This window comes from Klebsiella sp. CN_Kp066 (assembly GCF_040065135.1).
GTDB classification, from domain to species: domain Bacteria; phylum Pseudomonadota; class Gammaproteobacteria; order Enterobacterales; family Enterobacteriaceae; genus Klebsiella; species Klebsiella oxytoca.
Genome location: NZ_JBEAIU010000059.1, coordinates 1 through 57,671, shown reverse-complemented (window position 1 = coordinate 57,671; position 57,671 = coordinate 1). Strand labels below are relative to the sequence as shown.

Sequence of the window (57,671 nt, the reverse complement as noted above, 5' to 3'; positions counted from 1 at the left end):
CGAGGTTGCCGCGGTCTACATACAGCTCCAGCGCAACCTCACGTCCCGAACGAGTTTTGAAAGTATCGCGCAGGACGTCGAAATCACCGGCCACCAGCGCAAACAGGTAGCACGGTTTGGGGAACGGATCCTGCCACTGAACCCAGTGGCGACCATTCTCCAGCTCCCCCTGGGCTACGCGGTTACCGTTGGAGAGCAGGAACGGGTATTTGGCCTTGTCGGCGATAATTTTGGTAGTGAAGCGCGCCAGCACGTCCGGACGGTCAAGGTACCAGGTAATATGGCGAAAACCTTCCGCTTCGCATTGGGTACACAGCGCTTCGCCGGACTGATACAGCCCTTCCAGCGCGGTATTAGCCGCCGGGCTGATTTCGTTGACGATAGTGAGGGTGAAATGTTCCGGCAATCCGCCGATCGCCAGCTGGTTATTTTCTTCCTTATAGTCGCTCCACGGCTGACCATTAACCAGCAGAGAAACCAACGTCAGGTCTTCGCCATCCAGACGCAATGGCACATCAGACGCAGCCGCGTGGCGGGAGACCTTGCTCTCAGCCGTAACAACGGTTTTCGCGGCATCCAGGTCAAAGGTCAAATCGATATCGCTAATCAGATACTCCGGCGCACGATAGTCGTGGCGGTATTTGGCTTGGGGCTGTTGTGTCATAAAAAACCTTTAGCATGTCCTGTAAAGTGTCGACTCAGTCTATTCCTGTTGCACAAATCTCGCTATGCAGAATCTTCATCTTTTCAATGCTAAACATGAAAATTGCTACATTCTGATAACACAAGAGGCACGAAATGCGCTCGACCAGGCGCAAAGCTTGTGGTGTGATGCGTGTTCAATATATTAAACTAGGCCTCGCAAATGACCGTTAGCGTCGCCATCAGCCGTCGCCGCGGGACAGAGTCGGGTATTACAGGTATACTCCGCCTCCTTTTACCGCTTTGGTTTTGATGGAAACGCTCCAGTGAGAGGATGCTACTGCGCACCATGACCCAATTCACTTCTCCTGTACTGCATTCGCTGCTTGATACGGATGCCTACAAGCTGCATATGCAGCAGGCTGTCTTCCACCGCTACAATGATGTGCAGGTTGCGGCGGAGTTCCGCTGCCGCGGGGACGATCTGCTCGGCATCTACGCCGATGCGATTCGCGAGCAGGTTGAGACGATGCGCGACCTGAGGCTGCAGGACGATGAATATCACTGGTTGTCGAGCCTGCCCTTCTTTGCGCCAGATTATCTCGACTGGCTACGCGGCTTCCGCTACGATCCGCGCCAGGTTACCGTCACTAATGACAACGGTAAGCTGAATATTCGCCTGTCCGGGCCATGGCTTGAAGTCATCATGTGGGAGGTTCCGCTGCTGGCGGTGATAAGCGAGCTGGTGCACCACTACCGCTCGCCGGAAATCACCGTGACGACAGCGCTGAATACCCTTGAACATAAGCTGTCCGACTTTAACCGTCTCACCGCTGATGTCGATATGTCCGGCTTCCGCCTGATGGATTTCGGTACTCGCCGCCGCTTCTCACGCGAGGTGCAGCAGGCCATTGTTCAGCGTCTGCAGCAGGAGCCGTGGTTCACCGGCACCAGCAACTACGATCTGGCGCGTCGGCTTAACCTGACGCCAATGGGAACCCAGGCGCACGAATGGTTCCAGGCGCACCAGCAGATCAGCCCGAACCTGGCCAGCAGCCAGCGCGCGGCCCTCGCGGCCTGGCTGGAAGAGTATCCCGATCGGTTAGGTATCGCACTGACTGACTGCATCACGATGGACGCTTTCCTGCGCGATTTCGGGCCGGAATTTGCAACCCGCTATCAGGGGCTGCGCCACGACTCCGGCGACCCGGTAGAATGGGGCGAGAAGGCTATTGCCCATTACAAGAAGCTGGGCATCGATCCGCTGAGCAAAGTGCTGGTATTTTCTGATAATCTCGACCTGGCGAAAGCGGTCGATCTTTATCGCCACTTCTCCTCACGGGTCAATCTGAGCTTCGGTATCGGCACACGTTTAACCTGCGATATTCCCCAGGTTAAGCCGCTGAATATTGTTATTAAGCTGGTGGAGTGCAACGGCAAGCCGGTAGCGAAACTTTCCGATAGCCCGGGTAAAACGATTTGCCACGATAAAGCCTTCGTGCGTGCCCTGCGTAAAGCCTTCGATCTGCCGCCGGTCAAAAAAGCCAGCTAACACTGTGCGAAAAAATGCGTCCGTAAAACCGGACGCATTTTTATTATCGTCCCCTTTCCGCTCAGAAAAGTGTTTCATATTCACCGCCCTGTTTTCATTGCGAAATGCCCTGCGCGGGATAAAGGCAATGCTCAAAACTCTCTTAATATCAGGCTCTCCCGTCGTAAAGGAGACAATCTCCTTATTTATTTCCTAAAACACCCCTTTCTTGCGCGAAATCTACTTGTCTGATGGAAGATGACAGGTAACATAGATATCCCCCTGTCGAAGGGGTATACAGATTTTTCTATTGGACTAACAAGAGAGACTATTATGAGCGTTGTGCCTGTAGCCGACGTACTCCAGGGCCGCGTTGCCGTTGACAGCGAAGTCACCGTGCGCGGATGGGTGCGTACCCGCCGAGATTCTAAAGCTGGCTTTTCTTTCCTCGCCGTCTATGACGGTTCCTGCTTTGATCCTGTACAGGCCGTTATTAGTAATTCTCTTCCCAATTACAATCAGGAAGTGCTGCGCCTGACCACCGGCTGTTCAGTCATCGTGACCGGTAAAGTCGTGGAATCCCAGGGTCAGGGCCAGAGCTTTGAGATTCAGGCCAGTCATGTTGAAGTAAGCGGCTGGGTAGACGATCCGGAAACTTATCCGATGGCGGCTAAACGCCATAGCATTGAATACCTGCGTGAAGTTGCCCACCTGCGCCCGCGCACCAACCTGATTGGCGCCGTGGCGCGCGTTCGCCATACCCTGGCGCAGGCGCTGCACCGCTTCTTTGACGAACAGGGTTTCTTCTGGGTTTCTACCCCGCTGATTACCGCTTCTGATACCGAAGGCGCGGGCGAGATGTTCCGCGTTTCCACGTTGGATCTGGAAAACCTGCCGCGCAACGATCAGGGCAAAGTCGATTTCGATAAGGACTTCTTTGGTAAAGAGTCATTCCTGACGGTTTCTGGCCAGCTGAACGGCGAAACCTACGCCTGCGCGCTATCCAAAATCTACACCTTCGGTCCAACCTTCCGTGCGGAAAACTCCAACACCACCCGCCACCTGGCAGAGTTCTGGATGCTGGAGCCGGAAGTCGCCTTTGCTAATCTGAACGATGTGGCAGGTCTGGCGGAAGCGATGCTGAAGTACGTTTTCAAAGCCGTTCTGGAAGAGCGGGCAGATGACATGCAGTTCTTTGCCGAACGCGTTGATAAAGATGCGATCGATCGTCTGCAACGTTTCGTTTCCGCGGATTTCGCCCAGGTGGATTATACTGACGCGGTCACCATTCTGGAAAATTGCGGTAAGCAGTTCGAAAACCCGGTGTACTGGGGCGTGGATCTCTCCTCCGAGCACGAACGCTATCTGGCGGAAGAGCATTTTAAAGCGCCGGTAGTCGTAAAAAACTACCCGAAAGAGATCAAGGCGTTCTATATGCGCCTTAACGAAGACGGGAAGACCGTCGCCGCAATGGACGTTCTGGCGCCGGGTATCGGTGAAATTATCGGCGGCTCCCAGCGTGAAGAACGCCTGGACGTACTTGACGCGCGCATGGCGGAAATGGGTCTTAATAAAGAAGACTACTGGTGGTACCGCGACCTGCGCCGTTACGGCACCGTGCCGCACTCCGGTTTTGGTCTGGGCTTCGAGCGTCTGATTGCCTACGTGACCGGCGTACAGAACGTTCGTGACGTCATTCCGTTCCCGCGCACTCCACGTAACGCCACATTCTGATTTTTTTGTTATCTCACGCAAAGGTCGGCGCAAGCCGGCCTTTTTTTATGTCAATTTACGTTAACGAATTTCAGGAAATTTAAACATCAACCCGCGAAATTCATAAATATGTTACGCACTATTTCGCTCATACCTAAAGTTACAAATCGCACTTAATGCCCAAAAATCGTCAAACCTGCTGATTATATTGCTCACTATTTAACCAACCACCGCACATCTTGCAACGACAAGATCTGAATAAAAAAAAAGCAAAAAGCAGCTGTAAAATGCGCAACCCCTCTGTTATCTAAATTAATCATAATTAATTCATATAGATATATAAAGAGAGCTGATTTTGTCAGCGAACAGGGACGGAATGTTGATAGAGTTCACAAAGTTCCCAAAAATACACATTTAGTTACATAGAATTTCCTTTTGTTACTCATATGAGATATTGGTAGCATTTTCAGGCTAGCGAAACGTTGTTCTGAATGGAAAGATGCCTCCAGACACCAAACTATCATCAATAGTTCCGTAAATTTTTATTGACGAAACGTATTGGCGGCAGTGGCAAGTGTTCATAAAAAAATATAAATGAGGGTAATAAATAATGATGAAGCGCAAAATTCTGGCAGCGGTAATTCCTGCCCTGCTGGTAGCCGGTGCAGCTAACGCTGCAGAAATCTATAACAAAAACGGCAATAAACTCGACTTTTACGGAAAAATGGTTGGCGAGCACGTCTGGACCACTAACGGTGACACCAGCAGCGACGACACCACCTACGCCCGTATCGGCCTGAAAGGCGAAACCCAGATCAACGATCAGCTGACCGGTTACGGCCAGTGGGAATACAACATGGATGCGTCCAACGTTGAAGGCTCCCAGACCACGAAAACCCGTCTGGCTTTCGCTGGCTTAAAAGCCGGTGAATACGGTTCATTCGACTACGGTCGTAACTACGGCGCCATCTACGACGTTGAAGCGGCGACCGATATGCTGGTTGAATGGGGCGGCGACGGCTGGACCAACACCGACAACTTCATGACCGCGCGTACCAACGGCGTTGCGACCTACCGTAACTCTGATTTCTTCGGTCTGGTTGATGGCCTGAGCTTTGCGCTGCAGTACCAGGGTAAAAACAAAGAACGCGCTGTGAAGAAACAAAACGGCGACGGCTTCAGCACAGCGGCTACCTACGCGTTTGATAACGGTGTAGCGCTGTCCGCTGGTTATGCTAACTCCAGCCGCAGCGGCGACCAGAAAGCAGACCGTCAGGGCGAAAAAGCTGAAGCATGGGCAACCTCCGCTAAGTATGATGCGAACAACATCTACGCTGCAGTCATGTACTCTCAGACCTACAACATGACTCCGGAAAACGAAGGCAACTATTTCGCTAACAAAACTCAGAACTTTGAAGCCGTTGTTCAGTATCAGTTCGACTTCGGCCTGCGTCCGTCCATCGGCTACGTACAGACTAAAGGTAAAGACCTGCGCTCCCGCGCTGGCTTCTCCGGCGGCGATGCTGACCTGGTTAAATACGTCGAAGTGGGTACCTGGTACTACTTCAACAAAAACATGAACGTCTACGCTGCGTATAAATTCAACCAGCTGGACGACAACGACTACACCCGTGCTGCGAAAGTCGCGACCGACGATCAGGCAGCGGTTGGTATCGTTTACCAGTTCTAATTTGCAGTACACCCCTTCGTGATATGCCTAAAAAGCAGGACTTCGGTCCTGCTTTTCTGCGTTCCTGAGAGGAAGATCGTAACTTTTAAAAACCTTCTCGCTTTTTGTCGCAAACGGTTGGCAATTAACATAACTCCCGTTAACCTGATAGCGGATTTCCCTTCAGTAATCACAATGGAACCTCGTCATGTTTGAGAACATTACCGCCGCCCCTGCCGACCCAATTCTGGGCCTGGCCGATCTGTTTCGTGCCGATGACCGCCCAACAAAAATTAATCTTGGAATTGGTGTTTATAAAGATGAAACGGGTAAAACACCGGTCCTGACTAGCGTGAAGAAAGCAGAACAGTATCTGCTGGAAAATGAAACCACCAAAAATTACCTGGGTATTGATGGTATTCCAGAGTTTGGTCGCTGTACTCAGGAGCTGCTGTTTGGGAAAGGCAGCGCGATTATCAATGATAAACGCGCTCGTACCGCCCAGACTCCCGGTGGTACAGGCGGCCTGCGCGTCGCCGCTGATTTTCTGGCGAAGAATACCGACGTTAAACGTATTTGGGTGAGCAACCCAAGCTGGCCGAACCATAAAAGCGTATTCAATTCAGCCGGACTCGACGTTCGCGAATATACCTACTACGATGCCGCAAACCACAAACTCGACTTCGATGGACTGCTGGCCAGCCTGAACGAAGCGCAGGCCGGTGACGTGGTTCTGTTCCACGGCTGCTGCCACAACCCAACCGGTATCGATCCAACGCTGGAACAGTGGCAACAGCTGGCGCAGCTCTCCGTAGAGAAAGGCTGGCTGCCGCTGTTTGACTTTGCCTACCAGGGCTTTGCCCGGGGCCTGGAAGAGGACGCTGAAGGCCTGCGCGCTTTCGCCGCGCTGCATAAAGAGCTGCTGGTAGCCAGTTCCTACTCGAAAAACTTCGGCCTGTATAACGAACGCGTAGGCGCCTGCACGCTGGTTGCCGCTGACCAGGAAACGGTAGACCGCGCCTTCAGCCAGATGAAGTCCGTTATCCGCGCAAACTACTCTAACCCGCCGGCTCACGGCGCCTCGGTAGTGGCGACCATTCTCAGCAATGACGCGCTGCGCGCCATCTGGGAACAAGAGTTAACCGACATGCGCCAACGCATCCAGCGCATGCGTCTGCTGTTCGTTAATACCCTGCAGGAAAAAGGCGCCAGCCGCGATTTCTCTTTCATCATTCAGCAAAACGGGATGTTCTCGTTTAGCGGCCTGACCAAAGAGCAGGTCCTGCGGTTACGCGAAGAGTTTGCGATTTACGCCGTGGCATCCGGGCGTATTAACGTCGCGGGCATGACGCCAGACAATATGGCGCCGCTGTGCGAAGCGATTGTTGCCGTACTGTAAGCCCGCTCTGTAGCAAAAGCAAAAGGCCGCATTCGCGGCCTTTTCATCTATTTTCTTCCGGCAAATTTACCAGACAGGCATCTCATCCTGCAGGAATGGGTTATGCAGACGCTCATACCCAAGCGTCGACATAGGGCCATGGCCAGGAATAAACGATACGTCATCGCCCAACGGCAAGAGTTTGCGTTTAATCGCATCGATCAGCTGGCTATGGTCGCCACGAGGGAAATCGCTACGCCCCACCCCACCTTTGAATATGACATCGCCAGAAATCAGCAGTCGGGAAGCGGCATCGAAGAAGACCACGTGCCCTGGAGTATGACCGGGACAGTGCAACACCTGCAGAGAGACGTTCCCCACGCTGACTACATCGCCTTCGTTCAACCAGCGATCCGGCTGAAGCGGCTGGCAATCTTCCAGACCAAACATCCGGCTCTGTGCCGGTAATCCTTCCAGCCAGAACTCATCTTCTTTTTCCGGCCCGATAATCGGCACGCCATAATGTTGCGCCAGCTCCGCCGCCGCACCAACGTGATCGAGATGGCCATGCGTCAGCAGAATTTGCATCAGGCTGACGCCTGCCGCGGTGACTTCCTGTTTGATTCGCTCAGCATCACCGCCGGGATCCACCAGCGCCGCCAGCCTGGTTTGTTCGCACCAGATTAAAGAACAGTTCTGCGCGAACGCGGTAACCGGAATAATACGATAGTTCATGAGGCTCCTTTCGTTACCAGTGCCGTACCGGCCCGGTATCAATATGCACAAAGTTGCTACGTGGGTAGTATCCTACACCACCTGAACGCATAGATAACGCGGCTTTGCGAACATTGCTTAACGAAATGCCTTCAATATGGAAATCCATGGCCTGGCCTTTGGTGTGGTAGCTGTGTTTCGCTACTCCCCGGCTGCGCGCGCGAAGCTCATTATTGGTATCAACAGAGCGATAACCGGAAATAAGCTGGACAGGCTTGTTCGTACCAAGTAATCCCTGCAGACGATAGAGTTGATCGAACAAACCGGGATCGATGGACTTAATCTTATTCGCGCGATAGTCGCGGAAAAAATGATTAAGTCTTGCTAATTCATCCTGAATATAGCCTCTGCCATCGAAAAACTCCGCCTTGAGTGATTCACCAGTATGCAGGTTGTTCAGCGTCAAAATACGCGGTCGTGGGGTCGAGAGGGTGGCAAATGCCGGCGCAGGCAGAATGGCAGCAGCACCGAGCGCGGCTCCACCTAACGCCAGCAGTTTGCGGCGATTAGCGTCAAATTTGTCCATGATAATCAGGTCTACAGGTAAATGAATCGTAATATACTTTTCCCGCAATCCGCCCGTTAGCCGCCAGCATACGCTTGTTCTCCGGCGGCTAATCGATATCAGCGACGAAGGCCTGGCTTGCTCACCACCATTACGCTTTTGCAGGATTATATGTATATGCACTTCTGGCGCACGAAAGGCACCTTACCGGGCATTATTGCCAACGTCAAGGCAGCCTCCCCCCAGTAAACTCGGGCCTTGCAGACTGCAAGACCCGTTTTCACACACAGATAGGACAACCGAATCCGTTGAACTACTTCATTTATCTGATTAATTGTTCAGCTTTAGGCAGGATTTGTGCGCTGGATCGCGCGGTGAGATCGTAATTGTAAATATCTGTTCGATATTGTGTACGTCCATCAGCCCCGACAAAGGCGGTCAAATAATAGAGATTAACCGGGATATTCTGACGAATATTCACATAGCGGGTATTTCCCTGCTTGAGGGCATCCGAAATACGCGCGTCGTTCCAGCCCGCGTCCTGCAACAGCATATTCGCCAGCTCTGAAGCTTTATTCACCCGCACACATCCAGAGCTCAGCGCTCGCCCATCCCGTTGGAACAGAGTGTGATTTGGCGTGTCGTGCAAATATATGGCATCTGAGCTTGGCATATTAAATTTATAGCGCCCCAGCGAATTACGCGCGCCGGGAGCCTGCTGGAAGCGGAACGGCAGATTCGATGCGGTTATCGTCTCCCAGTCCACCTGATAAGGATCGATGGCCTCTTTGCTGTTCCAGCCGCGCATCATCGTATAGCCGTGTTGTTCAAGATAGCCGGGGTTATTGCGCACCTTCGGCAGGATATCTTTGCGCGCCAGCGTCGGCGGTACGTTCCACGGCGGGTTGACCACCACATTGTTTAGGGCACTGCTCATCATCGGCGTTTTGCGGTCCGGGCGGCCAACGATAACTCGTGATGCCAGCACCTCGCTGCCATCCTGGTAATAAACCAGCGAAAAGGCTGGAATATTCACCATAATACCGGTCGCAAGATTACCCGGCAGCAGACGCAAACGCTGGATATTTAAGGCCAGCACGCCGGCGCGCTGCGCGGGAGAGACGTTGAGCCAGTCGCGGGTCGCCTGACCGATCACGCCATCAGCGCCCAGCCCCTGCCACGCCTGAAAGCGCTTAACGCCTTCAACCAACTGGCGATCGTAAACGCCGCGGCCGCTGTTTTTAGCCTTTTTCCCGGCGGATGGGCTCACCACGTCATCGCCCGGCAGGGCAATTTTCGCCGAGTCATCGAGCATACCGGTGCGCTGTAAAATCTCCCTGAGCGCACCGGCATCATTGCTCCACTCCCCGGGACGTAGCGAGGTCTTACCGGTGAGCTGCGGCCACGGACGTGAATCGGCAACCTGCGCCAGTAGCGCCTGATGCATTGCGGCATACTGCGGATGCTGCGGCGCCAGGCCCGCAATGAACTGCGGCAGCGAACCGCTATCCAGCGCCACCTGCCACTGATTAACCACCGATAGCGGCGGCGTCGACATGGCATACGGTTTGGTGCCATACAGCCAGCGGTTGCCCTGAGTGGGAATACCACTAATAAAATGCAGATAGCCCATCATGGCGTCAGACAAAACAACATCCCGCGCCAGACCGTTCACCGCCGGGTCGGTTAACAGCTCAACCCAGGTGGTGAACTGCGGCTGAAAACCGGCAATAGCGACTTCAGCCAGCTGCTGCTGAAACGCCTGCACCGCCTCACGGTTATCCCACATCGGCTTCATATCCCTGGCCGCATACAGCGAGACCAGCGGATTCATAAAGACGGGTTGATAACCGGACGGCAGCACCGCCTGAATATCGGTACGGCTTTTCGCCGCCGCATCGGCAGGAAGCGCCTGCTCGCCAGCCATTTTGGCAACCGCCGCAGACTGGTTTGCGCTTTGGCTGAGCGCGGAAGAGAGCTCGCTGATGGTGGCTGAGCTATCCGATGGTACAATTTCAGGCTCTTCGGCCTGGACATTGAACAGTGGAGCGAATGCAAAAGCCAGGCCCAGACTGAGCGCAGACAATTGACGACCATACCGTTTCTTAAGCAACATCCCTTGCCCCCTGTTAACACATTGCTGCCCGCTAAAATGGGGCTTACTTTCAGTATATGAAGACGAAAACGCTTTTGCCTTCCCAAATGTAAAGAAGTTAAAAGATTATACAATCCTAAAATACAGGTACGGATAACAAAAAGGGCGACATCATGTCGCCCTTTGGCTACTTATTGTACAAGCTTATGAAGCATTAGCCGTTCCCGGCAGCGTTTCAGGCAGCTGCGGCGCGAAGCCACGCAGACCTACTACATGCACATGCTCGTGATTGTTCACCACTTTACGCACCAGTTTGTAGGTGGTGCCTTTTTCCGGGCTGATATTTTCCGGCGCTGCGATAATTAGCTGCATCTCCAGTCGATCGCACAGTTCGAACAGCGTGGCGATAGAACGGGCATCCAGACGCGCGGCTTCATCGAGGAACAGCAGGCGGCACGGCGAAATATCCTTGCCGCGCAGGCGCATGGATTCATCTTCCCAGCTCTGCACCACCATAACCAGAATCGACATCCCGGTACCGATAGCCTCACCGGTCGATAGCGCACCGGATTCAGCGCGCAGCCAGCCGTCGGAACCGCGGTTAACTTCCACTTCCATCTCCAGATAGTTGCGGTAGTCCAGCAGCTCTTCACCAATGGTCTGCGGCGTACGCTGCCCCATATCAATTTGCGGATTCAGGCGCTGATACAGCTTCGCCAGCGCTTCCGAGAAGGTCAGACGATTGCTGTTGAACAAATCCTGATGCTGTTCATGCTGCTCGGACAGCACGTCCAGCAGCATCGAGTGGGTTTCCCTCACGTTGACGTTCAGCCGCACGCTGTTGACCTGGCCGAAGGAGACGCTCTGCAGCCCCTGGTTGAGCATGCGAATACGGTTCTGCTCGCGCTGGATTGTCTTGCGGATGATGTTGGCCACGCTGCGAGAGCTGATGGCCAGCTTCTGCTCGCGGTTGGTCAGCTCTTCCGTCAGTCGACTGAGTTCAATCTCCATCTGCTCAATCGCTTCCACCGGATCGTCGGTACGGATAATATCCTGGCGGATACGCTCGCGCAGATGCTGATAAACGGCGACAAAGAACTGGATTTTGCGTTCCGGGCGTTTCGGATCTTCCGAAATACGCAGCACATCGCGCAGATGTTCGTTATCAGAGACCGCCAGACGCAGCGCCCCGAGCGCCTTATCCGACATTGAGCGCAGCTCATCAGCCGAAAGGTAGGCCAGCTCGCGGCGATGCAGACGACGCTCCACGCCGTTGTCTTTCACCAGGCGCATGACCGCGCACCAGCCGGCTTTGGCGCTGACCACCTGTTCGCGCATTTCGCAGTAATCACGCTCCAGCTTGCGCAGCCTGCGGGTCAGGTTATCCATTTCCGCTTCGCAGAAGGTCAAGGCTTTTTCAAGCTGGTTACGCCGCGCGCGGTTGTTGCTGAGCTGAGCATGAAGCTCATCGCGACGCAAACGGGCGCGCTCTTCGGCGCCGGCGTCGGCGCGTACGCCAATATCCTGCAGCTCTTTATGCAGATCGTTGAGCAGCTCTTTTTTGGTGTCGTAGGAGCTTTTCAGCGATGCCAGCACCTGGTTGTACTGATTGAGCTGCGCGGCGTGGGTACGCAGCGCTTCGCGGGTGCGGGCGCGCTCCGCTTCCGCCTGCTCCAGGCGCTGGCGCAGCTTCTCGTTCAGATCGCTATTACCGCTGAGCATCTCTGCGGAATCAGAGTAGCTAAAGTGGGCGCGACGCTGCACGACTTCGGTCAGCGCAAACGCCTGCTGACGCGCATCGCGCTGAGTCTGCTGCGAGTACGCGTAATCTTCTTTTAGCTGTTCAAACTGCTCCGGGTCGCTCTGCAGAACGGAAACGATCGGTTCCAGCTTAGCCAGCTGGTTACCATACTGCTGCACAAAGCGCGCGGCCTCCTGCGCTTCGTCGAGCCGCTCCTGGATTTCATCGACGCGATCGGCCAGCGAGTCGTCGGCCAGCAGATTCAGACGTGGCAACAAGCGGTTGAGCGCGGATACACCCTCTTTCGCCTGCTCATACTGCACCCGGTTCTGCTGGTTATCGCTCTCATGGGCGGTCAGCGCCCGCTCCAGCTCGCCGCGACGAGTATTCAGTTTACGGATTTCTTCTTCCGGGTCGTCCTCAAAGGCCACCGCCAGATGGTTACCGATAAAGCGGCTGAACGCCTGATGGAGGCGCTGGGTTTTCTGCACATCAAACGACAGGGTCGCAAAACGCTCGGAGAGGCTTTCACGCTCGGCGTGCAGCGTTTCAACGCGGCTTTCACGCGCGGCGCGGCCAAACAGCGGCAGCGTCGGGAAGCGTGAATAGCGCCACTGACGATCGGCAATCTTAACGACAACGGCTTTTTCCAGCTCATCGACGCTAAATACGCTGTCATCAAACGACTGCGGATCGCCCTCGATCAGGTAGAGATCTTCGGGGCAATCTTCAAGGCCTTCCAGCTGCTCGGCAATCAGCGACAGATCCGGTACCACAATAGCGTGGCGGGAAGGGCCGTACAGCGCCGAGTAATACGGCGCATCATCGAGGCTAACGTCATCATAGATTTCCGACAGCAGTACGCCGCCAAAGCGTTCCGCCAGCGCGTTCAGGCGCTGATCTTCTGAACCGCCCGGCTGGCTAAGGCGCTCGATTTCATCATCGATTGCGCGCTTGCGGGCGCCAACTTCGTCGCGCTCTACGATAGCTTCGCGTTCACGCTCCAGCAGTTGCTGGAGATATTCGGTAACTTCCTGGCTCGACTCAAACTGCTCGCCGCTCTGTTCGCACAGCTGATTGAGGCTGTTCTGCGCCGCCAGCCAGATGGGCGCACGGCGCATCAGCGTTTGCGTCCGCGTCTGCAGCTGTTCCAGCTCCTGACGCAGGGTCATTCGCCGTTCGCTGGCGGAGGAAACGCTGTCGGAAAGCGAGGCTATGCGGGCTTCCAGCTCCTGATGCAGGGCTTCCAGTTCGTCGATATCGTAACGTTTGCCCTGACGCTTACAGAATTCGTTCAGCTGGCGTTCAGCATCCTGCTGTTCACGCAGACGCTGTTCAAGTTCCGTCAGGCGACTGCGCAACCCGTGCGCCTGCTCTGCCTGGTGGCGTTGATTAACGCCTTCGCGCAGCAGCTCGCGCGCCACGTCCCAGGCTTCATTACGCGCCAGCGGACCGTTGATCTCCACCACCAGCTGGTATGCCTGTTCAAACTGGCTATGCGCAGTTTGCGCCAAGCTCATTTTCTGTTCCAGCGACAGCATTTTCTCCGTCGCTTCCTGCTCTTTCGCCTGGAAAGTTTCCAGCCACTCGTCGGCGCTCTCCGGGGTTAAATCCGGCAGATGGCAAAGCGCTTTTGCTCTTTCCAGCGCCTGCAGCGCCTGGTTGTACTGAATCGCACGGGTCTGCTGCACGTCCAGCGCCTGCTGGTAGTCGGCAAGCTGGTTTTTCAGCTCATCCACTTCCAGCTCGGCGGCTTCGGCGCGGGCTTCGTTCTCTTCCTGCTGGTCAACCGCTTCCGCAACGACTTCATTTTGCTCTTCGAGGCGAATCTGCAGTTCATCAAGATCCGCCTCATAGCGCTCGATTTTTTCCTGCTGGCGCAGAGCGGTCTGCACCAGGTTCAGATGGTCGCTGGCGGCCTGATAATCAGCTTCCAGATCGCCTTCCGCACCGTTATGTTCCTGTAGCTCGCGGGCCATATCGACGTGCTTATACTGTTCAGCCGCGAGCTGAGCGCGGGAGGTGAACAGATCGCGGCGATACTCCAGCGCTTTGTCGAGATGAATGCGTCGCTCGTTCGCGTGGCGCATATAGTCGGCGGCAACGTAGTTGGTGGCTTCGCTGATCAGATGTTTGAACAGGTCGCGATCCGACTGCGTTACCCGAATCGCTTCCAGGGTCATGCGGTTTTCACGCAGCGCCGCTTCCATATCCTGGAATGCTTTACGCACGCCGCTGTTTTCCGGCAGCAGGTAGTCGCGCAGCGAGCGGGTAATGGTGCTTGAAATGCCGCCGTACAGCGACGCTTCGATCAGGCGATAGTACTTGCTACGGTCGGAAGCTGAACGCAGGCGGCGAGCCACCACGCCCAGATCGAACATCAGCGAGTGATACTCGGTAATAGAGTTAAACTGCTTGAACTGTACCCCTTCCATCGCTTCGAGCTTATCTTTCAGCTCGTTGAGCGTCACCACGCGCGCCTGGCGCTCGTTAAGGGTTTCGGTCAGCAGCTGAGTCGGCTGGATGGAGGTAGGCAACCCCTGAATCGCAAAAGGCTTGATATCAACTTTACGATCGCGACCGGCGACCTGCTGTAGGCGAACGCCAACCACCACGCGCTGGTGGCGAGAGTTAATGACGTCCAGCACCGAGTAACAGACGCCTGCGCGCAGCTTACCGTGAAGCCCTTTATCTCGCGAGCCGCTGGTGGCCCCGGCTTCCGTAGTATTACGGAAATGCAGCAGCGTCAGGTCGGGGATCAGCGCGGTGACGAAGGCCGCCATGGTCGTGGATTTACCGGCGCCGTTACCGCCGGAAAGCGTGGTCACTAATTCATCAAGATCAAAGGTGCGGGCAAAAAAGCCGTTCCAGTTAACCAGCGTCAGCGAGCGAAATTTACCGCGTTCAATCATTACTCTTCCTCCCCGCTATCCGGCTGATTCTCTTCATTCTCATCATTAAGCTGCAGACGATTTTCCAGCGCCATGGCTTCACCGTCACGGATCATACGCAGCTGCGCTTCGCGCGGGTCGTCACCGGCGCGCACGTCGGCGCCGAAGCGAAACACCGATTCGGTGATGCGGAATTTGCTGCTGTCGTGGCCCATAAACCACACCATGCCGAGGCGGCGCAGCCGGTTGAGCGAAGCGCGCATTTTTTCCTGCAGCTTCTGGCGGTCAAGGTCGGAGCCGGTCGAACGGTTATTGACCAGCTTCAGCAGCTTGGCTTCGTCCGCCAGGGTCAGCAGCTCGTCGTAAAGCTCCTGCTGGGTGAAGATGCCTTCATTCGCCAGGCGCTCCGGACTGAGGTAGAGATAGCAAAGAATTTTGCCCACCATCATATCCAGCTCGGAGAGCACCGAGCGCGGGATCAGCGTGGTCGAGCGCGGGCGTAGATAGAAAAACCCCTCCGGCGCGCGAATCAGCTCGACGTTGTAGCGAGCATAAAACTCTTCCAGGTAATCCTGAAAATCCATTAAAAATGCGTGATTATCCAGCTCGTCAAGGCCGATATGACGGCCCGCGCGCAGGGCGCTATCCAGCGCCGGAAATAACGGATTAGCCAACGCTTGCGCCAGTTTAACCGGCATCACTTGTTCAATATTTGTCGATGACATGCGCCTGTACCTTGGCTCCGTAATCATTAATCGGCTGCCATTTTGCCGGCAGTCCGGTGAAATCTGCTTGCGCTACGCCCAAACGTACCGCCTGGTCGACAACAATGCGCGCGACATCAAAGTGGCGAGCGCGCGGATACTGCGAAAGATATTCGCGTACCACCAGACCAAGAACCAGCGGCAGTCCCTTCTCTTTATAGACCGCCAGCTGACCTTCAATCAGCGCTGCCAGCTGTTCGCGAATTTCGTTAAACTCTTCGTACTCCAGATCCGCCGGAAGTTCCCCGGTAACCTCTTCATCATGCAGCGCCATCTCTTCATCGCGCATATCAAGCAGACGATCGGCATTCGCATGGGTGAGCGCCCAGGGAGCGTCGAAGTAAGTCTGGACCGACTGGCGTAAACGCTGCGCGAAGACGCGGTTTTTATCCATATCGATAGCGGTACGGATAAATTTATGCACGTGGCGATCGTAGCCGATCCACAGGTCTATCGCCTGCTGACCCCAGCTGACGATGCGGTCCAGCTTGCTTTGCAGGTCGAACACCAGACGATCGATAAAATTCAGATCGTCGCGCGTCATGGTCGAGTCCTGAATACGCAGCAGGTTTGCCTGCAGCTTATCGCCCGCCGCATCCAGAGTATCCTGCAGCTCGCGCAGGGTGCCGGACGTTTCCGACAGCAGCAGCTCGCAGCTGGAGATCGCCGCCCGCCAGTCTTTATTCAGCAGCTGGGCAATATCATCTTTCACCAGCTGTTGCTGCTCATCCATGATCCGCTGAGTCAGATCGATACTGTCGAAAATTTCCGCAACCGAGTACTTCAGGGGAGCGAAAACGTTACGATGCCAGTGGAACTCATCGCCGCCCTCTTCTGCCGAGTCGGCGGCGCGCTTGAGTTCGCCGGCAACGATGGAGAGCTGCATCGACAGGCGCAGGGTGGAGAACTCGCGCTGACGAATATAGTAATCGGTGATCCCGATGCCCAGCGGCGTCAGGCGATAAATAGCGTTACCCTCGGTGATTTCGCTGGTAAAGCGGTTCAGCAGACGCTGGCGCACCATATCGTTAATGGCATTATTGGCGCGCTGGCTGATGGTTTCGCTGGTCTGCTCAAACGCATCACTGACGTGGCGGAACGCGTCCACCAGTTCTCCCTCGGTCATTTCCCCTTCCATCCGCTCGCCGTTCAGCGTGGCAATCGCCAGCAGAAAAGAGAGTCTGTCGACCGGCAGCGAAATAGAAAAATCATTTTTCCTGGCCCAGGCAACCAGTTCGGGGACTGTCTGGGAAAATTCACTCATAGTTTATCCTTGCATCTGCGGCTTAAGCGCGGTGACGTGAATATAACGGCCTAAGCTAATATACGGCTCCTGGCGACAGTAGCGCGTTTCCAGCTCCAGCAGCGCCGCAAATTTGTCGTGCTGTTGGTGTTTTTCACGCAGATAATCATGAAACACCCGCACGCCGGTCTTACCGGTAATCTGCCAGCCAATCTCTTCCAGCCAGCCGTAAACCTGCTGCGGATCGCGCGGATAGTCCGGCGACAGCGTGCGTTTTTTCTTTTTCGGCATGCCGATTTGCACATAGTCCAGATTGCCGGCGACCATATTGTGCATCAACAGGCCGTTAGCATTGTAGAACATCAGCGATAACGCGCCGCCGGGGCGCAGCATCGACCACAGCGTACGCAACATCGCCTGTGGTTCGGCTACCCATTCCAGCACCGCATGAAACAGTATCAGATCGACCGGACTTTCCAAATGCTGCTCAATATCCTGAGCCGCGCATTGTACAAAATGCATGTTGTCGATCACACCTTTATCGGCAGCCGCCTGCCTGGCGCGAGCCACCATTTCACCAGAGAGATCGCATAACGTGACGTGATGGCCCATTTCCGCCACTTTGATCGCCGTTTGCCCTTCGCCGCCGCCCGCGTCAAGAACTCGCAATGGCCCAGGCCCCATCTGGTTCAGCAGCGGTTGTAGATCCTGCCAGAGGATCGCCTGCCGCAGCTGGCCTTTGGTGGTGCCGTATATATTGCGCGAAAACTTTTCAGCAATATCATCGAAATTACGATCCTGCACGGGTGACTCCACAAGCCAACACAAAGCCGCTATTTTGTCATACCCGCGCGGAGAATGAAGCGATCTGTTGTAAGATCCGGGTATATCTTTGGTTATATGGTTAAAAAAGGAACCGTTGGGTATGCTTTTTACGCTGAAAAAGGTTTTAGGCGGCATGATGCTGCCGCTTCCCCTGCTGCTGTTGCTTATGGCGGTCGGCATCGCCTTGCTGTGGTTTAGCCGTTTCCAGCGCACCGGCAAGCTCTGCGTCAGCTTCGGCTGGCTGCTGTTGCTGCTATTAAGCCTGCAACCGGTGGCCGATAGTTTGCTCAAACCGATTGAAGATAAATACCCGACGTGGCGGGGAGAAGAGCGCGTACAGTACGTCGTCGTACTGGGCGGAGGATACACCTGGAATCCAGCCTGGGCGCCCAGTTCAAATCTCATTAATAACAGCCTGCCGCGGCTGACGGAGGGCATCCGCCTGTGGCAGGAAAATCCGGGAGCCAAAATGATCTTTACCGGCGGAAGAGCGAAGACCAACCCGGTAAGTTCTGCGGAAACCAGTGCCCGGGTAGCCGAGACCCTGGGCGTACCGCGCAGCGAAATTATCGTTCTCGATAAACCCAAAGATACCGAAGAGGAAGCCGCCGCGGTGAAAGAGGCGATTGGCGATGCGCCTTTCCTGCTGGTCACTTCCGCTTCACATCTGCCGCGGGCGATGATTTTCTTTCGCCGCGCCGGGCTGGCGCCCTTGCCCGCCCCGGCCAACCAGCTGGCGATTGAGTCACCGCTCAACCCATGGGAGCGGGCAATCCCCTCGCCGGTCTGGCTAATGCATAGCGATCGGGTTGGTTACGAAACGTTAGGTCGCATCTGGCAGCGACTGAAAGGATCTTCAGGCGAGCCAGGGCAGGATTGATTTAGCCGCCAGATCAAACCGGACGCGGTCAAAGCGTCCGGTATTGACCAGATTATCCACTTCATCCCACAGCAGATACAGCCAGCGCCGCCAGAGAAACGCTTCCGCTACCGGCGCCCGGCGGAGATAGTGCCACAGCAGCTGCTCTTCCTGGCCGCTATCAACCAGACGGAATAGCTCATATTCACGCGGCGCCCAGAGCATCATGCCCGGACCTACCATCGCCAGCAGCTGATCGCTGCGCGGATCTTTAAGCATGCTGCGCAGCGTGAAGCTACCGTGGACCAGCACGCAGTTATCATTGAAATCCTTAAACAAATCCATAAGGCATTCGCGAGTGCGGAACAGAATGCGTTTGTCCTGCATCGTCAGGCCGGTATCCTGATAAAGGTTCAGCGTGCTCCATAGCACCTCTACACGCTGGCGGTACCAGTATGGCCAGAGATTTTCCTGAGTGCTGTCGACCATCCCGACGCAGCCGCCGCTATCCTGACGGTGCCAGGCCAGCAGCGCTTCAACAATCTGCTCCTGTAGCTGTTCCCAACGCTCCGGCGTACGGGCGGGGGCTTCTACCGAAACGCCGCGCAGTCGTTCGATCAGCAGTACATCTGGGCCCGGATGCTCTTCGTGCGTCATTACGCCGTAGACCACCGGCATACGGACAGTACCGCTTCGCGCGAGGGTTGATATCTTCCACGCCAGCTGACGCGCCACGCCCGGCGTCGTAAAGCTGCGCGCCAGCAGCGGCATTGGGTTTCCCTGCGCATCATATAGCGACCACAGCGCCGACGAGGGTTTCTCGCTGACGCACTCCACGCGGCTTAGTTTTTCACCCAGCAGGTGGCTCAGCTCGGTACGCAACTGTTCCATTTCTGATTACCCCTATGAACACTACTGGTTTCATAATGAGCGCCTGCGCCGGGGTTGTCATCGGGTGAGATCAAAATTGACGTAAAAAGTATGGAAAAACGGCCTGAAGATATCCCCTCCTGGCGGAGGGGATGGAGGGAAATTAACGTAGCTCCGCGCGGACGCGTTCCAGATCTTCCGGCGTATCGACGCCTGTACCGGGAACCACTTCCGCCACCGCGACATGGATTTTCTCGCCGTACCACAGCACGCGTAGCTGCTCGAGCATCTCGATCTGTTCAAGCGGGCTTGGCGCCCAGCTAACATAGCGACGAATAAAACCGGCGCGATAGCCATAGATCCCGATATGACGCAGCAGCGAATCGCCGATAGCCTCGCGGGATTTAGCGAAACGATCGCGATCCCACGGGATGGTGGCGCGAGAAAAATAGAGGGCATAGCCAGCTGCGTCCATGACAACCTTGACCGCATTCGGATTAAACGCCTCTTCCGCATCGTGGATTGGCACCGCTAAGGTTGCCATACCGCTCGTGCTGGCAGCCAGATTCTCGGCTACCTGGCGCACGATGGCGGGCGGGATCATCGGCTCATCGCCCTGGATATTCACAATGATGGTGTCATCGCTGAAAGCGCATTTTTCAACCACCTCGGCCAGGCGCTCGGTGCCAGACTGATGATCTTCACGCGTCATGCAGACTTCACCGCCGGCGGCTTCAACCGCTCGGGCTACGTCTGCATGATCGGTGGCAACGATAATACGCTCGGCCCCGGATTCACGGGCTCGCTCAAGGACGTGGACAATCATCGGCTTGCCGTTGATATCCTGGAGCGGTTTGCCTGGCAGACGAGTAGAAGCGAAGCGCGCGGGGATGATAACCACGAAACTCATGACTGGCTCTCTTCTACAGCAAGCGCGCGGGCTTCGGTTTCCAGCAGTACGGGGATACCTTCACGCAGCGGAAAAGCCAGGCTATCGAGTTTGCAGATCAGTTCTTGCTTATCCTGGCTGTAATAGAGCTTACCGTTACAAACCGGACAGGCGATAATTTCAAGTAAACGGTGATCCATGATTCCTCCAGATGGACCGAATAGATTCTTTAGCAGCATATCATACGCTGACTCAGGCGGCGTCAATTTCCCAACCCTGTTGCCGCCCGGCAAAAAGTTCCGCCGGCAGCTTCCCGCAGCTCACCCGTGTCGCCTCCTGCCAGAGGGCAAAATCATCAATGGCGCGTTTTAGCCCGCTCTCGAGTCCCGAGGTCACCTTGACCCCCTCCTCCAGCCACACAGCGATAATTTCCAGAACGCCGGTTTTACGATGCATTTTGCTATCCATTCTGCCCACCAGCTTCCCCTGATGCAGCAGCGGTAATACGAAATAGCCATACTGACGTTTCGGTGCGGGCGTATAGCACTCCAGGCGATAGGTGAAGTTAAATAGCTGCTCAGCCCGCTTGCGATCCCACACCACCGGATCGAAAGGCGAGAGCACCGCGCTGTGGCTGGCGGCGAGCCTGCCGCCGGGTGAAGACTCCAGCAGCTTCAGCGCATCACGGTGAAGCCACATTTCCCCCAGGGTTTCCACGTTTACCGGTTTCACCAGCCCCTCATCCTGCCAGCTCGCCAGCAGCGGGGGTAGCGAGGGTCGACGTAGACGATAATAATCCGCCAGCCACTGCGCGCGGAAGATCCCGAGGCTGCGTGCGCTATTGCGTAACATAATGGCTTCGGCCTGCTCCTGAGAGAGGCCATCCCGCTCATCCTCCCAGTCCGGCATGACCCGCTGCGTGAGATCGTAAACGCGCTGAAAGTTGCGCCGCTCGATAACCATCAGCTCTCCAGCGGTAAATAAACCTTCAAGATGGCGCTTATGCGGTTTCCACTCCCACCATCCGCTGGCGCCCTTACGCGGATGTTCAAAGTCTGCCGAGCGAACCGGGCCATTTTCGGCAATATGGGCCAGCAGTTCCTGAATGGCCGGAGCGTGCTCGGTCATCCATGCGGTATGGTATTTCCAGCCCATTTTATCCGGCGTCAGCATACGGTGACGCACCAGTGAAAAGTCGCTGCGCGGTAAGAAACAGGCCTCATGTGCCCAGTATTCCATCAGTTCACCGGCGCGAAGCGCCTCATCCAGCCAGCGCTGCGGATAGTGGCCAAGGCGGCTGAAAAGCACCAGATAAGGGCTGCGGGCAACAACGTTGATGGTATCGATTTGCAGCAGGGACATCTGCTTAATGGTTTGCAGAACATCCTCGGGTTTGGCGCGACGGCGGGGCTTTTTCAGCAGCCCCTGCGCGGCCAGGTGAAGATGGCGAGCTTCTTTAAGCGAGAGGGACAATACCGGCATGCAGCTTCTCCGTAAAAGGTTCCGGCGCAGGCGGTGATAAGCGAAATTAGCGCTGCGCCAGCGTCACTAAATCCGTGAGCAGGCGCTGTGCGCGCTGGTCAGTCATTATCGCGTCGACCGGTAGATACCACCAGTTTGCCTGCGCAAAGTCGCGGCACTTCACCGCATCTTTTTCGGTCATCAGCAGAGTTTGCTGCGGCGCCGCCAGCGCGGCGACATCGCTCTGCGACAGAGCCTGATGATCGGCCAGGGAGATGGTTTTCACCGGACGTACGCCACAGCTCTCGAGGGTGGCGAAGAAACGCGGCGGATGGCCGATTCCTGCCATCGCCACCACGTTGTCCAACGCCGCCGCATCCCGGCGTTCACCGGTCAGCAGATTCACCGCCAGCCCGGGACGAAGCTGCATAGGTATCTCTCCCGGGCGGGCGAGACCGCCATTAACGATAACCGCATCCACGCTGCGCAAACGCGAAGCGCGCTCGCGCATAGGACCCGCAGGCAACCACCAGCCGTTACCAAAACGACGTACGCCGTCAATCACCACAATCTCTTTGTCACGCGCCAGCTTATAGTGCTGCAGACCATCATCCGTGACGATAAGCTGAAGATCGTTGGCGGCGAGCAGCGCCTGAACCGCATCGCTGCGTACCGGCGAGACGGCAACCGGCGCGCCGGTACGCTGATAAATCAGCACCGGCTCATCGCCCGCTTCCCCGGTATGCGTATCCACATTAAGCAGCAGCGGATAGCTCGCGGCTTTTCCGCCGTAGCCGCGTGACACCACGCCGACGCGAATACCGCGCTGCTGAAGCTGTTCCACCAGCCAGACAACAACCGGCGTTTTGCCATTGCCGCCGGCGGTCAGATTGCCAACCACCACTACCGGCACCGGCGCTCGCCACACTTTTCGCCATCCTAGTTTATAGCTTAGCCGTATTAATCCGCTCACCAGGCCATAGAGCCAGGAGAGCGGAAGCAGTAGCCGCCATAAAGGCGATTCGCCGGACCAGATGCGCGCAATCATGCGCCGAACTGCATCTTATGCAGCTGAGCGTAAACGCCCTTATGTTCAAGCAGATCGGCATGGCTGCCGCGTTCAACGATCTGGCCATCTTCCACTACCACAATTTCGTCAGCCTGCTCAATCGTCGAGAGACGGTGAGCAATAACCAGCGAGGTGCGGTTTTTCTGCAGTTCGTCCAGCGCCGCCTGAATGGCGCGCTCTGATTCGGTATCCAGCGCCGAAGTTGCTTCATCAAGGATCAGTATCGGGCTGTTGCGCAGCAGGGCGCGAGCGATAGCGATGCGCTGGCGCTGGCCGCCGGAAAGCATAACACCGTTTTCACCGATAATCGTATCCAGGCCATTGTCCATTTTATTGATAAAGTCCATGGCATAAGCCATGCGGGCCGCTTCTTCAATCTGCTCGCGGCTGTACTCTTCGGTTCGGGCATAGGCGATATTATTCGCCACGGTGTCGTTAAAGAGATGGACGTTTTGCGACACCAGCGCAACCTGATCGCGCAGAGAGCTCAGCGTGTATTCACGCAGGTCGTGGCCGTCCAGCAAGATCTGCCCCTCATCAACATCATAAAAACGCGTAATCAGGCTGGCGATGGTCGATTTACCCGACCCCGAGCGTCCTACCAGCGCCACGGTTTTCCCTTCCGGAATATTGAGGTCAATATTGCGCAGCGCAGCGACTTCACGCCCCGGATATCTGAAGGTAACGTTTTTAAATTCGAGGTTGCCCTTCGCACGTTCGATAACCCGCGTGCCTTCATCTTTCTCCTGCTCGGAGTCAAGAATAGCGAAAAGCGTCTGACAAGCGGCCATCCCGCGCTGGAACTGCGCGTTGACGTTAGTCAGCGATTTTAGCGGACGCATCAGCGCGATCATTGAGGAGAAGACAACGGTAATTGTACCAGCCGTTAACGTCTCCATTACGCTCGGGAAGCTTGCCGCATAAAGTACGAAAGCCAGAGCCAGGGAGGCGATTAGCTGGATAATAGGGTCAGAAATTGAGGACGCGGAGACCATTTTCATCCCCTGCAGACGCATCTTGTTGCTGACTTTATCAAAGCGCTTGGTTTCGACGGCCTGACCGCCAAACATCAGCACTTCTTTATGCCCTTTCAGCATCTGCTCTGCACTGGTCGTCACCTGGCCCATGGTGTTCTGCATATTCTTGCTGATATTACGAAAACGCTTCGAGACCACGCGAATAGCAATAGACACGATCGGCGCCAGAACGATCAGAATCAATGACAGCTGCCAGCTGTAATAAAACATCATCGCAAACAGGCCAATAATCGACGCGCCTTCACGCACGACGGTAATCAACGCGCTGGAGGAGGAAGAGGCCACCTGCTCCGAATCATAGGTAATACGTGATAGAAGCGTCCCGGTGGACTGCTTGTCAAAGAATGCAACCGGCATTCCCATCATGTGGCTGAATAAACGACGGCGCATCGTCATCACGACTTTGCCGGACACCCACGAGATGCAGTAGCTCGAAACGTAGCTGGTGATGCCGCGCAGAACCATCAATCCGATCACCACCAGCGGCATCCATATCAGCACCGAGCGATCCGTTTTACCAAAACCATCATCCAGTAACGGTTTAAGAAGCGATAGCATGAAGGTATCACTAGCCGCGTTAAGCACTAACGCTACCGCTGCAACGATTAGCCCGGGTTTAAACGGCGCTATAATCGGCCAGAGTCGGCGGAAGGTCTGCCACGTGGAAAGATCTTTATCGTTCTGCATTCAATAAACCAGCTTGTGTTGAAATAGCCGCATATTCTACCCGTTCTGAACGTTCCCGCCAAACCACTGATGATACCATCGCGGTAAAACTTGATCCCGTAAGCTATGGATTTGCCAGCCATCCGCGGAAAAAATAACCGTAATTTGCCCCTGATGCGGCGTGTCGAACCACTGATAATTCTGGTTTCGATAGCGCTGTTTCACCTTGGTTGACGGCATACGCCATGCGTTATAGCGGGAAGCAGAAGCTAGCGCAGCCTCCCCGCCAACGCTGCGCAACAGGGCGGTCCCGGACGACGTATTACTGCCGTGATGGGGAACCTGGATAAGTGTAGACGCAAGATGTTGCCAGTAGTGGCTAATCATCGCTTGCTCCGCTGGCGTTTCGATATCCCCGGTGAGCAGGATACTGTGCTTGCCGTCATCAACACGCACCACGCATGAGCGATTATTCCCCTGCTTTGTCGCGCCGGGCAGCGGCCAGAACGCACGAAAGGTTAAACCTCGCCACTGCCAGATCTCACCGCGCTGGCATGCTAAATGGCCCGCCCAGCCTAAAGGGCTTCGTATCCATATTTGAGGCCATGCTTTTAACACCGAGTTGAATCCCCCGCGGTGATCGAGATGCTCGTGGCTGAGTACGACGCCTTCCAGATGCAAGTGATGCCAGCGTAGCCAGGGGATGATAATCTGCTCACCGCTGTCACCCTCAGGCCAGGCGAGTCCGGTATCGTAGAGAAGGGCCGCGCCCTGGCGTTCAATCACCATAGCCAGCCCCTGCCCGACATCCAGCATGGTGACTCGCCATTCGTTGGTAGCCGTACTCCGCCAGAATGGCCAGCTTAATAGCCCGAGACATGCTAAACAAAACGCCGGCAACGTGCGCCACGCATGAAAACGCCAGAGAATTAACGCCGGCCACGGCAGCAGGCTTATCCCAAGCCAGCGAGCATCCAGCTCGAGCCAGCCGGGCGGCAGCTGCCGCAGGAACCCGAATAGCGCCGCCAGGATACGGTCTGCTGATTGCCATATCACCATCTCAATGGTGAGCGGAGCACAGAGGTGTAAAAACATGGCGGTCAGAATCAGCGGAACAACGATAAAAGTCACCAGAGGCACGGCAATCAAATTCGCCAGCACCGACGTTAAGCTGATGCCGTGGAAGAGAGCAATCTGTAAAGGTGCAAGTAAAAACATCAAGCCGATCTGCAGATGACATAACGCGAGGCTTTGGCGCAGCAGCCAGCACCTTTTACCGCCAGGCATCGGGGCCAGCTGATACCAGAAGATAAGCGCCGCAACGGCAAACGCCGATAGCCAGAGGCTTTCTGACAACACTGCCAGCGGATCGGCAAACAGTATTGCACCAATGCAGCAGAGCCATAGTTGCCATGGCGACCAGCGTTTCCCGGATAGCCGCAGCGCGCAGCCAACGATCAGGGCAACACAGGTGCGCAGCGCGGGCGGCTGCATTCCGGTTAGCCAGGCGTAAAAAATAGCACTCGCCAGGCCAGTAAGCAGCGGCGCCCGCCAGCCCAGCCAACGGCACGGAAGAAAGAACTGCAAACCCCTTAGCAGCAACCAGCCCAGAGTGGCTCCTAACGCGATATGTAACCCTGAGATCGCCATCAGATGCGATGTACCGGTTTCCTGCATCAGGATCTTTATCTCGCGAGGGATCGCCAGACGTTCCCCCATGCCTAACCCCAGCATCACCGATTGCCAGGGCAGTTCCGCCAGGGTTTGATTGAGCGAGGCCAGATAACGCGCTCGTACACTACAGTTTCGCTCGCGAACTTCAGCGCTGATAAAGCGTCCGGTTAACGGACGATGCTGTGATAGCGCATAGCGCTGGCTGTCAAACCCGCCTTCGTTGAGCTGACCATGTACCGGACGCGCGCGTAGCGTCATGGCCCAAACCTGCCCTGCACAGGGCGGTTCAGGCAAATAATTACCGTAGAGGCTTACCCCTGGCGCGGGAAATAGCCGTCGCCCATCCAGACGGACAATTCTGCCCTGATGAGTTGTCTGCCCATCTGTTGCGGTCAGCACAACCTCAACCTGACGATTCCCGTTTGTTAACGTCTGTGTCGGCCATAGGGCCTGGCGAGCGCTGAGTACTCCCCAGACAAAAAACAGCGTTATCAATGCCGCGTATTGCGCAGCTCTACGGCGACATTGCGCAATAAGCAGCGCCAGCAGCATCAGTCCCCAGGTAACCGAACGCTCGGGCAAATCGGGCAACCAGAGCAGCGGCAGAATGCCGATAATCACACAGCCAGCAAGTTGTGGTAAACGCATTAGCACCTCCCTGTCAGAGGGAGTGTTGCGCTAAATTGAGAAAGTGTCTTTGAGGACAGAAAAGAAGTGGATTGCGCAATCCAGAGAACTTTCTCTGTTAACGCAAAAGAACTGACGTTTTGCGAGGCAACTTCCAGTACAGCTTTAAAGGCATAAAAAAAGCACCCAAAGGTGCTTTTTTAACGTTTAAGTATGTTGTCGCCGCTCAGCGAAACTTACTCTTCGTAAATATTGGCGCGGTCGCGTAATTCTTTGCCCGGCTTAAAGTGGGGAACGTACTTACCTTCCAGTTCAACTTTATCGCCAGTTTTTGGGTTACGCCCGGTGCGGGGTGCTCGATAATGCAGAGAGAAGCTGCCGAAACCGCGGATTTCAATGCGCTCGCCTTGAGCAAGCGTTGAGGCCATATGCTCCAGCATTTCTTTAACAGCATCTTCCACTGCTTTCGCAGGAATGTGAGATTGCTGGCTGGCAAGTCTTTCTATCAATTCTGACTTGGTCATTATTCCTCCGGTTTCCTTCAAGGCAAAATTAGCTAACAGCTTAAACAAGGGCGGCCGTAGCCGCCCTTTGTGCTTGATTACAGGACGAATCCTGTAATCTGTCAAGTAAACTCGTCATAATTCAGGTTGTTGTAACCCGAAAGACTAAGATTACTCGCCTTTAGCTGCTTTGAAAGCTTCAGCCATTGCGTTGTTGGAGAAGTTTGCATCTTCCTGTTTGTTAACAGTTGCGATGGCATCTTTCTCATCAGCTTCGTCTTTCGCACGAACAGACAGGCTGATTGCACGGTTCTTACGATCAACGCCGGTGAATTTAGCTTCAACGTCGTCGCCTACGCTCAGAACCAGGGTGGCATCTTCAACGCGGTCACGGGAAGCTTCAGAAGCGCGCAGGTAACCTTCAACGCCGTCAGCCAGTTCTACGGTTGCGCCTTTAGCGTCAACTGCAGTCACTTTACCGTTTACGATTGCGCCTTTCTTGTTCAGTGCAACCCAGTTGTTGAACGGATCTTCTGCGAGCTGTTTAACGCCCAGAGAGATACGCTCGCGCTCTGCGTCAACCTGCAGAACAACTGCTGCGATTTCGTCGCCTTTTTTGTATTCACGAACTGCTTCTTCGCCTGCAACGTTCCAGGAGATGTCAGACAGGTGAACCAGGCCATCGATGCCGCCGTCCAGGCCGATGAAGATACCGAAGTCAGTGATAGACTTGATTTTACCTTCAACACGGTCGCCCTTGTTGTGGGTTTCCGCGAACTGCTGCCATGGGTTGTTTTTGCACTGCTTCAGGCCCAGGGAGATACGACGACGTTCTTCGTCGATATCCAGAACCATAACTTCCACTACATCGCCAACGTTAACAACTTTGGACGGGTGGATGTTTTTGTTGGTCCAATCCATTTCGGAAACGTGAACCAGGCCTTCAACGCCTTCTTCGATTTCAACGAAGCAGCCGTAGTCAGTCAGGTTGGTCACGCGACCGGTCAGTTTGGTACCTTCCGGATAACGTTTAGCGATAGCTACCCACGGATCTTCGCCCAGCTGTTTCAGGCCCAGAGATACACGAGTACGTTCGCGGTCGAACTTCAGCACTTTAACAGTGATTTCGTCGCCAACGTTTACGATTTCGCTCGGATGCTTAACGCGTTTCCATGCCATATCGGTAATGTGCAGCAGGCCGTCAACGCCGCCCAGATCAACGAATGCACCGTAGTCAGTGAGGTTCTTAACGATACCTTTAACTTCCATGCCTTCCTGCAGGTTTTCCAGCAGCTGATCGCGCTCTGCGCTGTTTTCGGATTCGATAACGGCACGACGAGAAACAACGACGTTGTTACGTTTCTGGTCCAGCTTGATGACTTTGAATTCAAGCTCTTTGCCTTCCAGGTGCAGCGTGTCGCGCACCGGACGAACGTCTACCAGGGAGCCCGGCAGGAACGCACGAATACCATTCAGCTCAACAGTGAAGCCACCTTTAACTTTGCCGTTGATAATACCGACTACAGTTTCAGCGTCTTCGTAAGCTTTTTCCAGCGTGATCCAAGCTTCGTGACGTTTAGCTTTCTCACGGGACAGCAGGGTTTCACCGAAGCCGTCTTCTACTGCATCCAGAGCAACGTCAACTTCGTCACCAACCTGGATTTCCAGCTCGCCCTGGGCGTTTTTGAACTGCTCTGCCGGAATGGCAGACTCAGATTTCAGACCGGCGTCAACCAGTACTACGTCTTTGTCGATAGCAACAACAACACCACGAACGATGGAACCCGGACGGGTTTCGATTGTTTTTAAGGATTCTTCAAATAGTTGAGCAAAAGATTCAGTCATGTTTAATCTTCAGGTTTCATATTTAACGTCCACCAGGCTCCATGCCGGATGGGGTTGTTTAACATACCCGCTAACAGTCCGTTGCTGCGGGGTACTGCTATAATTCGCAGGCTATTGTGCTTTATCGACGATAAGATTAAGCGGAAGCCAGTTTTTCGCGCGCATATTGTAGCGCTTTTTCAATCACTTGCTCAATGTTTAGTTCTGTGGAATCAAGAACTAAGGCATCGGCAGCCGGGATAAGCGGCGCCACTGTACGATTGCGATCGCGGTCGTCGCGCTCTTTTATCTCGGATAAAAGGCGATCAAAGTTAACACTAAAGCCCTTCTCCTGCAACTGAAGCATGCGGCGATGCGCACGTTCTTCCGCGGAAGCGTCAAGGAAAATTTTCACCGGCGCATCGGGGAATACCACGGTTCCCATATCGCGTCCGTCAGCGATCAAACCGGGCAGCTCACGGAAGGCTCGTTGACGGCGCAGCAATGCCTCGCGCACGCGCGGAAAAGCGGCGACTTTAGAGGCCGTATTGGCCACATCCTGAGTGCGGATTTCCGCGCTAACGTCCTCCCCCTCCAGAATGACTTCCAGGCTACCGTCAGTGGAGACAAAACGGACATCAAGATGCGCGGCCAGCGGCACCAGCGCCTCTTCGGATTCAACATCAACATGGTGATGCAGAGCAGCGAGAGCAAGAACGCGATAAATCGCCCCAGAATCCAGCAGATGCCAGCCCAGCGTTTCTGCCATTGCCTTGCATAACGTGCCTTTGCCCGCACCGCCAGGCCCATCAATGGTGATTACCGGAACTGTTGCCGTCATCTTTTTCTCCTTTAGCAAGGCGCATAAATATATAAACGCCGCGCATTATACGCATCTCTTCGACGGAAAGTGAGCATTGGTTGTAAATTACGGATAACTGGAAATCTAATGCGGAAGAATTGTGCAATTATAGCGGGCTGATAGAGCATCAGCCCGGAAGATGAGGCAGTTTTACTTTTTATCTTCAGCAATACGGTCGCGGATATGCTGCGCACGTTCAGCTGAAGGCGGGTGTGAATCGAACAGAGATTTGCTGTGGCCGGCGTCAAGGCTGGCCAGTTTGTCGAAGCTGCCCACCAGCCCCTGAGTGCTGATGTTGCGCTTTTTCAGCAGATCGTAGGAGAAATCATCAGCATCGGACTCCTGAGAGCGGGAGAAAGCGGAGTTAATCATTCCCTCTGCGATATCGCCCAGCTGAGATTTAGACAAGCTTGCAGCCGCTCCGCTGGTGGCTGAAATTGCATCACGCGCGGCAATGGTCGCATAGGCGGTTTGCATCGCTTTGCGCGAATGTCCCAGCGCTACGTGGCCCAGCTCATGGCCCAGAACCGCTTCAACTTCATTATCGGTCATCATGTCCATCAGGCCGCTATAGACGCGGACGCAGCCGTTGGCCATTGCCCAGGCGTTGACGTCTGATGTCATGTAAACCTTATAGTTTACCGGGGTGCCGTTGATATTATTACCTAACGCTTTGGCAATTTTATTCAGACGCTTGGTGTACTTACTTGAAGCGCCGGCCTTTTTATTTTCGCTATCCATTTGCTTACAGGCATCGTCGGAAAGCGCTTTGACTTCAGAGTCAGAAAGCGTTGCCGCTTTGTAGGCCGTCATCCCTGAACTTACGAGGGCATTGGTGTCCACCCCCTGCATATTTTTACAACCTGCCAACAACGTGGCGGAAACCGCTAAAGCCAGCATTACTTTTGTATTTCTCATATCAATCATCCATTGATTAGCATATTAAATGCTTATAAATCCTGTATTTACAAGCAACCAAGGCTAGCATTTAGTTTTCCGCCCGACAAGCAGACATAAAAAAACGCCGACCCGAGGGTCGGCGTTTTCACCTTAAATTCGCGTGAATCAGGCCAGCGTACTGATTCGCGCCAGCTGTTCGAAGTAGTCCGGGAAAGTTTTTGCCGTACACTTCGGATCAAGGATGGTGACCGGCGTATCGGAAAGCGCCACCAGCGAGAAACACATTGCCATACGATGGTCGTTATAGGTGCCGATTTCAGCGAACTGGAGCTTCGCAGGCGGAGTGATGCGGATGAAATCCTCCCCTTCTTCAACTTCAGCTCCCACTTTACGCAGCTCAGTGGCCATAGCAAACAGGCGGTCAGTCTCCTTGACGCGCCAGTTATAAATATTGCGCAGAGTCGTGGTGCCTTTGGCGAACAGGGCGGCCGTGGCGATAGTCATCGCGGCATCCGGGATATGATTCATATCCATATCGATGGCGTTCAGTTCGCCGCGCGTGCAGGCGATATAATCATCGCCCCAGGTAATGGTTGCGCCCATTTTTTCCAGCACATCGGCAAACCGAATGTCGCCCTGCACGCTATCGCGGCCAATACCGGTGACTTTTACCGTCCCGCCTTTAATGGCTCCGGCGGCGAGGAAGTAGGATGCCGAGGAGGCGTCGCCTTCAACCAGATAATCGCCCGGCGAGCGATAGTGTTGATTGCCGCGCACGATAAATCGCTGATAAGACTGATTTTCAACCTCAACGCCAAAGGTTTTCATCAGGTGCAGCGTAATATCAATATAAGGTTTGGATACCAGATCGCCTTTAATCGCAATGACGGTATCCTGAGGCGCCAGCGGGGCGGTCATCAGGAGCGCGGTCAGAAACTGGCTGGAAACGCTGCCGTCCACTTCAACCTGTCCACCGCTGAAACCACCGCGCAGGCGCAGCGGCGGGTAATTCTCCTGCTCCAGATAATCAATCTGCGCCCCGCCCTGACGCAGCGCGTCAACCAGGTGACCAATCGGCCGCTCTTTCATTCGCGGCTCACCGGTCAGCACAATATCGTTACTCCCCAGACATAACGCCGCCGCCAGCGGACGCATGGCCGTTCCGGCATTACCGAGGAACAGTTCTAATGCTTCAGCCGCGTGCAGTGGGCCGGCGTTACCGGTGACTTCGCAGCGGGTACGGTCGGAAGACAGGGTGTAATGAACTCCCAGCGCGCTCAGGGCATTCAGCATGTGGCGTACATCGTCGCTATCCAGCAGATTGGTCAGCACCGTCGTGCCGCGGGCCAATGCCGCCAGTAGCAAAGCACGGTTAGAAACACTCTTGGACCCGGGCAGGTTAATTGTGCCATCTACGCGTGCGATGGGTTGTAACGTCAGGGATTCCATTAAACTCAACTCTCAAACAAACAGAATAATTACCCCGCAGACGAGCTGCGGGGATGAAAAACACGACAGCGATTAGCCGTGACGGCGTTCGAAGTCCTGCATAAAGTCGGTCAGCGCCTTCACGCCCGCCAGCGGCATGGCGTTATAGATGGAAGCGCGCATGCCGCCCACTACGCGGTGGCCCTTCAGCGCATGCAGACCAGCGGCAAACGACTCTTCGAGGAACAGTTTATCAAGCGCGCTATCGGCCAACTGGAACGGCACGTTCATGCGCGAACGGTTCGCCGCAGCGACATCGTTGCGATAGAAACCACTGTTATCGATGGTGCTATACAACAGGTCGGCTTTCTGCTGGTTGATTTTATCCATAGCGGCAACGCCGCCCTGCTCTTTCAGCCACTTAAACACCAGGCCGGAGAGGTACCAGGCAAACGTCGGCGGCGTGTTAAACATAGAGTCATTGGCAGACAGGATGGAGTAATCAAGAATCGACGGGCAGGCTATGCTGGCTTTACCCAGCAGATCTTCGCGCACAATAATCAGCGTCAGACCTGCAGGACCGATGTTTTTCTGCGCGCCTGCGTAGATTACGCCATAACGGCTTACGTCAATTTCACGAGACAAAATAGTCGAGGAGAAATCCGCCGTCACGATGACATCGTCGCCAAAATCAGGCGTTTCTTCAATGGCAATACCATCGATAGTTTCGTTCGGGCAGTAGTGCAGATAGGCCGCGCCCGGAGTCAGCTGCCATTCGCTCATCGGTTTAACCGCGCGCTGGCCGTCAACGGTGATTTTGGCGTCAATCACGTTCGGTTTGCAGTATTTATGCGCTTCTTTAACCGCGCTGGCTGCCCAGTAGCCGGCATCAACGTAGTCGGCAACGGTTTTATCACCCAGCAGGTTCAGCGGGATACCAGCAAACTGTCCGCGACCGCCGCCGTGACAAAATAAGACTTTGTAATTGGAAGGAATATTGAGCAGGGAGCGAAAATCCTGTTCCGCCTCTTCAGCCACCTTGATGAACTCTTTACCACGGTGGCTGATTTCCATCACCGACGTCCCCAAACCGTTCCAGTCGCAAAGCTCCTTTTGCGCCAGTTTGAGTACATCCGCCGGCAGCATTGCCGGGCCTGAACTGAAGTTATAGACCTGAGCCATTTCCCCTCACCACTTGCTATGTTATTTACCCGCGAACCGTCGCGGGCATAAGTTATTCCTGTGGCTATCGGTTTTATCATTCAGTGACACGCACCGCAATGGCTAAAACTGAGCCTGGGGGAAATGCGGACTCGGTCACACAAAAGAATCTGCCAGCTTGACGTCATAAAACCGACATAATTGCTGTCAGGTGACTCTTTTTGCCCGACTGACCTTCGACCATTCTGCATTTGCGCAGCGAGGGCATAATTGTTTATCCCCAGCTCGTAGCGTAAGGATTGCGCTACAGCGAACGCAGGCGTACTCATCATCGTGAGGTATGGTGATAAAACGATCGGTAAAACGGGAAGGCAGAATGGAAAGCCCGGCTTTAACATCTTCATCCTCATAGTAATAAAGGCTGATCTGGCCGTTGGTTTCCAGAATGGCCAGCCGTACCTGACCCAGTTGCTCAACCCCGCTGATTCTCAGTTCCATAAAAAACTCGAATTCGGTCATATTTTCCGCCTGCAGTTTCTCCCAGGCCAGTTCGCCGTTCTCCACAACAATAATCGGCTTACCTTCCAGCAAGTCCTCCAGTTTTTCGCTATGCCCCATCAGCCACATAATCAATCGATACAGCAGAGCCAGGGTAATAAATACCGCCAGTACCGGCAGCATGGGAACATCATCATAAAACGCGACGTCACCTGCCGCCGAACCGAGGGTCAAAATGATGAGGACTTCGAAAAGAGACATCTGGCGAACGCCACGCCGCCCGGTTATCTTAAGAAAAATAAATACCAGGACGAAGGTATAGAGGCTACGCAGTGCCACCTCGGCCAGAAACTCCACGGGCACTTTATCCAGTGCCATACGATGCCAGTCAAATGTCTTCATGGTTAACGCCTGAACAGTTATTGAGTGACATAAGCATAGCCAGACGATGGAGATAGCACCTGTCATATAAAACCCGTATCATTGCGCGCTTTACGTACGATAAAAGTGACTGCCATGACTCAAACGTTTATTCCCGGCAAAGATGCCGCCCTGGAAGATTCCATCGCTCGCTTCCAGCAGAAGTTGCACGACCTCGGATTTGATATTGAAGAGGCCTCATGGCTCAACCCGGTACCGCACGTCTGGTCAGTGCATATCCGCGATAAAGAGTGCGCCCTGTGCTTCACCAACGGCAAAGGCGCCACCAAAAAAGCCGCGCTGGCCTCGGCCCTTGGAGAGTACTTTGAGCGTCTCTCGACTAACTATTTTTTTGCCGACTTCTGGCTGGGCGAGACCATCGCCAACGCGCCTTTCGTTCACTATCCGAATGAAAAATGGTTCCCTTTAACCGACGATGACGAAGTACCGGAAGGCCTGCTGGATGCCCGCCTGCGCGCATTCTACGATCCTGACGATCAGTTAACCGCCAGCATGCTGGTCGATCTGCAGTCTGGTAATGACGATCGCGGCGTCTGCGGTTTGCCGTTCACCCGTCAGTCAGATGGCGAAACGGTCTATATTCCGATGAATATCATCGGCAACCTCTACGTTTCTAACGGAATGTCCGCGGGCAACACCCGCAACGAAGCCCGCGTTCAGGGCCTCTCGGAAGTGTTCGAACGCCATATTAAAAACCGCATTATCGCTGAAAGTATCAGCCTCCCGGAGATCCCGGCGGAGGTGATGGCGCGCTATCCGGGCGTGGTTGAATCCATCAACAAGCTGGAGGCCGAAGGTTTCCCGATTTTCGCTTATGACGGTTCGCTCGGCGGCAAATATCCGGTTATCTGCGTTGTGCTGTTTAACCCCGCAAACGGCACCTGTTTCGCCTCGTTTGGCGCGCATCCTGATTTCGGCGTGGCGCTGGAACGTACCGTTACCGAACTGCTGCAGGGCCGCAGCCTGAAAGATCTCGACGTCTTCACGCCGCCAACCTTTGATGATGAAGAAGTCGCCGAACATGCGAATCTTGAAACGCACTTTATCGATTCCAGCGGCCTGATCTCCTGGGATATGTTTAAGCAGGATGCCGACTACCCGTTCGTGGACTGGAGCTTCTCCGGCACCACGGAGGAAGAGTTCGCCACCCTGATGGCTATCTTTAAACAAGAAGATAAAGAAGTTTACATCGCCGATTACGAACACCTTAGCGTCTACGCCTGCCGGATAATTGTTCCGGGCATGTCTGATATCTATCCGGCGGAAGACCTCTGGCTGGCGAATAACAGCATGGGCGCACCTCTGCGGGAAACGATTCTTTCTCTGCCGGAAAGCGAATGGGAAAAAGAAGATTATCTGGCGCTTATCGAGCAAATGGATGATGAAGGCCTTGATGATTTCACCCGTGTGCGCGAACTGCTCGGTCTGGCGACCGGTAAAGACAACGGCTGGTATACGCTGCGCATTGGCGAGCTAAAAGCAATGCTGGCGCTGGCGGGCGGCGATCTCGAGCAGGCCTTGATCTGGACCGAGTGGACCATGGAATTTAATGCCTCAATCTTTAGCGCCGAACGCGCTAATTACTACCGCTGCCTGCAAACTCTGCTGCTGCTGAGCCAGGAAGAGGAGCGTCAGCCACTGCAGTATCTCAACGCTTTCGTACGCATGTACGGCGCCGATGCCGTTGAAGCCGCCAGCGCCGCGCTTAGCGGAGAAGCACCGTTCTATGGGCTGCAGGCAGTAGACAGCGATCTGCTCGCTTTCCCGGCTCACCAGTCGCTACTGAAAGCCTACGAAAAGCTACAGCGCGCAAAAGCTGTATTCTGGGGTAAATAAGCTCACTTTACTGCCTGAATCACCGTATGATGAGGGGGCAAATAGGCCCCCTTTTTTTATGTTTTCCACAACCCGCAACCAGGTTGTAGCCATAAAGTTAATTAGTGGTGAGAAATAATAAAATGGTGCCGCAAATATTGTTAATATTTAATAAAAATACCCCATTTTAATTAACCGAAAAACGGGGGTAAAATGAAAATAATCAACATTATTTGTAAAATTTAAAATTTATTTTTTCGTTAAAAATCAAATAATTAGATATAAAAAACATCAATTCCACACACTAAAAGGGCCTATAGTTCCGGTAGGATATGATCTACATCAAATTCCCTTCTATAATGCTTTGTTAGTATCTCACCGCCAACTTACATAAAGAGAGAGTTAGTGTGAAAGCTGACAACCCTTTTGATCTTTTACTCCCTGCTGCCATGGCGAAAGTCGCCGAAGAAGCAGGTGTCTATAAAGCGACAAAACATCCGATAAAGACGTTTTATCTGGCTATCACCGCAGGTGTCTTCATCTCTATCGCTTTTGTTTTCTATATTACCGCGACAACCGGCACGGCCGGGATGCCATTCGGGGTTGCCAAACTGATTGGAGGCATTTGCTTCTCACTGGGTTTGATTCTCTGCGTTATATGCGGTGCCGACCTGTTTACTTCAACCGTTCTTATCGTTGTGGCGAAAGCCAGCGGAAGAATAACATGGGGTCAGCTGGCTAAAAACTGGCTAAACGTCTATGTTGGTAACCTGGTTGGTTGCTTACTCTTTGTATTGCTGATGTGGCTTTCAGGCGAATATATGACTGCCAACGGTCAATGGGGACTTAACGTTCTGCAAACCGCCGACCACAAAATGCACCATACTTTTATTGAAGCTGTGTGCCTGGGTATCCTGGCAAACCTGATGGTCTGCCTTGCGGTATGGATGAGCTACTCCGGCCGTAGCCTGATGGATAAAGCCATGATTATGGTTTTACCGGTGGCAATGTTTGTTGCCAGCGGGTTTGAGCACAGTATCGCGAACATGTTTATGATCCCGCTGGGTATCGTCATTCGCGACTTTGCGAGCCCGGAATTCTGGACCGCAGTTGGTTCAACTCCGGAAAGTTTCTCTCACCTGACCGTCATGAACTTCATCACTGATAACCTGATTCCGGTAACAATCGGGAACATCATCGGCGGTGGTCTGCTGGTTGGGTTGACATACTGGGTCATTTACCTGCGTGGCGACAACCATCACTAAGGGTTGTTTCAGGCAGTAAATAAAAAATCCACTTAAGAAGGTAGGTGTTACATGTCCGAGCTTAATGAAAAGTTAGCCACAGCCTGGGAAGGTTTTGCGAAAGGTGACTGGCAGAACGAAGTCAACGTCCGCGACTTCATCCAGAAAAACTATACCCCGTACGAAGGTGACGAGTCCTTCCTGGCTGGCGCAACTGAAGCGACCACCAAGCTGTGGGACACCGTAATGGAAGGCGTTAAACAGGAAAACCGCACTCACGCGCCTGTTGATTTTGATACTTCCCTTGCGTCCACCATCACCTCTCATGACGCTGGCTACATCGAGAAAGGTCTCGAGAAAATCGTTGGTCTGCAGACTGAAGCGCCGCTGAAACGTGCGATTATCCCGTTCGGTGGTATCAAAATGGTAGAAGGCTCCTGCAAAGCGTACAATCGCGAGCTGGACCCAATGCTGAAGAAAATCTTCACTGAATACCGTAAAACCCACAACCAGGGCGTGTTTGACGTTTACACCAAAGACATCCTGAACTGCCGTAAATCTGGCGTTCTGACCGGTCTGCCGGATGCCTATGGTCGTGGTCGTATCATCGGTGACTACCGTCGCGTTGCGCTGTACGGTATCGACTTCCTGATGAAAGACAAATACGCTCAGTTCGTCTCTCTGCAAGACAAACTGGAAAGCGGTGAAGATCTGGAAGCAACCATCCGTCTGCGTGAAGAAATCTCTGAGCAGCACCGTGCGCTGGGTCAGATCAAAGAAATGGCGGCTAAATATGGCTGCGATATCTCTGGTCCTGCTACCACCGCTCAGGAAGCTATCCAGTGGACCTACTTTGGTTACCTGGCTGCCGTTAAATCTCAGAACGGCGCGGCAATGTCCTTCGGTCGTACCTCCAGCTTCCTGGACATCTTCATCGAACGTGACCTGAAAGCCGGTAAAATCACCGAGCAAGACGCTCAGGAAATGATTGACCACCTGGTCATGAAACTGCGTATGGTTCGTTTCCTGCGTACTCCAGAATATGATGAACTGTTCTCCGGTGACCCGATTTGGGCAACTGAATCCATCGGCGGTATGGGCGTTGACGGCCGTACTCTGGTAACCAAAAACAGCTTCCGTTTCCTGAACACCCTGTACACCATGGGGCCGTCTCCGGAGCCGAACATCACCATTCTGTGGTCTGAAAAACTGCCGCTGAGCTTCAAAAAATTCGCTGCAAAAGTGTCCATCGATACCTCTTCTCTGCAGTATGAGAACGATGACCTGATGCGCCCAGACTTCAACAACGATGACTACGCTATCGCTTGCTGCGTAAGCCCGATGGTTGTTGGTAAGCAAATGCAGTTCTTCGGTGCTCGCGCTAACCTCGCGAAAACCATGCTGTACGCAATCAACGGCGGCGTTGATGAAAAACTGAAAATGCAGGTTGGTCCTAAATCTGAACCGATCAAAGGCGACGTTCTGAACTTCGATGAAGTGATGGACCGCATGGATCACTTCATGGACTGGCTGGCTAAACAGTACGTCACTGCGCTGAACATCATCCACTACATGCACGACAAGTACAGCTACGAAGCCTCCCTGATGGCGCTGCACGACCGTGATGTTATCCGCACTATGGCATGTGGTATCGCAGGTCTGTCCGTTGCTGCTGACTCCCTGTCTGCAATCAAATATGCGAAAGTTAAACCGATTCGTGATGAAAACGGTCTGGCTGTCGACTTCGAAATCGAAGGCGAATACCCGCAGTTTGGTAACAACGACTCTCGCGTCGATGATATGGCCGTTGACCTGGTTGAACGTTTCATGAAGAAAATTCAGAAACTGCACACCTACCGTAACGCTATCCCGACTCAGTCCGTTCTGACCATCACCTCTAACGTTGTGTATGGTAAGAAAACTGGTAACACCCCAGACGGTCGTCGCGCTGGCGCTCCGTTCGGACCAGGTGCTAACCCGATGCACGGCCGTGACCAGAAAGGTGCAGTTGCCTCTCTGACCTCCGTTGCTAAACTGCCGTTTGCTTACGCGAAAGATGGTATCTCTTATACCTTCTCTATCGTTCCGAACGCACTGGGTAAAGACGACGAAGTTCGTAAAACTAACCTCGCAGGCCTGATGGATGGTTACTTCCACCACGAAGCGTCCATCGAAGGCGGTCAGCACCTGAACGTCAACGTCATGAACCGCGAAATGCTGCTCGACGCGATGGAAAACCCGGAAAAATATCCGCAGCTGACCATCCGCGTATCCGGTTATGCAGTACGTTTTAACTCCCTGACTAAAGAACAGCAGCAGGACGTTATTACTCGTACCTTCACTCAGACCATGTAATGGTATTGACTGAAATCGAACTGTAAAAAGCGTACAATAAAGGCTCCACGCAAGTGGGGCCTTTTTAGCAATACCTTCCTGTCCCAGTCTCTTTTGTCCGCTGTCTATACTTTATGGATAACAGCCAAAACAGACTTAACACAGCCGGTTTGAGCTGTGCATGCACAGGCCCCGGACGGGCCGAATCTGGAGATATCACCGCAATGTCAACAATTGGTCGCATTCACTCCTTTGAATCCTGTGGCACCGTCGATGGCCCGGGGATCCGCTTTATCACTTTCTTCCAGGGCTGCCTGATGCGCTGCCTCTATTGCCACAACCGCGATACCTGGGATACCCACGGCGGTAAAGAGATTACCGTTGAAGAGCTGATGAAAGAGGTGGTGACCTATCGCCACTTTATGAACGCTTCCGGCGGCGGCGTAACGGCATCCGGTGGCGAAGCCATTCTGCAGGCCGAATTTGTTCGCGACTGGTTCCGCGCCTGTAAGAAAGAAGGTATTCATACCTGTCTCGACACTAACGGCTTTGTGCGCCGTTACGATCCGGTTATCGATGAACTGCTTGAAGTGACCGATCTGGTGATGCTCGATCTCAAGCAAATGAATGATGAAATTCACCAGAACCTGGTTGGCGTCTCTAACCATCGGACGCTGGAGTTTGCCCGCTATCTGTCAAATAAAAACATCAAAGTCTGGATCCGCTACGTGGTGGTCCCTGGCTGGTCCGACGATGATGATTCCGCGCATCGCCTGGGCGAGTTTACCCGCGATATGGGCAACGTCGAGAAAATTGAACTGCTGCCGTATCATGAGCTGGGCAAACATAAATGGGTGGCCATGGGCGAAGAGTACAAGCTGGATGGCGTCCATCCGCCTAAAAAAGAGACCATGGAACGCGTGAAGGGAATTCTGGAACAGTACGGACATAAAGTGATGTACTAAATTTCCCCACCCGGTAGCGCAAGCGCTACCGGGTTTTTGCCAAACTATGATAAGCATCAGGACATAAAGTATTCCGACAGCTTATTTGCCACGCTTTCAATAGAGAAAATGCGCTTCTGATGCGCTTTACGGTATTCCGCATAGCGTTCATCCTGCTCTTCCAGCGCGCTGAGGATCCGGTCGGCCACCATCATGGCGCCGGCAATTTCCGCAAATCCTGACTCCCCCTCCCCCTGTAAAGCCACCGCCGCCTGAAGATTCCAGTCAGATAAGCGGGCTAACGGCGCGAACGTCCCCCGCGTCAGCGACAATATTTTCACGCCCTGCTGCTTTGCCAGGGACAGGGACTGCATCATATCCGCCGAGGCCTGTTCAGTATGCACGACGATAATGCCGGTTTTTTGGTTATCAGCCAGCAACGGCATCGCCGCCGGATAAGAGCGATCGACAAAGCTGGCCGCCTTACCCATATTGATTAAATTCATTTGCAGGAATAACGCGACCGGCACTGCCGTGCCCACGGCATAGATAGCAATGCTGTTCAGGGCGTTAAGCCAGTCAGCTGCGGCTTTCAGCTCCTGGTTATCCACGATAGCATTACTGTCGCGAATGCTCGCCAGCACCGGCGCAATCTCTTCGTTCTCGTTGATACCGTTGTCTTCCGAGCGCGCGGCGCCCTGCTCCATCGCCAGCGCGGTTCTGAAATCCGAGAAACCTTTAAATCCGAATGCCCGACAAAAACGGGTGATACTCCCTTCACTGGTATCAATGGAGTCGGCCAGTTCTGAAATCGTGTGACGCATCACAAAGTCAGGATTTTCCGTAATAAAACGGCCAACTTTCTCCAGTATCGGGCTTAGCCCTGAAGCTCCATTTCTTATGCTTATCAACAAGTTATTGCCTATCTGGCTCATGTTTTGCCTTATTTGCTCAAAATGCAAACACAGTCACATCTTTCGTCCCGCCGCAAAGATAATAATTATTATCTCACACAAACAAATAAAAATAATTATTTTTACAAACAGGAGAACATCGAATGAAAGGTCTCATAGTCTGTCGTACCGGTATGGGCAGCTCCTTAATGCTCAAAATAAAAGCACAAAAAATCATCGACAAACACGGCTGGGATATCGAGCTGGAACACGACGTCCTCTCAGGCTTACGCACCTGGCGAGATATTGATTTTGTCATCACTATGCGCGATCTCACCGATGAAGTCGAAGCCGCCGGATTCAGAGCTGTCGGCATCACCGACCTGATGAACAGTGAAGAGATGGAATCTGCGCTCACCGACATCGTTCAAAGCAACTAACCTCTCCCGGAGGCAATATGGATTTCCTCAGATTTATTGTATTCGACATTCTGGGCGTAACCCCACTTTTAGTTGGCTTTATTGCATTAATCGGCCTGTTAATCCAACGCAAGCCGATTGAAAAAGTGCTTTCCGGTACTTTTAAAACCATCGTCGGCTTTCTGGTATTCGCCGGCGGCGCTGGTCTGGCGGTGACTTCCCTGGGTAACTTTCAGACCTTATTCAGCGATGGTTTTGGCCTGAAGGGCGTAATGCCGCTGGCTGAAGCGCTAACCGGACTGGCGCAAACCAAATTCGCCATGTGCGTTTCGCTGATTATGGTGATTGGTTTTGCCTGGAACCTGTTCTTTGCCCGCGTGACGCCGTTTAAATACATCTTTCTTACCGGGCAACATAACCTGTATCTCTCCGCGCTGCTTACCGTGACGCTAAAGGCGCTGGGCTACAGCGACATGACGACCATTATTGTCGGCTCGGTGCTGCTGGGGCTCGCCGCCTGCCTCTATCCGGCTATTGCGCAACCGTGGATGCGAAAAATTACCGGTAACGATGAGATCGCCATGGGGCACTACGTCACGCTGGCCTATGCCGCCTCCGGCTGGATCGGTTCTAAAGTCGGCGATCCTAAACAATCTACCGAAAAGCTGAATCTCCCCGGTTGGCTGGGGATCTTCAAAGATTACATTGTTTCAGTATCGATCTCGGTGAGTATTTTCTATTACATCGCCGCGCTCGCGGCCGGAAAAGCTGCGGTCACCGCAGCGGCCGGCGGCATGCACTGGCTGGTTTACCCGCTCTTTCAGTCGCTGACCTTTACCGCTTCTCTGTACATCATCATTACCGGCGTGCGCCTGCTGCTGTCAGAAATTGTTCCGGCCTTTCTCGGCATCTCGGAGAAGTTTATTCCTAATGCCAAACCCGCGCTCGACTGCCCGGTCGTCTTTCCCTACGCTCCAACCGCCACGGTTCTCGGATTTATCTCGTCTTTTGTCGGCGGGCTGGTGGTGATGGGTTTGCTGGCGATCCTCGGACAAACCGTCATTATCCCGGTAGCTATTCCCTACTTCTTCATCGGCGCCACCGCTGCGGTATTTGGTAATGCCTCCGGCGGCTGGAAAGGCGCGATTGCCGGAAGCTTCATCACCGGGATCCTGATCGGTATTGGCCCTGCGCTGATTTACCCGATTATGGAGTCCGTCGGTCTTTCAGGCACCAGCTTCCCGGAAACTGACTTCGTTGCCCTGGGTCTGGTCGTGTACTACATCGGTAAAATGCTGCCCTAAGAAGGAAAGAACATGAACATTGATGAACTGAAATCCCATGCGCTTGCCGCTCGCCGCGAGATAGTCACCATGATTTACGAATCCGGGATTGGCCATCCGGGCGGGGCATTGTCGATAATCGACATTCTTACCTGGCTCTATTATCAGGAAGTCGATCTGCAAGCCTCCCCGCGCTCGCGCGTGGTGATGAGTAAAGGCCACGCCGTCGCCGCGCAGTACGCCATGCTCTATCAAAAAGGAAAGATCGATCGCAGCGAGTTCCATACGTTCCGGCAGATCAACTCGCGCCTGCAGGGACACCCAAGCATTAAATCACTACCGGAGGTCGATGCCACAACCGGTCTGCTGGGTCAGGGGCTGTCGATTGCTTTTGGTATAGCGGCCGCCAAAAAGCGGCGCAACGATCCGCACCGGGTCTTTGCCATCGTTGGCGATGGCGAAATGCATGAAGGCCAAATCTGGGAAACCTTACAGCAGGCTGGTCACATGAAAATGGATAATCTGGTCGCCATCTTCGATTACAACGGCTTCTCTTCCCACGACCCCGTTAATGAAGTCGTTAATCTCGAGCCGCTGGCGGACAAAATCCGCAGCTTTGGCTGGCATGTACTGGAGCTGCACGATGGCAATGATATGCATCAGGTTGCCGATACCCTGATGCTATCCCGCCATCTGAAAGGCAAGCCGGTCGCCATTGTGGCGCACACGACGAAAGGTTCCGGCGTCAGCTATATGGAAAACAACGGCGACTGGCACTCAAAAACCCCGAGCAAAGAACAATTTCAGCAGGCAATGGAGGAGTTACAGTGATGAAAGCACCCCGTGATGAGATCGGTAATGCCCTGATTGCGCTAAAAGAAAAAGGCTATCCCGTCGTTGTTATCGACAGTGATTTAGCCAGCTCAACCCGTACTGACCAGTTTCAGGCCATCTATCCTGAGGCCTTCTTCGAAATGGGCATTGCCGAAGGCTCCGCCATGAGTTTCGCGGTCGGCCAGGCGCTGGAAGGCTTTATGCCCTTCTATGTTAACTTTGCCATGTTCGTCACCGGCACCGCCTGGACCCAGCTGCGGCAGGCCTGCTACGCCAAAGCCAATATTAAACTCGTCGGTAGCCATCCCGGTATGGATGATGGACCTGACGGCGCTTCGCATCATGCGCTGGAGGATTTAGCGCTGACCCGCGTCCTTCCGGGGTTAACCGTCCTGACGCCAGCAGATGCGGAAGAAATCGCCGAGGCCTTCGAGCAGGCGGCAAAAATAAAGGGGCCCGTTTATATCCGCGTTGCCCGCGAACCGATGCCGGTTCGCGACAAAAGCGTCGTGCCGCGGGTGAGCGATATCGCCGCCATCGCCGACAGCGGCAATGATTTTGCGATTCTTTTTGAAGGGACGGTTCTGGAGCAGGCCACCGAGGGTTATGAAAAGTTGGTCGCCAGCGGCAAAAAGGGCAAGCTGATTCACGTCGCAACCCTTAAGCCCTTTAATCAGCAAGAATTTTATCGGCTGGTTAATGATTGCCCACTTATCGCTACGCTTGAAAATCATACCGTCAACGGCGGCCTCGGCGGGCTGATCGCGGAAACCCTGGCGCAAAAGGCGCATCCGGCGCGCCTTACGCGGCTGGGAACGCAGGATACCTTTACCGAATCGGGTAACAGCAGACAGCTAAAAACGAAATACGGCATTTCGGGAGAAGCGCTGTTTAATGCTCTATGCTAACCACCAGGCGAGCCGGTCAGATGGCGGTCGGCTCGCGCATAAAAGGAACGTGTATGGAAGAGACGCTGTTTTCCGCCTGTCAGTTCACCAGCCACTGCCTGAACTGGCGCAGCGCTGTTCAGCTCGCCTGCCGTCCGCTAGAGCAACAGGGGAAAATTACCGCCGGGTATGCCGGTGCGATTATCCACGCCACAGAGCAGGATGGCCCCTGGTATATACTGAGCCCGGGATTTGCGCTACCGCATGCGCGTCCGGAAGCGGGCGTGCTGAGCAAAAACAGCGCGCTTTCGCTGCTTTGCTGTAGCGAAGCCGTTGATTTTCCCGATCATCCCGGAATTCGGCTGATAGTCATACTGGCGGCGGCAGATAGCGAACAGCATATTCAGACGATCCAGCGGTTAGTCTGCTGGCTGGATGAGGGGGAGAGACTTCAGCGATTCAGCGCGGTGCAAAGCCAGACCGAGTTTGCCGCGCTTCTTGCTTCGCATTAAACCATAGCCAGGGCGTGCCCTGGCTATGTTCTGCATAAATCAGGCGTGCGCCACCGGCGTAGGATGGTGGCCCGCTTTGCGCAGCAGCGTCAGCAGATAGATGAATGACACGCTGGCGATCATGATAAACAGCAGATTATCAGACAAATTCTGCATCAGCATCGCGGTAAGGGTCGGCCCAAGCAGACTACCCACGGTATAGCTCATTAAGAGCGCCTGGTTCATCGCCACCAGCTGATGACGCTCCACTTTTTCACAGGCCCAGGCCATAGCCACCGGATAGAGCGTAAAGCCGGATGCCCCCAGCACGAACAGCGCCGGCGCCATTGCGGCCTGGCTTAACATTGCCAGACAGCCGAGGATCACCACAAATACCTGAACGCGCAGGACCAGCAGACGCCCGTAGCGATCGGCGAGACGGCCAATCGGCCACTGCCCAACGATACCCGCGCTCACCATTACCGCCATCCAGAAGCCAATGCCGGAATCGCTAACGCCCTGGTGGTTAAGCCATAGCGGCATCAGGCCATACAGCGAACCGAGAACGATGCCGGAAATAATGCAGCCGTTGACCCCATGGCGGGCCTGACGCAGCCGTAGCATTGGCCAGATACGCGCCGGTTCATGCGGTTCATCGGCCTGAGTCGCCACGCGAGCAAACAGCAGCGGCAGGATGGCCGCCAGGGCCAGCGCCGTCACCCACGGCAGAACGCTCATCAGATCCGTCGGCAGTTTGCTGACCATTAGCTGGCCCAGTACCGTGCCGACATAATAAATCATCATATAGGCCGCCAGCAGTCGACCCCGGCTCCGCGAAGTGCCGCTACAGACCAGCGCGCTCTCAACCACCACCCAAATCATCGCGCAGCCGACGCCGGCGATAAAACGCCAGCTGAACCAGCTCCAGAAGCCAATAGTGATACCAAGACCCACGCAGCCCACGGCAAAAATAACCGATGCCAAGTAATAGCTGCGGTTAAACCCCAGACGCTTAATTACCCATCCGGCGAGCAACGTTCCCACCAGATTACCGGTAAAATAGGACGATCCCACCATTCCAACCTGCCAGGTCGGCATATTTTCATGGGCGAGCCAAAGCGGGACGAGCGTATTTAAAACCGCTATCGCCAGAGTCAACAGAAGCAGGCCACAGAGCAGCATTTGCACTGGCCGGGTGTAGATGGTCATGGATATAAACCGTGATGGAGTTCAGATTTCGTGCGCATCATGCCACTGCTGAAAACATTGTCAATCTACCTGAAATCAGGCCTGACGCGGTTTGCGGGGGAACGATTGAAGTTTTTTATCCAGCGAATCGTCAACAGAATAGATATTTATATTATTCCATTGTTTTTATTAATTTATTAAAAAAAAGCGGTGGGAATATCAGTAGAAATATTTCATGAATCGACCGCACTTTTTATCGCGCCAGAAATCATAATTCTGGCGCGATAAAGGACGATTAGCTGGCGATTGCCATCCCGACGGTCATATGCAGGCCATAGAAGACGCCGCGGCCGATCGCCTCGCCAACCAGCACCAGCGCAAATGCCAGCCCCAGAAGCGGCAATGCGGGCTGATAGCCTTTGAGCTGCGGAGCAATCCAGCATACCAGCGCCAGCACCAGAGCCACCACGCGCCACGCCATCAGCGAACCATAGTTCGGCACCAGCGCCGAGGCCTGCTGGATAGAGCTATGGATTGTTGTCAGCTCCTGACCCTGCATCAGCACCACGGTCACGCTCACCACCAGCGCCAGCAGAGTCACCGCCGGCAGCAGGCGCATCGCCCAACCGTTGACGTCCGCAAAGCGCAGCAGCAGATATCCCAGCAGCGGACCGCCGATAAACATCGTCAGGAAGAAGCTCAGTGGCGTCCAGACCGTGTACCAGGTGGGCACCGTATCGATGGTGTTATAGACGCGGACCATCATCCAGACAAAGATTATCCCGAGCACCATGGTAATAACCAGCCAGAGGTGACGCAGTCCCGCGGGTAGCTTATTCACCACCGCCAGCAGCCAGCCAATGCCGCCGACGGCAAAGAACAGCGCACCGCTGGCGATTTCGTTGCTGAGCGATGAAGCCCCCACGCGATTAAGCGAGTTAAAAGCGCGCATCGGCGACCCAAGATGCAGAGTCGAGGCAATAAAACCTACGCCCATCAGCACCCACAGGCCAAACATACTTCGCACCACGCGCTGCTGCTGTTCACGCGTTAAATCGCCCTTTATTAGCGCCAGAGCCAGTACAATAAATCCGCCCACGACGCACTGACCCAAGACCGTGAAAATAATCAGCGGCCATTCATGCCATCCACTCCCCATCTCACACCTCCTTCGGGTTAGCCAGGTAGCCGGTGGTATCTCCACACGGTCGGCTGTTGGCATTAGGTTTAATCACAATGCTCGGCTTAGTGAAATGCGCCGAAGGCAGCGGCGCGACGGCAGCCAGCTGACCGTGTTTTTTACGCAGATCTTCAATCGGGCCGAAATCCAAGGCGCGCAGCGGGCAAGATTCCACACAAATCGGTTTTTTGCCGTCGGCGACGCGCTCGTGGCAGCCATCGCATTTGGTCATATGGCCTTTTGTCGCATTGTACTGCGGTGCGCCGTACGGGCAGGCCATATGACAGTAGCGACAGCCGATACAGACATCTTCATCGACGACAACAAAGCCATCTTCACGCTTGTGCATCGCTCCGCTAGGGCAAACTTTAGTGCAGGCAGGATCCTCACAATGGTTGCAGGCGATAGAGAGGTAATAGGCAAAGACATTTTGCTGCCATACCCCATTATCCTCCTGCCAGTCGCCGCCGGCGTATTCGTAGATACGACGGAAGCTGACTTCCGGCGTAAGGTTTTTATAGTCTTTACAAGCCAGTTCGCAGGTTTTGCAACCGGTGCAACGGGCGGAATCAATAAAAAAACCATATTGAGTTGTCATCGGTTACTCCTTACAGCTTTTCAACCTGGACGAGGTTGGTATGCGATGGATTGCCTTTCGCCAGCGGCGACGGGCGTTGGGTGGTCAGCACGTTGATGCTGCCAGCCTGATCCACGCGGCCTGCGTCCGGGTTATACCAGGCCCCCTCACCCAGCGCGACCACGCCAGGTATCATTCTCGGGGTCACTTTGGCTTCGATATGGACTTCACCACGATCGTTAAAGATGCGGATCCGATCGCCATTAGCGATGCCGCGCTTCTGCGCATCCAGCGGGTTGATCCACATCTCCTGACGGCAAGCCGCTTTCAGCACGTCAACGTTGCCGTAGGTGGAGTGCGTACGGGCTTTATAGTGAAAACCGGTGAGCTGCAGCGGATACTTTTCAGCCAGCGGATCGTCATAGTTTTCAAACCCAGGGCTGTAGATCGGTAACGGGTCGATGACATCCTGTTCTTTAAGCTCCCAGGTCGCCGCAATTTCCGCCAGCTGCGCAGAGTAAATTTCAATTTTCCCTGACGGCGTCGTTAACGGATTGGCGGCGGGATCTTCACGGAAGGCTTTATAGGCAACGTGGTGACCTTCCGGATCGCGCTGCTTGAAGATTCCCTGCTTGCGGAATTCATCAAACGGCAGCAGTGCCGGGATCGCTTTACGGGATTGCTCATAGAGATGACGCAGCCACTCTTCCTGCGTGCGACCTTCGGTGAAGCGTTGCTCAACGCCCATGCGCTTCGCCAGTTCGCTGGTCATTTCATAAATGGTTTTGCACTCAAAGCGCGGCTTGATGGCCTGGTCGGCAAAAATCACGTAGGACATGTTGCCGCAGGAAGCATCCAGCGCAAAATCCATCTGCTCCGAGGCCGTACAGTCCGGCAGCAGAATATCGGCATATTTTGCTGAGGAGGTCATATGGCAATCAATGACCACAATCATTTCGCACTTCTTGTCATCCTGCAGGATGTCATGGGTACGGTTGATTTCTGAGTGCTGGTTGATAAGACAGTTACCAGCATAGTTCCAGACCATTTTGATAGGGACGTCAAGCTTATCTTTGCCGCGCACGCCGTCGCGCAGCGCGGTCATTTCCGTACCGCGCTCAATCGCATCGGTCCACATAAACATGGAAATACTGGTTTCCACCGGATTATCCAGCGTCGGCATGCGTTCAAAAGGCAGGGAGTAAGAACCTTCACGCGCGCCGGTGTTGCCGCCGTTAATCCCGACGTTACCGGTTAAGATCGCCAGCATTGAAATTGCACGGGATACCAGCTCACCGTTGGCATGACGCTGCGGGCCCCAGCCCTGAGAAATATAGGCAGGTTTAGCGCTGGCGATTTCGCGCGCCAGCTGCACGATACGCGCCTGGGGAATGCCGGTAATCGTCGCCGCCCACTCAGGGGTCTTCGCGATACCGTCTTTGCCCTGACCGAGAATATAGGCCTTATAGTGGCCATTGGCTGGCGCTCCTTCCGGCAGCGTTTTCTCGTCATAGCCTACGCAGTACTTATCGAGGAAAGGTTGATCAACGAGGTCTTCCGTAATCATCACCCACGCCAGCGCGGAGACCAGCGCGGCGTCGGTTCCCGGGCGAATCGGGATCCACTCGTCTTCGCGTCCGGCACCGGTGTCGGTATAGCGTGGATCAATAATAATCAGCCTGGCGTTGGATTTCTCCCGCGCCTGTTCCAGGTAATAGGTTACCCCGCCGCCGCTCATTCGGGTTTCCCCGGGGTTGTTGCCAAACAATACGACCAGCTTACTGTTTTCGATATCCGACGGACTATTGCCATCGGCCCAGCCACCGTAGGTATAGTTCAGGCCAGCGGCGATTTGCGCGGTGGAGTAGTCGCCATAATGGTTGAGATAGCCGCCGCAGCAGTTCATCAGGCGGGCAATCAGGGTTTTTCCCGGTGGCCATGAGCGAGTCAAAGTTCCGCCGAGGGTACCCGTTCCATAGTTCAGATAGATAGACTCATTACCGTACTCTTTTATCAGGCGCTGCATATTGCTGGCGATAGTATCAAATGCTTCTTCCCAGCTGATGCGCTCGAATTTGCCCTCGCCGCGCTTGCCCACGCGCTTCATCGGATATTTCAGGCGGTCCGGGTTGTAGACGCGTCGACGCATCGAGCGGCCACGCAGACAGGCGCGAACCTGATGCAGGCCGTCGTAGCTATCATCGCCGGTATTGTCTGTTTCAACATATTTGATCTCACCATCGACCACATGCATCCGCAGCGGACAGCGGCTACCGCAGTTAACCGTACAGGCGCTCCAGGTAACGGTTTCGCTGGTGGGACTCAGGCTATCCGCAGCGTGGGCAATGCGCGTGAAGGGTAAGGTAAAAGCGCTGCTGGCCATTGCCAGCCCGCCAATCGCCGTGGTTTTCATTAAACCACGCCGGCTCACCTCGGCAGCCAGTAAAGCATCGGGGGTTTTGGTTTTCATAGATACTCGCTTTGGTTGCTCACAATTAACTTAAAGCCGCTATATAGTTTGATATATAACGAAATTAGACTTTATTAGTTTTTTATGCTGGTTAATCCAAAGGGAGTATCTGCGTATTCGCGAAGTCGATTATTGCCCGGTATCAAGAAGGGGGTAAAAAAAAAGCGCCCGCAGGCGCTTTTGAGAAAAGAGTCGAAAAATCAGCCGATAAATTCAAGGCCGCGCATATACGGACGCAGCACTTCCGGAATTTCAATGCGGCCATCCGCCTGCTGATAGTTTTCCATCACCGCGACCAGCGTACGCCCAACCGCCAGGCCAGAACCGTTCAGCGTGTGTACGAGGCGAGTTTTCTTGTCAGACTTGCTGCGGCAGCGCGCCTGCATACGACGCGCCTGGAAATCCCACACGTTGGAGCAGGAAGAGATTTCACGATAGGTATTCTGCGCCGGTACCCACACTTCCAGATCGTAGGTTTTGCACGCGCTGAAGCCCATGTCGCCAGTGCACAGAGCCACTTTACGATACGGCAGACCCAGCAGCTGCAGCACTTTCTCGGCGTGACCTGTCATCTCTTCCAGCGCGACCATGGAATCTTCCGGACGCACAATCTGCACCATCTCAACTTTGTCGAACTGGTGCATGCGGATCAGACCACGGGTATCACGGCCGTAAGAGCCCGCCTCAGAGCGGAAGCACGGCGTATGGGCGGTCATTTTGATCGGCAGATCGTCTTCATCAATGATTTCATCGCGAACCAGGTTGGTCAGCGGGACTTCCGCCGTTGGGATCAGCGCATAGTTGCTGCTGTCGGCTTCTTCTTCCAGCGGACGGGTATGGAACAGGTCGCCGGCAAATTTTGGTAGCTGACCAGTGCCGTACAGCGTGTCCTGGTTAACCAGATACGGAACATAGTTTTCGCTGTAACCGTGCTGTTCAGTATGCAGATCCAGCATAAACTGGGCCAGCGCGCGGTGCAGGCGTGCCAGCTGGCCCTTCATGACCACAAAGCGAGAACCGGTCAGCTTCACGGCGGCGGCAAAATCCAGCCCTCCGTGCATTTCGCCCAGCGTGACGTGATCGCGAATGTCAAAATCGAACTCGCGCGGGGTTCCCCAGCGGCTGACTTCAACGTTATCGTTTTCATCGCGACCGGCCGGTACGTCATCATGCGGGATGTTTGGAATAGCCAGCGCAATATCGCGGATTTCCGCCAGCAGCGCGTCCAGCTCGGTCTTAGCGGCATCAAGCTGCTCACCGAGCTTGTTCACTTCCAGGCGTAATGGCTCAATATCTTCCCCGCGCGCTTTCGCCTGGCCAATGGATTTCGATCGGGAGTTACGCTCCGCCTGCAGGTTTTCAGTTTGTACCTGCAAAACTTTACGACGCTCTTCCAGAGCGCGAAGTTTATCTACATCCAGCTTAAAGCCCCGGCGTGCCAGTTTTTCTGCGACTGCGTCTGGCTCGGTACGCAGCAGATTGGGATCGAGCATGCTTATCCTGTGCTTATCGAATTAATAAAGAAAAATGGCCGCAGAGCGCGACCACGGAAATAGTGTGACAACCTTACCGCAACGCCTCAATTATCGGTAGCGTTTTATCGGGCTATTTTGATCCTGTTCGGTTAACCAGGCGAGCTTTTCGCCTATTTTGCCCTCCAGCCCCCGGTTTGTCGGCTGATAATAGCGCGTTTGCGCCATTTCCTCCGGGAAGTACTGCTCTCCGGCGGCATAAGCATTAGGTTCATCATGTGCATAGCGGTACGCCTGCCCGTAGCCCATCTCTTTCATCAGCTTCGTGGGGGCATTGCGCAAATGTACCGGGACGTCGTAATCGGGACGTTCGCGCGCGTCGGCCATTGCCGCTTTAAAGGCGGTGTAAACAGCGTTGCTTTTGGGCGCACAGGCAAGATAAACAATGGCCTGAGCAATGGCGCGTTCACCTTCCGCCGGTCCGACGCGGGTAAAGCAGTCCCAGGCGGAGATCGCAACCTGCATCGCGCGCGGATCGGCATTGCCTACATCTTCAGAGGCAATCGCCAGGCAGCGGCGGGCAACGTAGAGGGGATCGCCGCCGGCGGTAATAATCCGCGCGTACCAGTAGAGGGCGGCATCCGGCGCGCTTCCGCGGACCGATTTATGCAGCGCGGAGATTAAATCGTAAAAGCGATCGCCTTTGTTGTCGAAACGCGCGCTGCGCTCGCCGGCAATTTCGGTCAGCAGTTCAACCTGCAACACGCGATTGCCGGAGGCGTCGGTTTCAGCCATATCGGCCATCATTTCCAGCGTATTCAGCGCCCGGCGCGCATCACCGTTGACAAGGTCAGCGATGGCCTTGCGCGTCTCGTCCGGTAGTACAATATTTTGCCCACCGTAGCCGCGCGTTTTGTCGCTCATGGCCTGATTAAGCACCTGCTCGATATCGTCGCTGGTCAGCGACTTCAGCAGATAGACGCGCGCACGGGATAGCAGTGCAGAATTGAGTTCAAAGGAAGGGTTTTCCGTCGTCGCGCCGATAAAGGTGATAGTTCCATCTTCGATATGCGGCAAAAAGGCATCCTGCTGGCTTTTATTAAACCGATGGACCTCATCGACAAACAGGATCGTGCGGCGACCCGCATTGCGGTTTTGACGCGCGCGTTCAATGGCCTCGCGGATCTCTTTCACTCCGGAGGTAACCGCTGAAATACGTTCAACGTCGGCGCTGGCGTAGCGCGCAATGACCTCAGCGAGGGTGGTTTTTCCCGTCCCTGGCGGCCCCCAGAGGATCATCGAGTGCAGGTGCCCGGCTTCAATCGCCCTCGGTAAGGGTTTACCCGGCGCCAGCAGGTGCTGCTGGCCAATGTACTGCGCTAAATTTTCTGGCCGCATACGGGCGGCCAGAGGTTGAAACGCGTTATCGGAAAAATCGAGCGACAGGTTGCTCACGTTCGCCTCTATTTACGTTGATCGTCCACCGTAACCCCTTGCGGCGGCGTAAAGGTGAACTTAGATGCATCCACGGCACCATTTTGTTGCGATTTCAGCTGATAGCTGCTGCGTTGATCGTCCTGTTCCACGGCGCTGAATTGATGAATCGTACCGTCACGACCCACATTGATGGTGAACTGCTTAAGATTACCGCTGCCGTTTTTCGGAGTCAGAACAAAATCGTCACCGTTCTGCTTAATGTTGTAGTTTTGCCAGTCGCTGGCCTGATTACGGGCAATCAGCATAAACGGCGTATTGCTGGTCGCGTCTTTTAACCAGGTGGCGGTGGCCTGCTCAACAAACGGATTGTAAAACCATAGCGTTTTGCCATCAGAAACCAGCACGCTTTCATCTGGCTGAGTCATGTGCCAGTTGAACAGATTTGGCCGCTTGACCCAGAGATCACCCTGCCCGTCCTGAACGGCATTACCGCTGCCGTCGGTGACCTTCTGCGTAAAACTGGAGTGGAAGCTGCTCACTTTATCAAGGCGGCTTTTTAAATCGCTGGCGGCATCCGCCCATACCTGGCTGACAACCAGACCGGACAGTAATGCACAGGTGATTGCGAGTTTTTTCATTATCATTCCTTTATGTGCGTCACTCCCGACGCGGGAGCCTCTTCTGCCTAATTTAGACCCGCTAACGGCGGCTAAACAGCAGAAAAGGCTGATTTTCACTTATTTACCCAGCTTAGCGGTTACTCGAAGGGCGGCGGAGCCAGCACTTCACGGTTACCGTTATGACCCTGCTCGCTCACAATACCCTGGGCTTCCATTTGCTCAATAATACGCGCGGCGCGGTTATAGCCAATGCGGAACTGACGCTGTACCCCAGAAATGGAGGCTTTGCGTTTTTCCGTCACAAAATTCACGGCCTGATCGAATAGCGGATCGAGCTCTTCCCCGCCATCGTAGCCACCGCCGCCGCCTTCGCTTTCGCTGTCGGAGGTGATGCCATCGACATACTGCGGACGACCGCGCGCTTTCCAGTCCTGAACGACAGCGTGAACCTCCTCGTCGCGCACAAAAGCGCCGTGCACGCGCACCGGAATCGTCGAGTTAGGCGCGGAGTAGAGCATATCGCCCATCCCCAGCAGAGATTCCGCACCGCCCTGATCGAGGATGGTACGTGAGTCAATTTTACTCGAGACGGTAAAGGCGATACGCGTCGGGATGTTGGCTTTGATGAGGCCGGTAATCACGTCAACCGAAGGGCGCTGAGTTGCCAGCACCAGGTGGATACCCGCGGCGCGCGCTTTCTGCGCCAGACGGGCGATCAGCTCTTCCACTTTCTTACCAACGGTCATCATCAGGTCGGCAAATTCATCGACCAGCACCACGATATAAGGCTCTTTTTTCAGTACCGGATGGGTTGCATCCATACTGTCGCCAGGCTTCCAGTACGGATCCGGAATTGGCCGTCCCATACGCGCGGCTTCGGCAATTTTCTCGTTGTAACCCGCCAGATTACGCACGCCCAGCGCAGACATCAGCTTATACCGACGCTCCATCTCGTTAACGCTCCAGCGCAAAGCGTTGGCGGCGTCTTTCATATCCGTCACCACCTCGGTCAACAGATGCGGTATGCCTTCATAAACCGACAGCTCGAGCATTTTCGGGTCAATCATGATGAATTTCACATCTTCCGGCTGCGCTTTGTAAAGCATGCTCAGGATCATGGCGTTGACCCCAACAGACTTACCGGAACCGGTAGTACCAGCCACCAGCAGGTGCGGCATTTTCGCCAGGTCGGCGGTTACGGGTTCGCCCGCGATGTCTTTGCCGAGGACCACGGTGAGCGGTGAAGGATTGTCGCGGAATTTCGCGTTATCCAGCACTTCGCGCAGGTAAACGGTTTGCCGTTTTTTATTAGGCAGCTCCAGGCCAACGTAAGGCTTACCCGGAATAACTTCGACTACGCGCACCGCCGCTGTGGACAGGGAACGGGCCAAATCTCGCGACAGGTTGGAAATACGCGCTGCTTTCACGCCCGGCGCCAGGTTAAGCTCAAAGCGAGTGATTACCGGGCCCGGTGAGTAGTTCACCACGTCGGCTTTAATGCGGAAATCGGCCAGACGAGCTTCAACCAGACGCGCCATCTGCTCAAGCGCAAAGGTATCAATCGGCTCAACTTCAGCCGGGGGCGGCGTAAGCAGGTCAAGAGACGGCAGCAGCGTCGTCGGCTTCTGCAACGGGCGACTGTCGCCATTGCGCATCAACAACGGATGAATGAGACTCTCCTGCGGCTGTGGGGCCGGCTGCTGCGGGGCGTGCCCCTGAGAAGCATGCTGCTGCATCTGCGGATGTTGAGCCGGCTGATGCTGCGCGGATTGATAAGCCTGGTGCTGCACATTTTGCGGTTGCTGAGGGGCGTGCTGATGCGGCATCGGCTGCGGCACGGGCTGCGAATGCTGGACCGGCTGCTGATACTGCGGAGCAGGCTGCTGCACTTCCGGCAATGGCGTGAAGACAGGCTCGCTCGGCGCATCGTCAACTAACGTTTTCATTGGCGAGAATTCATAGTCAGCCGCAGAGAACGGATGCGATCCCGGCGGCTGCTCGCTTGCGTAGCGCTGTTGTTGAGATGCGGCAAACTGACGAGCCAGCTCGGCTTCAGCAGCGGAATCGTCATCTGCAGTTTCATCTTCGGCAGCGTAGCTATCACCATAGCGCTGATTTTGCGCAGCGGCGAACTGACGCGCCAGCTCTCCCTGCTCGAGCTCTGCAACTTCCTCGTCAGACAGCGAATCATCATAGTGCTGATGCTCAGCCTGACGCGCGCGCTCTTCGGCTAACCGCTGCGAAGGCAGCTTGATCCCGTAGGAGGCAAGTTCCCGGCGGGTGGGAACCCGAACGCGATTTGGACGAGGCAATTTCGGGCCAATGCCTTCTTTTACCTGCGCGCGAGGACCGCCCGAAGCCGGGCTAAATAACGGCGCAGCGCCGGATGCGGCAGAAGCGGTTGAGGCCGCGGCGGCGCTAGCTGCAGCCGCACCCGTTGCCTGATGGACCCCGGCCGCCAGTGCGCTCACGGCGGCAACATCTCCCGCCGGTGAAGACGGAGGCGTGATGGGTTTTGTCGCCACCGGACTGACGGGTTCAGGAATCGGCTGATACCAGGCGGCAAGCTGCTCGCGTTCACGCGCGCGTTTCTCTTCTACTTCTTCAAAGTAATACATCGGCGGACGCTGAGGCTTCACCTCCTCTTGCGGAGGCTCAGGCTCAACGGGGGCAGCATAGGGATCGGGCTGGTGCACTGGCGCCTGTTCCGGCTGGTACGCATGCTGCGGCTGCGAGAACGGTTCCGGCTGATAAGCTGGCTGCTGCACCGGAGCCTGCTCCGGATGGTACGCATGCTGTGGCTGTGCGATCGGCTCCGGATGATAAGCTGGCTGCTGCACCGGAGCCTGTTCCGGCTGGTACGCGTGCTGCGGCTGCCATGCCGGTTCCGGCTGATAAGCTGGCTGCTGCACCGGAGCCTGCTCCGGCTGGTACGCGTGCTGCGGCTGCCATGCCGGTTCCGCCTGATAAGCTGGCTGCTGCACCGGAGCCTGTTCCGGCTGGTACGCATGCTGCGGCTGCGAGAACGGTTCCGGCTGATAAG

The 57,671-nt window shown here is 54.6% G+C and carries 44 protein-coding genes and 1 pseudogene (1 of these 45 running past the window's edge); 14 read left to right on the top strand and 31 right to left on the bottom strand.

The features are described 5' to 3' along the window. Window positions 1-664 carry the 5' portion of an aminopeptidase N gene (gene pepN, locus ABLV75_RS26140; RefSeq protein WP_004100740.1) on the bottom strand. The gene continues 1,952 nt to the left of window position 1, outside the view, so only the first 664 of its 2,616 coding nucleotides appear in the window; it begins with the start codon at window positions 662-664; its stop codon lies off the left edge, out of view. A gap of 327 nt (window positions 665-991) precedes the next feature. On the opposite strand from pepN, the gene pncB reads away from it, so the two are divergent. The 4 genes from pncB (at window position 992) to ABLV75_RS26120 (ending at window position 6,954) form a co-directional block, all read left to right on the top strand. Beyond that, complete coding sequence (pncB, locus tag ABLV75_RS26135; protein ID WP_004100738.1) at window positions 992-2,194, top strand: nicotinate phosphoribosyltransferase; 1,203 nt, start codon at window positions 992-994, stop codon at window positions 2,192-2,194. 312 nt (window positions 2,195-2,506) lie between these two features. Then, window positions 2,507-3,907: an asparagine--tRNA ligase gene (gene asnS / locus ABLV75_RS26130; RefSeq protein ID WP_004100736.1), complete on the top strand. Its 1,401-nt coding sequence runs from the start codon at window positions 2,507-2,509 to the stop codon at window positions 3,905-3,907. Between the two features lie 589 nt (window positions 3,908-4,496). Beyond that, on the top strand, window positions 4,497-5,576 hold the full coding sequence (locus ABLV75_RS26125; RefSeq protein ID WP_004100735.1) for a porin: 1,080 nt from the start codon (window positions 4,497-4,499) through the stop codon (window positions 5,574-5,576). Between the two features lie 187 nt (window positions 5,577-5,763). Then, complete coding sequence (locus tag ABLV75_RS26120) at window positions 5,764-6,954, top strand: amino acid aminotransferase (protein WP_004100734.1); 1,191 nt, start codon at window positions 5,764-5,766, stop codon at window positions 6,952-6,954. 66 nt (window positions 6,955-7,020) lie between these two features. On the opposite strand, the gene ABLV75_RS26115 is transcribed toward ABLV75_RS26120, so the two are convergent. The 7 genes and pseudogenes from ABLV75_RS26115 to cmoM form a co-directional block, all read right to left on the bottom strand. Next, the gene (locus tag ABLV75_RS26115) at window positions 7,021-7,668 is read right to left on the bottom strand and encodes an MBL fold metallo-hydrolase (RefSeq protein WP_004100733.1); all 648 of its coding nucleotides are present in this window, start codon (window positions 7,666-7,668) and stop codon (window positions 7,021-7,023) included. 13 nt (window positions 7,669-7,681) lie between these two features. After that, on the bottom strand, window positions 7,682-8,233 hold the full coding sequence (locus ABLV75_RS26110) for a YcbK family protein (RefSeq protein ID WP_004100731.1): 552 nt from the start codon (window positions 8,231-8,233) through the stop codon (window positions 7,682-7,684). A 301-nt stretch (window positions 8,234-8,534) separates the two neighbouring features. Then, window positions 8,535-10,328: a L,D-transpeptidase gene (ldtD, locus tag ABLV75_RS26105; protein WP_004100729.1), complete on the bottom strand. Its 1,794-nt coding sequence runs from the start codon at window positions 10,326-10,328 to the stop codon at window positions 8,535-8,537. A 183-nt stretch (window positions 10,329-10,511) separates the two neighbouring features. Continuing rightward, complete coding sequence (mukB, locus tag ABLV75_RS26100; protein ID WP_004100727.1) at window positions 10,512-14,960, bottom strand: chromosome partition protein MukB; 4,449 nt, start codon at window positions 14,958-14,960, stop codon at window positions 10,512-10,514. Continuing rightward, entirely contained in the window at window positions 14,960-15,664 is a 705-nt protein-coding gene (gene mukE, locus ABLV75_RS26095; protein WP_004100725.1) for a chromosome partition protein MukE, read from the bottom strand. The genes mukB and mukE overlap by 1 nt, the downstream gene beginning before the upstream one ends. After that, on the bottom strand, window positions 15,645-16,967 hold the full coding sequence (mukF, locus tag ABLV75_RS26090; protein WP_004100723.1) for a chromosome partition protein MukF: 1,323 nt from the start codon (window positions 16,965-16,967) through the stop codon (window positions 15,645-15,647). The genes mukE and mukF overlap by 20 nt, the downstream gene beginning before the upstream one ends. Continuing rightward, window positions 16,964-17,750, bottom strand: a pseudogene (gene cmoM, locus ABLV75_RS26085) (tRNA uridine 5-oxyacetic acid(34) methyltransferase CmoM). The gene mukF and the pseudogene cmoM overlap by 4 nt, the downstream one beginning before the upstream one ends. A 121-nt stretch (window positions 17,751-17,871) precedes the next feature. Between cmoM and elyC the strand changes: the two are divergent. Continuing rightward, window positions 17,872-18,651: an envelope biogenesis factor ElyC gene (gene elyC, locus ABLV75_RS26080; RefSeq protein WP_016808060.1), complete on the top strand. Its 780-nt coding sequence runs from the start codon at window positions 17,872-17,874 to the stop codon at window positions 18,649-18,651. On the opposite strand, the gene ABLV75_RS26075 is transcribed toward elyC, so the two are convergent. From ABLV75_RS26075 to ABLV75_RS26010, 14 genes are all read right to left on the bottom strand, one after another. Beyond that, a complete protein-coding gene (locus tag ABLV75_RS26075; RefSeq protein WP_004100717.1) occupies window positions 18,628-19,521 on the bottom strand; it encodes a YcbJ family phosphotransferase in 894 nt (297 codons plus the stop codon). The genes elyC and ABLV75_RS26075 overlap by 24 nt on opposite strands. 142 nt (window positions 19,522-19,663) lie before the next feature. Beyond that, window positions 19,664-20,410, bottom strand: coding sequence for a 3-deoxy-manno-octulosonate cytidylyltransferase (gene kdsB / locus ABLV75_RS26070; RefSeq protein ID WP_004100715.1), 747 nt, complete (start codon window positions 20,408-20,410; stop codon window positions 19,664-19,666). After that, window positions 20,407-20,589, bottom strand: a complete 183-nt coding sequence (ycaR, locus tag ABLV75_RS26065; RefSeq protein WP_004100713.1) for a protein YcaR — start codon at window positions 20,587-20,589, stop codon at window positions 20,407-20,409. Before ycaR ends, kdsB begins: the two co-directional genes overlap by 4 nt. 52 nt (window positions 20,590-20,641) lie before the next feature. After that, window positions 20,642-21,871: a winged helix-turn-helix domain-containing protein gene (locus ABLV75_RS26060; protein WP_032734373.1), complete on the bottom strand. Its 1,230-nt coding sequence runs from the start codon at window positions 21,869-21,871 to the stop codon at window positions 20,642-20,644. Between the two features lie 46 nt (window positions 21,872-21,917). Continuing rightward, the gene (lpxK, locus tag ABLV75_RS26055; RefSeq protein ID WP_004100710.1) at window positions 21,918-22,898 is read right to left on the bottom strand and encodes a tetraacyldisaccharide 4'-kinase; all 981 of its coding nucleotides are present in this window, start codon (window positions 22,896-22,898) and stop codon (window positions 21,918-21,920) included. Further along, window positions 22,895-24,643 (bottom strand): lipid A ABC transporter ATP-binding protein/permease MsbA, encoded by a 1,749-nt coding sequence (msbA, locus tag ABLV75_RS26050; RefSeq protein ID WP_004100709.1) that lies wholly within the window; start codon window positions 24,641-24,643, stop codon window positions 22,895-22,897. Before msbA ends, lpxK begins: the two co-directional genes overlap by 4 nt. 36 nt (window positions 24,644-24,679) lie before the next feature. After that, window positions 24,680-26,944: a ComEC family protein gene (locus ABLV75_RS26045; RefSeq protein WP_004100708.1), complete on the bottom strand. Its 2,265-nt coding sequence runs from the start codon at window positions 26,942-26,944 to the stop codon at window positions 24,680-24,682. A gap of 215 nt (window positions 26,945-27,159) precedes the next feature. Further along, window positions 27,160-27,447 (bottom strand): integration host factor subunit beta, encoded by a 288-nt coding sequence (gene ihfB, locus ABLV75_RS26040; RefSeq protein ID WP_004100704.1) that lies wholly within the window; start codon window positions 27,445-27,447, stop codon window positions 27,160-27,162. Window positions 27,448-27,597: 150 nt separating this feature from the next. Further along, a complete protein-coding gene (rpsA, locus tag ABLV75_RS26035) occupies window positions 27,598-29,271 on the bottom strand; it encodes a 30S ribosomal protein S1 (RefSeq protein WP_004100702.1) in 1,674 nt (557 codons plus the stop codon). Between the two features lie 136 nt (window positions 29,272-29,407). After that, on the bottom strand, window positions 29,408-30,091 hold the full coding sequence (cmk, locus tag ABLV75_RS26030) for a (d)CMP kinase (protein ID WP_004100701.1): 684 nt from the start codon (window positions 30,089-30,091) through the stop codon (window positions 29,408-29,410). A gap of 171 nt (window positions 30,092-30,262) precedes the next feature. Continuing rightward, window positions 30,263-31,030: a M48 family metallopeptidase gene (locus tag ABLV75_RS26025; RefSeq protein ID WP_004100700.1), complete on the bottom strand. Its 768-nt coding sequence runs from the start codon at window positions 31,028-31,030 to the stop codon at window positions 30,263-30,265. A gap of 147 nt (window positions 31,031-31,177) precedes the next feature. Then, window positions 31,178-32,461 (bottom strand): 3-phosphoshikimate 1-carboxyvinyltransferase, encoded by a 1,284-nt coding sequence (gene aroA / locus ABLV75_RS26020; protein WP_004100699.1) that lies wholly within the window; start codon window positions 32,459-32,461, stop codon window positions 31,178-31,180. Between the two features lie 72 nt (window positions 32,462-32,533). Next, window positions 32,534-33,622, bottom strand: a complete 1,089-nt coding sequence (serC, locus tag ABLV75_RS26015) for a 3-phosphoserine/phosphohydroxythreonine transaminase (RefSeq protein WP_004100691.1) — start codon at window positions 33,620-33,622, stop codon at window positions 32,534-32,536. Window positions 33,623-33,808: 186 nt separating this feature from the next. After that, a complete protein-coding gene (locus ABLV75_RS26010) occupies window positions 33,809-34,501 on the bottom strand; it encodes a DUF421 domain-containing protein (protein WP_004100689.1) in 693 nt (230 codons plus the stop codon). Between the two features lie 114 nt (window positions 34,502-34,615). On the opposite strand from ABLV75_RS26010, the gene ycaO reads away from it, so the two are divergent. The 4 genes from ycaO (at window position 34,616) to pflA (ending at window position 40,898) form a co-directional block, all read left to right on the top strand. After that, a complete protein-coding gene (gene ycaO, locus ABLV75_RS26005; RefSeq protein WP_004100686.1) occupies window positions 34,616-36,376 on the top strand; it encodes a 30S ribosomal protein S12 methylthiotransferase accessory factor YcaO in 1,761 nt (586 codons plus the stop codon). A gap of 386 nt (window positions 36,377-36,762) precedes the next feature. After that, the gene (gene focA / locus ABLV75_RS26000) at window positions 36,763-37,620 is read left to right on the top strand and encodes a formate transporter FocA (RefSeq protein WP_004100685.1); all 858 of its coding nucleotides are present in this window, start codon (window positions 36,763-36,765) and stop codon (window positions 37,618-37,620) included. 51 nt (window positions 37,621-37,671) lie between these two features. Further along, the gene (pflB, locus tag ABLV75_RS25995) at window positions 37,672-39,954 is read left to right on the top strand and encodes a formate C-acetyltransferase (protein ID WP_004100684.1); all 2,283 of its coding nucleotides are present in this window, start codon (window positions 37,672-37,674) and stop codon (window positions 39,952-39,954) included. Between the two features lie 203 nt (window positions 39,955-40,157). Next, complete coding sequence (gene pflA / locus ABLV75_RS25990) at window positions 40,158-40,898, top strand: pyruvate formate lyase 1-activating protein (RefSeq protein ID WP_004100682.1); 741 nt, start codon at window positions 40,158-40,160, stop codon at window positions 40,896-40,898. A gap of 56 nt (window positions 40,899-40,954) precedes the next feature. Here pflA and ABLV75_RS25985 read toward each other — a convergent pair whose 3' ends face one another. Beyond that, entirely contained in the window at window positions 40,955-41,812 is an 858-nt protein-coding gene (locus ABLV75_RS25985) for a MurR/RpiR family transcriptional regulator (protein ID WP_004100680.1), read from the bottom strand. Window positions 41,813-41,934: 122 nt separating this feature from the next. On the opposite strand from ABLV75_RS25985, the gene ABLV75_RS25980 reads away from it, so the two are divergent. The 5 genes from ABLV75_RS25980 to ABLV75_RS25960 are packed head-to-tail and all read left to right on the top strand — an operon-like array spanning window position 41,935 to window position 45,705. After that, window positions 41,935-42,210: a PTS sugar transporter subunit IIB gene (locus ABLV75_RS25980; protein ID WP_004100672.1), complete on the top strand. Its 276-nt coding sequence runs from the start codon at window positions 41,935-41,937 to the stop codon at window positions 42,208-42,210. Between the two features lie 17 nt (window positions 42,211-42,227). Beyond that, window positions 42,228-43,493 carry a PTS ascorbate transporter subunit IIC gene (locus ABLV75_RS25975; RefSeq protein WP_004100670.1) on the top strand — a complete coding sequence of 422 codons (1,266 nt, stop codon included), beginning with the start codon at window positions 42,228-42,230 and terminating at the stop codon, window positions 43,491-43,493. A 12-nt stretch (window positions 43,494-43,505) separates the two neighbouring features. Continuing rightward, window positions 43,506-44,303 (top strand): transketolase, encoded by a 798-nt coding sequence (locus ABLV75_RS25970; RefSeq protein WP_004100668.1) that lies wholly within the window; start codon window positions 43,506-43,508, stop codon window positions 44,301-44,303. Next, complete coding sequence (locus ABLV75_RS25965) at window positions 44,303-45,214, top strand: transketolase C-terminal domain-containing protein (protein WP_004100666.1); 912 nt, start codon at window positions 44,303-44,305, stop codon at window positions 45,212-45,214. Before ABLV75_RS25970 ends, ABLV75_RS25965 begins: the two co-directional genes overlap by 1 nt. A 53-nt stretch (window positions 45,215-45,267) precedes the next feature. Next, on the top strand, window positions 45,268-45,705 hold the full coding sequence (locus ABLV75_RS25960; RefSeq protein WP_004100664.1) for a PTS sugar transporter subunit IIA: 438 nt from the start codon (window positions 45,268-45,270) through the stop codon (window positions 45,703-45,705). Between the two features lie 39 nt (window positions 45,706-45,744). Here the strand turns inward: ABLV75_RS25960 and ABLV75_RS25955 are convergent, their stop codons facing one another. From ABLV75_RS25955 to ftsK, 8 genes are all read right to left on the bottom strand, one after another. Then, window positions 45,745-46,893: an MFS transporter gene (locus tag ABLV75_RS25955; RefSeq protein ID WP_004100662.1), complete on the bottom strand. Its 1,149-nt coding sequence runs from the start codon at window positions 46,891-46,893 to the stop codon at window positions 45,745-45,747. Window positions 46,894-47,167: 274 nt separating this feature from the next. Further along, entirely contained in the window at window positions 47,168-48,031 is an 864-nt protein-coding gene (locus ABLV75_RS25950) for a dimethyl sulfoxide reductase anchor subunit family protein (RefSeq protein ID WP_004100660.1), read from the bottom strand. Between the two features lies 1 nt (window position 48,032). Next, window positions 48,033-48,650 carry a DMSO/selenate family reductase complex B subunit gene (locus tag ABLV75_RS25945; RefSeq protein WP_004100653.1) on the bottom strand — a complete coding sequence of 206 codons (618 nt, stop codon included), beginning with the start codon at window positions 48,648-48,650 and terminating at the stop codon, window positions 48,033-48,035. Window positions 48,651-48,660: 10 nt separating this feature from the next. Further along, window positions 48,661-51,099 (bottom strand): dimethylsulfoxide reductase subunit A, encoded by a 2,439-nt coding sequence (gene dmsA, locus ABLV75_RS25940; RefSeq protein WP_004100651.1) that lies wholly within the window; start codon window positions 51,097-51,099, stop codon window positions 48,661-48,663. Between the two features lie 200 nt (window positions 51,100-51,299). Continuing rightward, the gene (serS, locus tag ABLV75_RS25935) at window positions 51,300-52,592 is read right to left on the bottom strand and encodes a serine--tRNA ligase (protein ID WP_004100649.1); all 1,293 of its coding nucleotides are present in this window, start codon (window positions 52,590-52,592) and stop codon (window positions 51,300-51,302) included. A gap of 90 nt (window positions 52,593-52,682) precedes the next feature. Next, window positions 52,683-54,026 carry a replication-associated recombination protein RarA gene (rarA, locus tag ABLV75_RS25930; protein WP_004100647.1) on the bottom strand — a complete coding sequence of 448 codons (1,344 nt, stop codon included), beginning with the start codon at window positions 54,024-54,026 and terminating at the stop codon, window positions 52,683-52,685. 8 nt (window positions 54,027-54,034) lie between these two features. Continuing rightward, the gene (gene lolA / locus ABLV75_RS25925; RefSeq protein ID WP_004100642.1) at window positions 54,035-54,646 is read right to left on the bottom strand and encodes an outer membrane lipoprotein chaperone LolA; all 612 of its coding nucleotides are present in this window, start codon (window positions 54,644-54,646) and stop codon (window positions 54,035-54,037) included. 119 nt (window positions 54,647-54,765) lie between these two features. Then, window positions 54,766-57,671, bottom strand: a 2,906-nt coding sequence (gene ftsK, locus ABLV75_RS25920; RefSeq protein ID WP_348855215.1) for a DNA translocase FtsK, incomplete at its 5' end; no start/stop codon positions are given.

Bases quoted from the DNA above. Each gene is read 5' to 3' on its own strand.
- ABLV75_RS26115 (WP_004100733.1), bottom strand. From the start codon at position 7,668: ATGAACTATCGTATTATTCCGGTTACCGCGTTCGCGCAGAACTGTTCT.
- rpsA (WP_004100702.1), bottom strand. From the start codon at position 29,271: ATGACTGAATCTTTTGCTCAACTATTTGAAGAATCCTTAAAAACAATC.
- ABLV75_RS25970 (WP_004100668.1), top strand. From the start codon at position 43,506: ATGAACATTGATGAACTGAAATCCCATGCGCTTGCCGCTCGCCGCGAG.
- lolA (WP_004100642.1), bottom strand. From the start codon at position 54,646: ATGAAAAAACTCGCAATCACCTGTGCATTACTGTCCGGTCTGGTTGTC.
- ABLV75_RS25955 (WP_004100662.1), bottom strand. From the start codon at position 46,893: ATGACCATCTACACCCGGCCAGTGCAAATGCTGCTCTGTGGCCTGCTT.
- elyC (WP_016808060.1), top strand. From the start codon at position 17,872: ATGCTTTTTACGCTGAAAAAGGTTTTAGGCGGCATGATGCTGCCGCTT.
- msbA (WP_004100709.1), bottom strand. From the start codon at position 24,643: ATGCAGAACGATAAAGATCTTTCCACGTGGCAGACCTTCCGCCGACTC.
- ABLV75_RS26110 (WP_004100731.1), bottom strand. From the start codon at position 8,233: ATGGACAAATTTGACGCTAATCGCCGCAAACTGCTGGCGTTAGGTGGA.
- mukF (WP_004100723.1), bottom strand. From the start codon at position 16,967: ATGAGTGAATTTTCCCAGACAGTCCCCGAACTGGTTGCCTGGGCCAGG.
- ABLV75_RS26025 (WP_004100700.1), bottom strand. From the start codon at position 31,030: ATGAGAAATACAAAAGTAATGCTGGCTTTAGCGGTTTCCGCCACGTTG.
- ABLV75_RS26060 (WP_032734373.1), bottom strand. From the start codon at position 21,871: ATGCCGGTATTGTCCCTCTCGCTTAAAGAAGCTCGCCATCTTCACCTG.
- ABLV75_RS26045 (WP_004100708.1), bottom strand. From the start codon at position 26,944: ATGCGTTTACCACAACTTGCTGGCTGTGTGATTATCGGCATTCTGCCG.
- ABLV75_RS26010 (WP_004100689.1), bottom strand. From the start codon at position 34,501: ATGAAGACATTTGACTGGCATCGTATGGCACTGGATAAAGTGCCCGTG.
- pncB (WP_004100738.1), top strand. From the start codon at position 992: ATGACCCAATTCACTTCTCCTGTACTGCATTCGCTGCTTGATACGGAT.
- serS (WP_004100649.1), bottom strand. From the start codon at position 52,592: ATGCTCGATCCCAATCTGCTGCGTACCGAGCCAGACGCAGTCGCAGAA.
- ABLV75_RS26075 (WP_004100717.1), bottom strand. From the start codon at position 19,521: ATGGAACAGTTGCGTACCGAGCTGAGCCACCTGCTGGGTGAAAAACTA.
- ycaR (WP_004100713.1), bottom strand. From the start codon at position 20,589: ATGGATCACCGTTTACTTGAAATTATCGCCTGTCCGGTTTGTAACGGT.
- ABLV75_RS26120 (WP_004100734.1), top strand. From the start codon at position 5,764: ATGTTTGAGAACATTACCGCCGCCCCTGCCGACCCAATTCTGGGCCTG.
- pflA (WP_004100682.1), top strand. From the start codon at position 40,158: ATGTCAACAATTGGTCGCATTCACTCCTTTGAATCCTGTGGCACCGTC.
- ABLV75_RS25975 (WP_004100670.1), top strand. From the start codon at position 42,228: ATGGATTTCCTCAGATTTATTGTATTCGACATTCTGGGCGTAACCCCA.
- ABLV75_RS25960 (WP_004100664.1), top strand. From the start codon at position 45,268: ATGGAAGAGACGCTGTTTTCCGCCTGTCAGTTCACCAGCCACTGCCTG.
- pflB (WP_004100684.1), top strand. From the start codon at position 37,672: ATGTCCGAGCTTAATGAAAAGTTAGCCACAGCCTGGGAAGGTTTTGCG.
- ldtD (WP_004100729.1), bottom strand. From the start codon at position 10,328: ATGTTGCTTAAGAAACGGTATGGTCGTCAATTGTCTGCGCTCAGTCTG.
- ycaO (WP_004100686.1), top strand. From the start codon at position 34,616: ATGACTCAAACGTTTATTCCCGGCAAAGATGCCGCCCTGGAAGATTCC.
- ABLV75_RS26125 (WP_004100735.1), top strand. From the start codon at position 4,497: ATGATGAAGCGCAAAATTCTGGCAGCGGTAATTCCTGCCCTGCTGGTA.
- asnS (WP_004100736.1), top strand. From the start codon at position 2,507: ATGAGCGTTGTGCCTGTAGCCGACGTACTCCAGGGCCGCGTTGCCGTT.
- lpxK (WP_004100710.1), bottom strand. From the start codon at position 22,898: ATGATTGCGCGCATCTGGTCCGGCGAATCGCCTTTATGGCGGCTACTG.
- kdsB (WP_004100715.1), bottom strand. From the start codon at position 20,410: ATGAGTTTCGTGGTTATCATCCCCGCGCGCTTCGCTTCTACTCGTCTG.
- ABLV75_RS25965 (WP_004100666.1), top strand. From the start codon at position 44,303: ATGAAAGCACCCCGTGATGAGATCGGTAATGCCCTGATTGCGCTAAAA.
- ABLV75_RS25980 (WP_004100672.1), top strand. From the start codon at position 41,935: ATGAAAGGTCTCATAGTCTGTCGTACCGGTATGGGCAGCTCCTTAATG.
- ABLV75_RS25985 (WP_004100680.1), bottom strand. From the start codon at position 41,812: ATGAGCCAGATAGGCAATAACTTGTTGATAAGCATAAGAAATGGAGCT.
- aroA (WP_004100699.1), bottom strand. From the start codon at position 32,461: ATGGAATCCCTGACGTTACAACCCATCGCACGCGTAGATGGCACAATT.
- cmk (WP_004100701.1), bottom strand. From the start codon at position 30,091: ATGACGGCAACAGTTCCGGTAATCACCATTGATGGGCCTGGCGGTGCG.
- ABLV75_RS25945 (WP_004100653.1), bottom strand. From the start codon at position 48,650: ATGACAACTCAATATGGTTTTTTTATTGATTCCGCCCGTTGCACCGGT.
- ABLV75_RS25950 (WP_004100660.1), bottom strand. From the start codon at position 48,031: ATGGGGAGTGGATGGCATGAATGGCCGCTGATTATTTTCACGGTCTTG.
- dmsA (WP_004100651.1), bottom strand. From the start codon at position 51,099: ATGAAAACCAAAACCCCCGATGCTTTACTGGCTGCCGAGGTGAGCCGG.
- mukE (WP_004100725.1), bottom strand. From the start codon at position 15,664: ATGTCATCGACAAATATTGAACAAGTGATGCCGGTTAAACTGGCGCAA.
- serC (WP_004100691.1), bottom strand. From the start codon at position 33,622: ATGGCTCAGGTCTATAACTTCAGTTCAGGCCCGGCAATGCTGCCGGCG.
- ihfB (WP_004100704.1), bottom strand. From the start codon at position 27,447: ATGACCAAGTCAGAATTGATAGAAAGACTTGCCAGCCAGCAATCTCAC.
- mukB (WP_004100727.1), bottom strand. From the start codon at position 14,960: ATGATTGAACGCGGTAAATTTCGCTCGCTGACGCTGGTTAACTGGAAC.